The 56,321-nt window shown below is 70.1% G+C and carries 53 protein-coding genes and 1 pseudogene (1 of these 54 only partly in view); 33 read left to right on the forward strand and 21 right to left on the reverse strand.

Features of this window, described 5'->3' with window-relative positions; translation table 11 throughout:
• Nucleotides 1-152: 152 nt before the first annotated feature.
• The 5 genes from OG254_RS31740 to OG254_RS31760 all read left to right on the forward strand — a co-directional run bounded on the left by OG254_RS31740 (nucleotide 153) and on the right by OG254_RS31760 (nucleotide 6,431).
• A complete protein-coding gene (locus tag OG254_RS31740) occupies nucleotides 153-1,187 on the forward strand; it encodes an ABC transporter permease (protein WP_147993520.1) in 1,035 nt (344 codons plus the stop codon).
• Nucleotides 1,188-1,250: 63 nt separating this feature from the next.
• On the forward strand, nucleotides 1,251-3,059 hold the full coding sequence (locus OG254_RS31745; RefSeq protein ID WP_405588505.1) for an ABC transporter substrate-binding protein: 1,809 nt from the start codon (nucleotides 1,251-1,253) through the stop codon (nucleotides 3,057-3,059).
• Between the two features lie 107 nt (nucleotides 3,060-3,166).
• Nucleotides 3,167-4,147, forward strand: a complete 981-nt coding sequence (locus OG254_RS31750) for an ABC transporter permease (RefSeq protein ID WP_405588508.1) — start codon at nucleotides 3,167-3,169, stop codon at nucleotides 4,145-4,147.
• Between the two features lie 31 nt (nucleotides 4,148-4,178).
• Nucleotides 4,179-5,240, forward strand: a complete 1,062-nt coding sequence (locus OG254_RS31755; RefSeq protein WP_405588511.1) for an ABC transporter ATP-binding protein — start codon at nucleotides 4,179-4,181, stop codon at nucleotides 5,238-5,240.
• Between the two features lie 66 nt (nucleotides 5,241-5,306).
• Nucleotides 5,307-6,431 carry an ABC transporter ATP-binding protein gene (locus tag OG254_RS31760; protein ID WP_405588514.1) on the forward strand — a complete coding sequence of 375 codons (1,125 nt, stop codon included), beginning with the start codon at nucleotides 5,307-5,309 and terminating at the stop codon, nucleotides 6,429-6,431.
• Here the strand turns inward: OG254_RS31760 and OG254_RS31765 are convergent.
• Nucleotides 6,428-7,168, reverse strand: a complete 741-nt coding sequence (locus OG254_RS31765) for a class I SAM-dependent methyltransferase (RefSeq protein WP_405588517.1) — start codon at nucleotides 7,166-7,168, stop codon at nucleotides 6,428-6,430. The genes OG254_RS31760 and OG254_RS31765 overlap by 4 nt on opposite strands.
• 50 nt (nucleotides 7,169-7,218) lie before the next feature.
• Here OG254_RS31765 and OG254_RS31770 point away from each other — a divergent pair, with 50 nt between their 5' ends.
• Nucleotides 7,219-7,608 (forward strand): VOC family protein, encoded by a 390-nt coding sequence (locus tag OG254_RS31770; RefSeq protein ID WP_405588520.1) that lies wholly within the window; start codon nucleotides 7,219-7,221, stop codon nucleotides 7,606-7,608.
• Between the two features lie 24 nt (nucleotides 7,609-7,632).
• On the forward strand, nucleotides 7,633-8,199 hold the full coding sequence (locus tag OG254_RS31775) for a GNAT family N-acetyltransferase (protein WP_405588523.1): 567 nt from the start codon (nucleotides 7,633-7,635) through the stop codon (nucleotides 8,197-8,199).
• A gap of 18 nt (nucleotides 8,200-8,217) precedes the next feature.
• Here the strand turns inward: OG254_RS31775 and OG254_RS31780 are convergent, their stop codons facing one another.
• The 6 genes from OG254_RS31780 to OG254_RS31805 all read right to left on the reverse strand — a co-directional run bounded on the left by OG254_RS31780 (nucleotide 8,218) and on the right by OG254_RS31805 (nucleotide 15,535).
• Nucleotides 8,218-9,258: an amidohydrolase family protein gene (locus tag OG254_RS31780; RefSeq protein ID WP_405588526.1), complete on the reverse strand. Its 1,041-nt coding sequence runs from the start codon at nucleotides 9,256-9,258 to the stop codon at nucleotides 8,218-8,220.
• Between the two features lie 166 nt (nucleotides 9,259-9,424).
• Nucleotides 9,425-10,468, reverse strand: coding sequence for an ABC transporter ATP-binding protein (locus OG254_RS31785; RefSeq protein WP_405588529.1), 1,044 nt, complete (start codon nucleotides 10,466-10,468; stop codon nucleotides 9,425-9,427).
• Between the two features lie 30 nt (nucleotides 10,469-10,498).
• The gene (locus tag OG254_RS31790) at nucleotides 10,499-11,533 is read right to left on the reverse strand and encodes an ABC transporter ATP-binding protein (RefSeq protein ID WP_405588532.1); all 1,035 of its coding nucleotides are present in this window, start codon (nucleotides 11,531-11,533) and stop codon (nucleotides 10,499-10,501) included.
• 52 nt (nucleotides 11,534-11,585) lie between these two features.
• Nucleotides 11,586-12,566 carry an ABC transporter permease gene (locus OG254_RS31795; protein WP_405588535.1) on the reverse strand — a complete coding sequence of 327 codons (981 nt, stop codon included), beginning with the start codon at nucleotides 12,564-12,566 and terminating at the stop codon, nucleotides 11,586-11,588.
• Nucleotides 12,567-12,671: 105 nt separating this feature from the next.
• A complete protein-coding gene (locus tag OG254_RS31800) occupies nucleotides 12,672-14,429 on the reverse strand; it encodes an ABC transporter substrate-binding protein (RefSeq protein ID WP_405588538.1) in 1,758 nt (585 codons plus the stop codon).
• Between the two features lie 77 nt (nucleotides 14,430-14,506).
• Nucleotides 14,507-15,535 carry an ABC transporter permease gene (locus OG254_RS31805; protein ID WP_405588541.1) on the reverse strand — a complete coding sequence of 343 codons (1,029 nt, stop codon included), beginning with the start codon at nucleotides 15,533-15,535 and terminating at the stop codon, nucleotides 14,507-14,509.
• Between the two features lie 496 nt (nucleotides 15,536-16,031).
• Between OG254_RS31805 and OG254_RS31810 the strand changes: the two genes are divergently transcribed.
• The 5 genes from OG254_RS31810 to OG254_RS31830 are packed head-to-tail and all read left to right on the forward strand — an operon-like array spanning nucleotide 16,032 to nucleotide 21,559.
• The gene (locus tag OG254_RS31810) at nucleotides 16,032-17,654 is read left to right on the forward strand and encodes an ABC transporter substrate-binding protein (RefSeq protein ID WP_405588544.1); all 1,623 of its coding nucleotides are present in this window, start codon (nucleotides 16,032-16,034) and stop codon (nucleotides 17,652-17,654) included.
• 7 nt (nucleotides 17,655-17,661) lie between these two features.
• On the forward strand, nucleotides 17,662-18,585 hold the full coding sequence (locus OG254_RS31815) for an ABC transporter permease (protein ID WP_351189374.1): 924 nt from the start codon (nucleotides 17,662-17,664) through the stop codon (nucleotides 18,583-18,585).
• Nucleotides 18,578-19,543, forward strand: coding sequence for an ABC transporter permease (locus tag OG254_RS31820; protein ID WP_405588548.1), 966 nt, complete (start codon nucleotides 18,578-18,580; stop codon nucleotides 19,541-19,543). The genes OG254_RS31815 and OG254_RS31820 overlap by 8 nt, the downstream gene beginning before the upstream one ends.
• Nucleotides 19,544-19,551: 8 nt before the next feature.
• On the forward strand, nucleotides 19,552-20,526 hold the full coding sequence (locus tag OG254_RS31825; protein WP_405588551.1) for an ABC transporter ATP-binding protein: 975 nt from the start codon (nucleotides 19,552-19,554) through the stop codon (nucleotides 20,524-20,526).
• Nucleotides 20,519-21,559 carry an ABC transporter ATP-binding protein gene (locus OG254_RS31830; RefSeq protein WP_405588554.1) on the forward strand — a complete coding sequence of 347 codons (1,041 nt, stop codon included), beginning with the start codon at nucleotides 20,519-20,521 and terminating at the stop codon, nucleotides 21,557-21,559. Before OG254_RS31825 ends, OG254_RS31830 begins: the two co-directional genes overlap by 8 nt.
• Before the next feature lie 192 nt (nucleotides 21,560-21,751).
• On the opposite strand, the gene OG254_RS31835 is transcribed toward OG254_RS31830, so the two are convergent.
• A complete protein-coding gene (locus tag OG254_RS31835) occupies nucleotides 21,752-23,905 on the reverse strand; it encodes a prolyl oligopeptidase family serine peptidase (protein ID WP_405588557.1) in 2,154 nt (717 codons plus the stop codon).
• Between the two features lie 185 nt (nucleotides 23,906-24,090).
• On the opposite strand from OG254_RS31835, the gene OG254_RS31840 reads away from it, so the two are divergent.
• The 6 genes and pseudogenes from OG254_RS31840 (at nucleotide 24,091) to OG254_RS31865 (ending at nucleotide 29,955) form a co-directional block, all read left to right on the forward strand.
• A complete protein-coding gene (locus OG254_RS31840; RefSeq protein ID WP_019755516.1) occupies nucleotides 24,091-24,285 on the forward strand; it encodes a hypothetical protein in 195 nt (64 codons plus the stop codon).
• A gap of 46 nt (nucleotides 24,286-24,331) precedes the next feature.
• Nucleotides 24,332-25,237 (forward strand): N-acetyl-1-D-myo-inositol-2-amino-2-deoxy-alpha-D-glucopyranoside deacetylase, encoded by a 906-nt coding sequence (mshB, locus tag OG254_RS31845; RefSeq protein ID WP_405588561.1) that lies wholly within the window; start codon nucleotides 24,332-24,334, stop codon nucleotides 25,235-25,237.
• Entirely contained in the window at nucleotides 25,234-25,641 is a 408-nt protein-coding gene (locus tag OG254_RS31850) for a DUF6113 family protein (protein ID WP_147993538.1), read from the forward strand. Before mshB ends, OG254_RS31850 begins: the two co-directional genes overlap by 4 nt.
• Nucleotides 25,642-25,801: 160 nt before the next feature.
• Nucleotides 25,802-28,141: a hypothetical protein gene (locus OG254_RS31855; protein WP_405588564.1), complete on the forward strand. Its 2,340-nt coding sequence runs from the start codon at nucleotides 25,802-25,804 to the stop codon at nucleotides 28,139-28,141.
• Nucleotides 28,142-28,409: 268 nt separating this feature from the next.
• Nucleotides 28,410-29,395 (forward strand): annotated as a pseudogene (locus OG254_RS31860) (ABC transporter ATP-binding protein).
• On the forward strand, nucleotides 29,392-29,955 hold the full coding sequence (locus OG254_RS31865; RefSeq protein ID WP_405588567.1) for a DNA-binding response regulator: 564 nt from the start codon (nucleotides 29,392-29,394) through the stop codon (nucleotides 29,953-29,955). Before OG254_RS31860 ends, OG254_RS31865 begins: the two are co-directional and overlap by 4 nt.
• Nucleotides 29,956-30,085: 130 nt before the next feature.
• Here OG254_RS31865 and OG254_RS31870 read toward each other — a convergent pair whose 3' ends face one another.
• The gene (locus OG254_RS31870) at nucleotides 30,086-30,937 is read right to left on the reverse strand and encodes a tetratricopeptide repeat protein (protein ID WP_405588570.1); all 852 of its coding nucleotides are present in this window, start codon (nucleotides 30,935-30,937) and stop codon (nucleotides 30,086-30,088) included.
• Between the two features lie 39 nt (nucleotides 30,938-30,976).
• Nucleotides 30,977-32,017 carry a GNAT family N-acetyltransferase gene (locus tag OG254_RS31875; RefSeq protein ID WP_405588573.1) on the reverse strand — a complete coding sequence of 347 codons (1,041 nt, stop codon included), beginning with the start codon at nucleotides 32,015-32,017 and terminating at the stop codon, nucleotides 30,977-30,979.
• 140 nt (nucleotides 32,018-32,157) lie between these two features.
• Here OG254_RS31875 and fdxA point away from each other — a divergent pair, with 140 nt between their 5' ends.
• A complete protein-coding gene (fdxA, locus tag OG254_RS31880; RefSeq protein WP_030961637.1) occupies nucleotides 32,158-32,478 on the forward strand; it encodes a ferredoxin in 321 nt (106 codons plus the stop codon).
• 110 nt (nucleotides 32,479-32,588) lie between these two features.
• On the forward strand, nucleotides 32,589-33,683 hold the full coding sequence (locus OG254_RS31885; RefSeq protein ID WP_405588576.1) for a bifunctional succinyldiaminopimelate transaminase/glutamate-prephenate aminotransferase: 1,095 nt from the start codon (nucleotides 32,589-32,591) through the stop codon (nucleotides 33,681-33,683).
• Between the two features lie 114 nt (nucleotides 33,684-33,797).
• On the opposite strand, the gene OG254_RS31890 is transcribed toward OG254_RS31885, so the two are convergent.
• Nucleotides 33,798-34,295: an ATP-binding protein gene (locus OG254_RS31890; protein ID WP_405588579.1), complete on the reverse strand. Its 498-nt coding sequence runs from the start codon at nucleotides 34,293-34,295 to the stop codon at nucleotides 33,798-33,800.
• 374 nt (nucleotides 34,296-34,669) lie between these two features.
• The gene (locus tag OG254_RS31895) at nucleotides 34,670-35,647 is read right to left on the reverse strand and encodes a heavy metal transporter (protein WP_405588581.1); all 978 of its coding nucleotides are present in this window, start codon (nucleotides 35,645-35,647) and stop codon (nucleotides 34,670-34,672) included.
• A 95-nt stretch (nucleotides 35,648-35,742) separates the two neighbouring features.
• On the opposite strand from OG254_RS31895, the gene dapE reads away from it, so the two are divergent.
• Both dapE and OG254_RS31905 read left to right on the forward strand, forming a co-directional pair.
• The gene (gene dapE, locus OG254_RS31900; RefSeq protein ID WP_405588584.1) at nucleotides 35,743-36,822 is read left to right on the forward strand and encodes a succinyl-diaminopimelate desuccinylase; all 1,080 of its coding nucleotides are present in this window, start codon (nucleotides 35,743-35,745) and stop codon (nucleotides 36,820-36,822) included.
• Between the two features lie 187 nt (nucleotides 36,823-37,009).
• Nucleotides 37,010-37,768, forward strand: a complete 759-nt coding sequence (locus OG254_RS31905) for a TIGR00730 family Rossman fold protein (protein WP_351189424.1) — start codon at nucleotides 37,010-37,012, stop codon at nucleotides 37,766-37,768.
• Between the two features lie 220 nt (nucleotides 37,769-37,988).
• Here the strand turns inward: OG254_RS31905 and folP are convergent, their stop codons facing one another.
• A complete protein-coding gene (gene folP, locus OG254_RS31910) occupies nucleotides 37,989-38,849 on the reverse strand; it encodes a dihydropteroate synthase (protein WP_405588587.1) in 861 nt (286 codons plus the stop codon).
• Nucleotides 38,850-38,994: 145 nt separating this feature from the next.
• Here folP and OG254_RS31915 point away from each other — a divergent pair, with 145 nt between their 5' ends.
• Nucleotides 38,995-39,345, forward strand: a complete 351-nt coding sequence (locus OG254_RS31915) for a DivIVA domain-containing protein (RefSeq protein WP_351189595.1) — start codon at nucleotides 38,995-38,997, stop codon at nucleotides 39,343-39,345.
• Nucleotides 39,342-39,929, forward strand: coding sequence for a DNA-3-methyladenine glycosylase I (locus tag OG254_RS31920; RefSeq protein ID WP_405588590.1), 588 nt, complete (start codon nucleotides 39,342-39,344; stop codon nucleotides 39,927-39,929). The genes OG254_RS31915 and OG254_RS31920 overlap by 4 nt, the downstream gene beginning before the upstream one ends.
• 130 nt (nucleotides 39,930-40,059) lie before the next feature.
• Here the strand turns inward: OG254_RS31920 and OG254_RS31925 are convergent, their stop codons facing one another.
• Complete coding sequence (locus OG254_RS31925) at nucleotides 40,060-40,863, reverse strand: enoyl-CoA hydratase/isomerase family protein (RefSeq protein ID WP_405588592.1); 804 nt, start codon at nucleotides 40,861-40,863, stop codon at nucleotides 40,060-40,062.
• 63 nt (nucleotides 40,864-40,926) lie between these two features.
• Here OG254_RS31925 and OG254_RS31930 point away from each other — a divergent pair, with 63 nt between their 5' ends.
• Nucleotides 40,927-41,091, forward strand: coding sequence for a hypothetical protein (locus OG254_RS31930; protein WP_187284293.1), 165 nt, complete (start codon nucleotides 40,927-40,929; stop codon nucleotides 41,089-41,091).
• Between the two features lie 147 nt (nucleotides 41,092-41,238).
• Entirely contained in the window at nucleotides 41,239-41,406 is a 168-nt protein-coding gene (locus OG254_RS31935; protein WP_003966491.1) for a DUF3117 domain-containing protein, read from the forward strand.
• Nucleotides 41,407-41,515: 109 nt separating this feature from the next.
• Here OG254_RS31935 and OG254_RS31940 read toward each other — a convergent pair whose 3' ends face one another.
• On the reverse strand, nucleotides 41,516-42,214 hold the full coding sequence (locus tag OG254_RS31940) for an O-methyltransferase (RefSeq protein ID WP_315986991.1): 699 nt from the start codon (nucleotides 42,212-42,214) through the stop codon (nucleotides 41,516-41,518).
• A 163-nt stretch (nucleotides 42,215-42,377) separates the two neighbouring features.
• Here OG254_RS31940 and sigE point away from each other — a divergent pair, with 163 nt between their 5' ends.
• The 5 genes from sigE (at nucleotide 42,378) to OG254_RS31965 (ending at nucleotide 48,116) form a co-directional block, all read left to right on the forward strand.
• Nucleotides 42,378-43,148 carry an RNA polymerase sigma factor SigE gene (gene sigE, locus OG254_RS31945; protein ID WP_351189437.1) on the forward strand — a complete coding sequence of 257 codons (771 nt, stop codon included), beginning with the start codon at nucleotides 42,378-42,380 and terminating at the stop codon, nucleotides 43,146-43,148.
• A complete protein-coding gene (locus tag OG254_RS31950; RefSeq protein WP_405588596.1) occupies nucleotides 43,145-44,116 on the forward strand; it encodes an anti-sigma factor family protein in 972 nt (323 codons plus the stop codon). Before sigE ends, OG254_RS31950 begins: the two co-directional genes overlap by 4 nt.
• 427 nt (nucleotides 44,117-44,543) lie before the next feature.
• Nucleotides 44,544-46,565 carry a trypsin-like peptidase domain-containing protein gene (locus OG254_RS31955; RefSeq protein ID WP_405588598.1) on the forward strand — a complete coding sequence of 674 codons (2,022 nt, stop codon included), beginning with the start codon at nucleotides 44,544-44,546 and terminating at the stop codon, nucleotides 46,563-46,565.
• 217 nt (nucleotides 46,566-46,782) lie between these two features.
• Complete coding sequence (locus tag OG254_RS31960; RefSeq protein WP_405588600.1) at nucleotides 46,783-47,220, forward strand: sec-independent translocase; 438 nt, start codon at nucleotides 46,783-46,785, stop codon at nucleotides 47,218-47,220.
• A gap of 152 nt (nucleotides 47,221-47,372) precedes the next feature.
• Nucleotides 47,373-48,116: a hypothetical protein gene (locus OG254_RS31965; protein WP_351189447.1), complete on the forward strand. Its 744-nt coding sequence runs from the start codon at nucleotides 47,373-47,375 to the stop codon at nucleotides 48,114-48,116.
• 172 nt (nucleotides 48,117-48,288) lie between these two features.
• On the opposite strand, the gene OG254_RS31970 is transcribed toward OG254_RS31965, so the two are convergent.
• The 3 genes from OG254_RS31970 to OG254_RS31980 are packed head-to-tail and all read right to left on the reverse strand — an operon-like array spanning nucleotide 48,289 to nucleotide 51,373.
• The gene (locus OG254_RS31970) at nucleotides 48,289-49,422 is read right to left on the reverse strand and encodes an Mrp/NBP35 family ATP-binding protein (protein ID WP_405588603.1); all 1,134 of its coding nucleotides are present in this window, start codon (nucleotides 49,420-49,422) and stop codon (nucleotides 48,289-48,291) included.
• Nucleotides 49,423-49,464: 42 nt separating this feature from the next.
• Complete coding sequence (locus tag OG254_RS31975) at nucleotides 49,465-50,076, reverse strand: DUF1003 domain-containing protein (protein WP_405588606.1); 612 nt, start codon at nucleotides 50,074-50,076, stop codon at nucleotides 49,465-49,467.
• On the reverse strand, nucleotides 50,066-51,373 hold the full coding sequence (locus OG254_RS31980; protein ID WP_405588609.1) for a magnesium transporter MgtE N-terminal domain-containing protein: 1,308 nt from the start codon (nucleotides 51,371-51,373) through the stop codon (nucleotides 50,066-50,068). The genes OG254_RS31975 and OG254_RS31980 overlap by 11 nt, the downstream gene beginning before the upstream one ends.
• 222 nt (nucleotides 51,374-51,595) lie before the next feature.
• Here OG254_RS31980 and OG254_RS31985 point away from each other — a divergent pair, with 222 nt between their 5' ends.
• Nucleotides 51,596-52,342, forward strand: a complete 747-nt coding sequence (locus OG254_RS31985; protein WP_405588612.1) for a hypothetical protein — start codon at nucleotides 51,596-51,598, stop codon at nucleotides 52,340-52,342.
• Between the two features lie 4 nt (nucleotides 52,343-52,346).
• On the opposite strand, the gene OG254_RS31990 is transcribed toward OG254_RS31985, so the two are convergent.
• Both OG254_RS31990 and OG254_RS31995 read right to left on the reverse strand, forming a co-directional pair.
• Nucleotides 52,347-52,859: a hypothetical protein gene (locus OG254_RS31990; RefSeq protein WP_405588615.1), complete on the reverse strand. Its 513-nt coding sequence runs from the start codon at nucleotides 52,857-52,859 to the stop codon at nucleotides 52,347-52,349.
• A 33-nt stretch (nucleotides 52,860-52,892) separates the two neighbouring features.
• A complete protein-coding gene (locus OG254_RS31995) occupies nucleotides 52,893-54,008 on the reverse strand; it encodes a magnesium and cobalt transport protein CorA (protein ID WP_351189461.1) in 1,116 nt (371 codons plus the stop codon).
• A gap of 509 nt (nucleotides 54,009-54,517) precedes the next feature.
• Between OG254_RS31995 and OG254_RS32000 the strand changes: the two genes are divergently transcribed.
• Nucleotides 54,518-55,102 carry a suppressor of fused domain protein gene (locus tag OG254_RS32000; protein ID WP_405588618.1) on the forward strand — a complete coding sequence of 195 codons (585 nt, stop codon included), beginning with the start codon at nucleotides 54,518-54,520 and terminating at the stop codon, nucleotides 55,100-55,102.
• A 41-nt stretch (nucleotides 55,103-55,143) separates the two neighbouring features.
• Here the strand turns inward: OG254_RS32000 and OG254_RS32005 are convergent, their stop codons facing one another.
• Nucleotides 55,144-56,321: the 3' portion of an MFS transporter gene (locus OG254_RS32005; RefSeq protein ID WP_405588621.1), read on the reverse strand. Its footprint extends 31 nt past the window's final position; 1,178 of the gene's 1,209 nt are visible here — the last part of the coding sequence; the start codon falls outside the window, past its right edge; it ends in the stop codon at nucleotides 55,144-55,146.

The raw sequence follows: 56,321 nt of genomic DNA on the forward strand, positions 1-56,321 counted from the left end.
TGTGGGGACAGTGCCGACTCACGAGCACAGGCGGTTGCCTGATCCTTCGTCAGGGGTGTCGGAGGGTGGGGCGAACACCACCTACGCGCGTCCGGCTGCGGACTTCCGTACGCCTCGCTTTGGCATACTCATACCAGCGAAACGGGCGAAACGTGACAAGTCGTATCGGTATTGAGGGTGGCGGGACCTCGGTCATCGCGGACGGTGAACCACCGCCGGCGGTGAAGGCCGAGGACGCGGAGCTCGTCGGCCGGTCTCCCGGCCAGCTGATGTGGATCCGTTTCAAGCGCGACCGCACCGGCGTGATCTCCGCCTATGTCGTCCTCTTCTTCTTCCTGATCGGCCTGCTCGCCCCGGTCATCGCCTGGCTGTACGGCAAGAACCCGTACACGGTGTACGCCGACGAACGCCCCGAGCTGTTCGACAGCGCGGGCGTGCCGGTGCAGCCCAACGGCGGCATCAGCGGCGAGTTCTGGTTCGGCCTCGAACCGGGCAACGGATACGACGTCTTCACCAAGTTGCTCTACGGCATCCGGACTTCGCTCGGAATCTCGGTCGCGGTGACGCTCGCGACCGTCCTGACCGGAATCGTCCTCGGCGTCACGGCCGGCTACCTCGGCGGGCGGACGGACTACTGGCTCAGCCGGATCATCGACTTCCTGCTCGCCTTCCCGGCCCAGCTGTTCTTCATCGCGAGCATGCCGGTCGTGGTCTCCCTGTTCGTCAGCCCGCGCGACGAGACCCCCGTCTACGTCCGGGTGGTCGCCCTCATCCTCGTGCAGTGGTTCCTGGGCTGGATGAGCCTCGGACGGATCCTCAGAGGCACCACACTCGCCCTGCGAGAACGGGAGTTCATCGAAGCGGCCAAGGTCAGCGGGGCCCCGCCGTGGCGGATCATCCGCAAGGAGATCCTGCCGAACGTGGTCACGCCGATCCTCGTGCAGGGCACCTACATGCTCCCCAACTTCGTGACCGCCGAGGCCGGTCTGTCCTTCCTCGGCGTGGGCATCGTCGAACCGACGCCGGACTGGGGGCAGATGTTCTCCAAGGCGTCCACCGAACTCGTGATGCAGAACGACATCACGTACATGTTCTTCCCCGGCATCTCGATGATCATCTTCATCGTCGCGTTCAACCTGCTCGGGGATTCCGTCAGAGACGCCTTCGACCCCAAGACGGCGCGCTGACGGCCTGGTTGGCACTTGGCACTTCTTAGCACTGGTGACACACAGATGGGTGGAAACTGAGTGATGAGTAGGGGCGGACGCCACACATACGCGGCAATCTCGGTGCTCGCGGCCGGCGCACTGGTGCTGACCGGGTGCAGCGAGGGCGGCAGCAAGAGCGGCGGCAACGACAAGGAACAGCAGGAGAACGCCGAACGGCAGCAGGCGGCGATCAAGTTCGGGGACGAGGCGGCCTCCAAGGGACCCGCCGCAGAGGTCCCAGGAGCCAAGTCCGGCGGCACCATCTCGGTGCTGGCCCGCGACAGTTACGCCCACCTCGACCCCGGACAGATCTACGTCCAGGACGAGATGGCCGTGTCCCAGCTGTTGCACAGAGGACTCACCGGCTACAAGGCCACCAGCAACGACGGCAGCAAGCACGAGGTCGTCGGCGACCTCGCCACCGACTCCGGTACCACCACGGACGGCGGCAAGACCTGGAAGTACACGCTCAAGGACGGCATCAAGTTCGAGGACGGCGCCGCCATCACCTCGGCCGACGTCCGCCACACCTTCGAGCGGCAGTTCGCGGCCTTCGTCAACCAGGGCCCGCCGTACATCCAGCAGTGGCTCGCCGACACCCCGGGCGCCGACTACCGCAAGCTGCTGCCGGACGGCCCGTTCAAGGGCAAGCACCTGCCGGACAGCATCATCGAGACCCCGGACGACAAGACGGTCGTCTTCAAGTTCAAGCAGCCGCACGCCGACCTGCCGTACGCCCTCGCCATGACGGGCTACGCCGTCGTCTCCGAGAAGGGCGACACCAAGGAGAAGTACGACAAGGCCCCGGTGGTGACCGGGCCGTACAAGATCCAGGAGTTCAAGTCCGGCAAGTCGATGGTGCTCGTGAAGAACGAGAACTGGGACCCGAACACCGACCCGCTGCGGCACCAGTACGTCGACAAGTTCACCATCACCTTCAACCAGCAGTACGAGGACTCCACCAAGGCCCTCCTCGCCGACAGCGGCACCGACCAGAGCGGCGTCAGCTTCAGCAACCAGGTCGACGCGGGCAACCTGTCCAAGGTCCTGAACGACCCGAAGATGAAGTCCCGCACGGTCTCCGGCTTCCAGCCCTACGTGGGCCAGATGAACATCAACCTGGCCCACCCGGAGATGAAGGACATCAAGGTCCGCCAGGCCATCGCCTACGCCCTCCCGGTCACGCCGTTCGTGCGTGCCTACGGCGGCACCGACGCGATGGAGGTCGCGGGCGGCATCATCAGCCCGACCGTCACCGGCTACGACCCCGCCTTCGACCCGTGGGGCAAGAAGAAGAAGCCCGCCGGTGACCCGGCCAAGGCCAAGGCGCTGCTCGACGAGGCCGGCAAGACCGGTCTGAAGCTGACCTTCGGCTACATCAACACCCCCGAGGGCCAGCAGTACTCCACCGCCATGGCGGCGGGCCTGGAGAAGGCCGGCTTCGACGTCCAGCGCCAGGAGATCCCGGCCGAGACCTACTACGACCAGGTCAGCAAGCTGGACAACAACTACGACATCTTCCACACCGCCTGGGGCGCCGACTGGCCGTCCGCCTCGACCGTGATCCCGCCGCTGTACGACGGCCGCGCGATCGCCGAGGGCGCGCAGAACTACTCGCAGGTCAACGACTCCAAGGCCAACAGCGAGATCGACCGGATCAACAAGATCACCGACCCGGCCAAGGCCTCGTCGGAGTGGGGCAAGCTCAACGAGTACCTGGTGAAGGACGTCGTCAACGTCGTCCCGACCGCGTACTACAAGCAGACCCAGATCGCCGGGACCAAGGTCGGCGGACTCGTCTACGACGACATCATCGCCGGCGTCGACCCGCGCCGCCTGTACGTCAAGTAACCCCGCCCGCCCGGCATCCGGTGCGTCCGCCCTCGCTCTCGGGGACGGCGCGCCGGGTGCCGCCGGACAGGCCCCCAGAGCCCGCCGACGTCTGAGAGCTGCCTGCCATGCTGCGCTTCCTGGTCCGCCGGTCCCTCGGCGCCGTGATCATCCTCTTCCTGCTGAGCATCGTCGCGTTCCTGCTGTTCTTCGGGATGCCGCGCGACCCGGCGCTGCTGATGTGCGGCAAGACGTGCACCCCGGCCAACCTGGAGAACCTGCACCGGGTGCTCGGCCTCGACAAGCCGATCCCCGAGCAGTACTGGATCTTCCTGACCAACCTGGTCTCGGGCAGCGACGACTTCGCCCAGGGTCCGTGCCCGGCACCCTGCTTCGGCTACTCGTACCACTCCAACGAGCAGGTCTGGGGCACCCTGATGGACCGGCTGCCCACCACCATCTCGCTCACCCTCGGCGGGGCCGTCTGCTTCCTGATCGTCGGCCTCGGCACCGGCCTGATCGCCGCCTGGAAGCGCGGCACGCTCGTCGACAAGTCCTTCACGGCCGGCGCGATGGTGATCAGCTCGATGCAGATCTACTTCCTCGGCCCGCTCGCGCTGGCGATCCTCGTCTACCAGACCCAGCTCTTCGACAAACCGGCCTACAACCCGCTCACCGAGAACCCGGCGGCCTGGTTCACGGGCCTGATCATCCCCTGGGTCGTCCTGTCCACGATCTTCGCCTCGCAGTACACCCGTATGTCCCGCTCGTCGATGATCGAACAGCTCCAGGAGGAACACGTGCGCACCGCCCGCGCCAAGGGCATGTCGCGGCGGTACGTCTTCTTCCGCTACGCCTGGCGCGGCTCGCTGATCCCCATCGTCACCATCTTCGGCATCGACCTCGGCTCGCTGCTCGGCGGCGCCATCATCACGGAGTACACCTTCGGCCTTCCGGGGCTCGGCCGGCTGGCGGTGGAGTCGGTCTTCTTCAGCGATCTGCCGCTCCTCTTGGGCGTGATGCTGTTCTCCGCCACCATGATTCTGCTCTGCAACATCGTCGTCGACGCCGCGTACGCCTTCATCGACCCGCGTGTGCGGCTGGCCTAGGCCGCTGAGGAACTGTCTGAGGAGCACTGACGTGACCACTCTGACCAAGGAGGCCGGCGCCCCGGTCCCGGCCGGCGAGGGCGCGTTCCTCTCGGTGCGGGACCTGCACGTCAGCTTCCGGACCGAGGACGGCGTCGTACGGGCCGTCGACGGGCTGTCCTTCGACCTGGAGCGCGGCAGCACGCTGGGCATCGTGGGCGAGTCTGGCTCGGGGAAGTCGGTGACGAACCTGACGATCCTCGGCCTGCACAACCCGATGTTCACCACCGTCGAGGGCGAGATCCTGCTGGACGGCAAGGAGTTGACGACCGCCCGGGAGTCCGAGCTGGAGAAGCTGCGCGGCAACAAGGTCGCCATGATCTTCCAGGACCCGCTCACCGCGCTGTCGCCGTACTACACGGTGGGCCGGCAGATCGCCGAGCCGTACATGAAGCACATGCGCACCTCGAAGAAGGCCGCCTGGGAGCGGGCGGTGGACATGCTGGGGAAGGTCGGCATCCCCAACCCGCGACAGCGGGCGAAGGACTATCCGCACCAGTTCTCCGGCGGAATGCGCCAGCGCGCGATGATCGCGATGGCGCTGATCTGCGACCCCGACCTGCTGATCGCCGACGAGCCGACCACCGCGCTGGACGTCACGGTCCAGGCCCAGATCCTGGACCTGCTGAAGAACCTCCAGCAGGAGTTCGGCTCGGCGATCGTCTTCATCACCCATGACCTCGGGGTCATCGCGGACATGGCCGACGACATCATGGTGATGTACGCGGGCCGTGCGGTGGAGCGCGGCACGGTCGACGAGGTGCTGCGGGCGCCGCTGCACCCGTACACCTGGGGTCTGCTGAACTCCATGCCCCGGCTGGACTCCGACCCGCACACCCCGCTCGCGCCCATCCCCGGCACCCCGCCGTCGCTGCTGCGGCCGCCCTCCGGCTGCCGTTTCCACCCCCGCTGCACCTTCCAGGACCGTGTCGGCGGCACCCGCTGTGTCACCGAGGTCCCGGTGCTCGGCCCGGACCGCTCCTCGGCCTGCCATCTCACGGCGGAACAGAAGCGGACCATCTTCGTCGAAGAGATCAAGCCCAGACTGGGCTAGCGCGACCGCGCTGAGCCCGACCGGGCAGCAGCCCCCTGATCAGCCTGTCTGAGGAGGACCACGGCTATGACAGAGGACCTCGTCCTCCCCGCTCCCCGCGAGGCCGCCACCGACGCGCCCGGCGAACCGCTGCTGGTGGTGGACAAGCTCGTCAAGCACTTCCCGGTCAAAGGCGGCTTCCCGATCCGCCGCACGGTCGGCCAGGTGCAGGCGGTGGACGGCATCGACCTGACCGTGCACGTCGGCGAGAGCTTCGGGCTGGTGGGGGAGTCGGGCTGCGGAAAGTCGACCACGGGCCGGCTGATCACCAAGCTGGTGGATCCGACGAGCGGCCGGATCTCCTACCGCGGCAAGGACATCACCCGCGCCACGCGCCGACAGCTGGCGCCGATCAGGTCCGAGATCCAGATGATCTTCCAGGACCCGTACTCCTCGCTGAACCCGCGCCAGACGGTCGGCAAGATCATCTCGGGCCCCATGGAGATCAACGGGGTCGAGCCGACGGGCGGCCGGGAGAAACGGGTCAGGGAACTGCTGGAGATCGTCGGCCTGAACCCCGAGCACTTCAACCGCTTCCCGCACGAGTTCTCGGGGGGACAGCGCCAGCGCATCGGCGTGGCGAGGGCGCTCGCCCTGGAGCCGAAGCTGATCGTGGCGGACGAGCCGGTGTCCGCGCTGGACGTCTCGATCCAGGCGCAGGTGGTGAACCTGCTCCAGAAGGTCCAGCAGGAACTCGGCATCGCGTTCCTGTTCATCGCCCACGACCTGGCCGTCGTACGGCACTTCTCGCAGCGCGTCGCGGTCATGTACCTCGGCAAGGTGATCGAGGTCGGCGACCGCGACTCCATCTACACCCGCCCCCGGCACCCCTATACCCACGCCCTGCTGTCGGCGGTGCCCGAGGTGAACGTGACCGGCGAGGAGGGGGCCCAGCGGGAGCGGATCCGGCTGGCCGGTGACGTGCCGTCGCCGATCTCACCGCCGTCGGGCTGCCGCTTCCGCACCCGGTGCTGGAAGGCACAGGACAAGTGCGCGACGCAGGAACCGCCGCTGATCCAGATCTCCGGCAACCACGCGGGCCACTTGACGGCCTGCCACTTCCCGGAGGAGCCGACGATCGCGGCCCGGGACGAGGACATCGTCCTGGATCCGGCGCTGGCGGCGCTGGAGGAGGGGACGGACGACGATTAGGGCTTGGCCTCGGCCACGGTGATGATCTCGGAGGCGGCTGGGGTGAGTGCGCCTCGCTCCCAGTCGCCGTACTGCTCGACGACGGTGAACCCGGCCGTGTGCAGGAAGCGGTTCAGGGTGTCGGGGCCGAGGAAGCGCAGGGTGGTGCGGCTGACGCGGGGCCGCGGCCAGGTGTCGCTGTCGAACGTCTCCGTGAACGTCACGCGGTCCCCGAGGACGGGCCGCTCCACCTCGTGCCACACCCGTACGGCGGACCCCGCCGGGTCCGTCACCTCCCGCACGTGTTCGGGCGTCCAGCCCTCCCAGGCCCGCGCCTTGGGGTTCCGGGTCTCGAACACGAACCGGCCACCGGGACGCAGGGCGCCGCGCACCGCCTCCAGGGCCGCACGCAGCTCCTCGTCGCAGAGCAGCACCTGAAAGGCGTGCCCGGTCATCACGACGAGATCGAACTCGTCCGCCCAGTCCCGCGTCCGCAGATCCCCGAGGACCCACTCGACGTCGTCGGCGCACTGCCGGGCCTGTACGAGCATGGCGGCGGCGGGATCAAGCCCCACGAGCCGCCCGCGATGCCCGTCGTCACGGGCCCGCCGCAGCAACTGCCCCGTCCCGCACCCGACATCGAGCACGGCGCCGGCACCCCTCACGAACCCGAGGTAGAAGTCGTCACCCGGCCCCCACGGGTTGAGGATGTCGTACAACGCGGCAAGCGAGAGATCCGCGAACGAACGATCGACCACGCGCGGCAGTCTGCCACACCGAGGTCCAACACGAGGGAGAGGCAGGGGAGTTGCTGCATCACGTGGAGCTGTGGGTGCCGGACCTGGGGCGGGCGGTGGAGTCGTGGGGGTGGCTGCTGGAGCGGCTGGGCCATGAACTCCACCAGGACTGGCCGACGGGCCGCAGCTGGCGCGCGGGGAAGACGTACATCGTCGTCGAGCAGTCCCCGGCGCTGACGGGCGCCCACCACGACCGCCTGCGGCCCGGGCTCAACCACCTCGCCTTCCATGTGCCCGGCGGCCGCGCCGACCTCGACGCGCTGGTCGACGCGGCAGCCGAACACGGCTGGCGGCTCCTGTTCCCGGACCGGCACCCCTATGCGGGCGGACCGGAGCACTGCGCCGCGTACCTGGAGAACGCGGACGGGTTCGAGGTGGAGCTGGTGGGGGGTGCCGGCTGACGGGGTGTTCCTTATGATCGCGTGATGATTGAGGGCAAGCTTGTTCGGCTTCGGGCGCTGCGCGCAGAGGATCTCGACCATCATGTGCGGTGGCGGAACGATCCGGAGGTGGTGCACTGGGCCACCGGAGGGGATCCGCTGTTCGGGCCGGTGACGCGGGAGGCCTTGGCGGGGTCTCATGAGGCGCGGCTGCGGGACAACCCGCGCAGCGAGACCACGTTCACCGTGGAGGAGCTCACCGACGGGCGGGCGATCGGTATGGCCGACTACCGCGACCTCGATCCGTTCACCGGACAGGCGACGGTCGGAATCACCATCGGCGAGCGCGACCGCTGGGGCGGCGGCTACGGCTCCGAGGCGCTGGAGCTGCTGGTGGGCCACCTGTTCGGCGCGTGCCGGCTCCGCCGGGTCGAGCTGGAAACCTGGAGCGGCAACGAACGCGCCATGCGGGCCTTCCGCCGGATCGGGTTCGTCGAGGAAGGACGGCGACGGGCCGCCGTCCGGGTGGGCGAAGCGTGGTACGACAGCGTGCTGTTTGGGATCCTCCACGAGGAGTGGACGGCGCGGCGGGAGCAGGAGGGCGGGCGTTAGGCCCGGAGACTCCGGCGCTCAGCGCACGACCCGCCCCCGCAGCACTATCCGCCTAGGATGCCGCAGCACCCCCGGCTCCCGCCGCGGATCCGCGTCATACACCGTGACGTCGGCCAGGCCGCCCTCGACCAGCCCCGGCAGGCCCAGGAAGTCCCGGGCCGTCCAACTGGCCGCGCCGACCGCCACGTCGGCGGGCAGTCCGGCGGCGATGAGGTGCTCGACCTCGGTGGCGACGTTGCCGAAGGGGGCGGAGTCGGTGCCGGCGAGGACGGTGACGCCGGCGTCGTGGGCCTCGCGCACCCGGCGGATCATGATGCGGTGGCCCTCGTGCCAGAGCCGGCCGCGCGGGTTGTCGATGATCCGGGGTGCGCGGCGGGCGAAGGGGGTGAGGGTGGGGACGTACGTCGTCCCGTGCGCGGCCATCAGCTCCACGCACTCCTGCGGCATCCCCATCCCGTGCTCGATCGAATCGACGCCCGCACGGGCGGCGTTGAGCACCCCCTGCGCCGACTGGCAGTGCGCGGCCACCCGTCCCCCCGCCGCGTGCACCGCGTCCGCGACCGCGCGCAGGATGTCGTACGGCACCGGGTCCGCCTCGAAGTCCCAGTCGCCCATGAGCTTGCACCAGCCGTCGTGCGCCTTGGCCTCCGCGACGGCCGCGGCGACGAGGTCGTCGGTGACGGTGTGGAAGTCGGCGTTCTTCGACAGCCCGGCCCAGGCCAGCCACCGCCCGGCGGTGATCATGCGCGGTGCGTCGGGAGCCTCCCGCACCTCGTCCGGGATCTCCCCGAGCAGCCCCGGAAACCGCAACGCCGTCGTCCCGGCGTCCCGGTGCGCGGCGATCTGCTCGCCGAACGCGTCGGGGTCCCAGCGTGCTTCGTCCTCGGACGGGGATCCGGGGTGGGTGTGCACGTCGACCAGTCCCGGCAGCAGGAAGCCTCCGTCGGCCACCGTCTCCGCCTCGGCGGAAGGCCGGTCGAAGGTGATGCGGTCGCCGAGGATCCACAGGTCGCGGACGGTGCCGTCGGGGAGGAGGGTGCCGCGCAGGTGAAGGGCCATGGCCGCAACCTAGCCCACCGGTGGGGGAGCCAGGAGGGAAAAGGGAGAGGGCCCGCGCCGGGGAGGCGCGGGCCCTCTCATCCCCTGGAACCGGACGTTCATGGGCTCGGGTCAATGGGCCGGTGAAAGTCCGTTCCGTGCTCGGCGACCGACGAAAAGGGGTGTGTCAGACCGCCGGCTGGGGGTCCTTGGCGAGACGGGGCGCGGGGGCCGCGTCGTCCGTCTCAGGGTAGTGGCAGGCGGTCAGGTGGCCCGGCTTGTTGCCCTCGACCTGGACCAGCGGCGGCGCCTCGGTCGCGCACTTCTCCGTCGCCTTCCAGCAGCGGGTGCGGAAGCGGCAGCCGGAGGGCGGGTTGATGGGGGAGGGGACGTCGCCCTGGAGGCGGATGCGCTCCCGGGGGGTCTCGTCCACGGTCGCCTCGGGTACGGCGGACAGCAGCGCCCGGGTGTACGGGTGGCGCGGGTTCTCGTACAGGTCGTCGCGGTCGGCGATCTCCACGATCTTGCCGAGGTACATCACTGCGACGCGCTGCGAGAAGTGGCGGACCACCGCCAGGTCGTGCGCGATGAAGACGAAGGCGATGCCCAGCTCCTGCTGGACCTTCTGGAGCAGGTTCACCACCTGCGCCTGGATCGAGACGTCGAGGGCCGAGACCGGCTCGTCCGCCACGATCAGCTTCGGCTCCAGGGCGAGCGCCCGGGCGACGCCGATGCGCTGGCGCTGACCGCCCGAGAACTCGTGCGGGAAGCGGTTGTAGTGCTCGGGGTTCAGGCCGACGATCTCCAGCAGCTCACGGACGCGCTTCTCGCGGCCGCCGGCCGGGTTGACGTCGTTGATCTCCATCGGCCCGGAGATGATCTTGCCGACCGTCTGGCGCGGGTTCAGCGACGCGTACGGGTCCTGGAAGATCATCTGGATCTCGGAGCGGATCGGCGCCAGCTGCCTGCGGCCTGCGTGCGTGATGTCCTGGCCGCGGTAGGAGACCTTGCCGCCCGTCGGCTCCAGCAGCCGGGTGATCAGCCGGCCCGTCGTCGACTTGCCGCAGCCCGACTCGCCCACCAGACCGAGGGCCTCGCCCTCGGCCACCGTGAAGTCGAGGCCGTCCACGGCCTTGACGGCGCCGACCGTGCGTTTGATCGGGAAGCCGCCCTTGATCGGGAAGTGCTTGGTCAGACCGCTGACGTCCAGGAGCGGTTGCGCGTTGCTCATGATGGTGAAGTCCCGTCTCGTGTACGTCAGTCAGTGCCGGGATCCGGCGAAGTCGGCGAAGAGGTCCGTGCGCTGCTCCATCGGGAGGTGGCAGGCGGAACCCCTGCCGTCCACGACGTCCAGCGCGGGCCGCTCGGTGGAGCACAGCCCGCCCGCGACCTTCTCGGCGAAGGTGCACCGCGGGTGGAAGCGGCAGCCCGAGGGCGGGTTCAGCAGCGACGGCGGGGAACCCGGGATCGGCTGCAGCGGCACGTCGACCGGCCCGTCCAGGCTCGGCATGGAGCTCAGCAGGCCCAGGGTGTAGGGGTGCTGCGGCGTCTGCAGCACCTCCTTCTTGGTGCCCCGCTCCACACAGCGGCCGCCGTACATCACCAGCACGTCGTCCGCGATGTCGGCGATGACTCCGAGGTCGTGCGTGATGAAGACGATCGCCGTGCCGAACTCCTGCTGGAGGTCCTTGAGCAGGTCCATGATCTGCGCCTGGACCGTCACGTCGAGAGCCGTCGTCGGCTCGTCGGCGATCAGCAGCTCGGGGTCGCAGACCAGCGCCATCGCGATCATCGCGCGCTGGCGCATACCGCCGGAGAACTGGTGCGGGTAGTCGTCCACCCGCATGTCCGGCTGGGGGATCCCGACCCGGCGCAGCATCTCGATCGACCGCGCCCGGGCCTCCTTGCGGGAGGCACCGGTGTGCTTGCGGTACGTCTCGCCGATCTGCGTGCCGATGGTGTGGTACGGCGACAGCGAGGCGAGCGCGTCCTGGAAGATCATGGACATCTTGTTGCCGCGCAGCCGCTCCATCTCCCGCTCGGAGGCGGTGAGCAGCTCCTTGCCGTCCAGCAGGATCTCGCCGTCGATCTTGGTGCGGAACGGGTCGTGCAGGCCCAGGATCGTCAGGTTGGTGACGGACTTGCCGGATCCCGACTCACCCACGATGCCGAGCGTCTGGCCCTTGGCGAGGTCGAAGGAGAGCCCGTCGACGGCCTTGACGATGCCGTCCTCGGTGGAGAAGTGGACCTGAAGGTCCCTGACGGAGAGGAAGGGCTGCTGATCGGTGCTCGTCACGGGGACGCTCCTGAGGGGGGTGATGCGAGGGGTCGGGAGTGGGGGGCGGAGGTCAGGCGAGCCGGATCCGCGGGTCGATGAGGGCGTAGACGGCGTCCACGATGATGTTGGCGAAGACGATCGCGCCGGCCGCCAGCAGGGTCACACCGAGCAGCATGGGCAGGTCGCTCTGGTCCACGGACTTCACCGCGAGCCGGCCGATGCCCGGGAGGCTGAAGGTCTGCTCGGTGATGATGGCACCGCCGATCAGCGTGCCCAGGTCGATGCCGAACACCGTGACGATGGGGCCCATCGCGCCGCGCCAGGCGAACCGGAAGAAGACGTTGGACCGGGACAGACCCTTGGCCCGCGCCGTGCGGACGTAGTCCTCGCTGAGCTGCTCCACGAGCTGGGAGCGCGTCATACGGGTGTAGTTGGCCGTGAAGATGATCGCGAGGACCAGCCAGGGCAACAACAGCCCGGAGAACCAGGCGGCCGGATTGTCGGTGAGCGGGGTCCACTGCGGCTGGGAGAGCCACCCCAGCTGCGCGACGAAGAAGAACATCGCGATGTAGCCGACGAAGTAGATCTGGAGCGAGGAGCCGAGCAGCGAGGCCGAGCTGGCGAACTTGTCCAGGAACTTGCCCTGCTTGAGGGCCGCGATCATGCCTGCGCCGACGCCGAGGATCAGGAAGACGATGGCCGCGCCGAAGGCGAGCGACAGGGTCGTCGGCAGACGGTCCATGATCGTGCCGAAGACGGGCTCGTTGTTCGAGAAGGAGTACCCGAGGCACGGCGCTTCGCAGTGGCCCCAGGTCGCGTAGTCGCGTCCGGCGAAGACGCCGACGAGCCACAGCCAGTACTGCACCGGGATCGGCTTGTCGATGCCCAGGTTCTGCCGGATCTGCGCCAGGGCGTCCGGCGTGCAGTTCTTGCCGCAGGACATCATCGCGGGGTCACGCGGCACGGCGTAGAAGAGCCAGAAGGTGATGGCGCTGATGATCAACAAAATGACCAGCGCGCCGGTGACTCGGCGGACAAGGAAGCGGAACATGAGGCGTGACTTTCCGGACGGGGCGCCGTCGCCGGGAGGAAGTAGAGGGGGGTGGGCCGCAGGGGCGGCCATGTGGGATGGCCGCCCCCAAGGTGTCGTGCGCGCTTACTTCTTGGCGTAGAGCTTGGTGAGCGCGACGCAGGTGTTGCCGGCGTCCCAGATCACGTTGCCGACCTTGGAGCCGTACATGTAGTTCCGGATCTTGTGGTAGTCCGGAACGACCGCGGCCAGCTCCATGATCATCTTGTCGACGTTGCCCCAGGCCTTGTTGGCCTCTTCCACGTCCGCGATCTGGCCCGCGGCGTCGATGGCCTTGTTGACGCCCGGGTCGTTCAGCTGGGCGTAGTTGCTGCGGCCGTCGCCGATGTTCTTGCCGCTCCAGCAGGGGTAGAACTGCGAGTAACCGCCCGGCCAGTCCGGGCTCCAGCCGGCGGCGAACAGGTCGAAGTCGTTGTCGATCTTGCCGATCTGGGTGTAGAACGTCGACTTGTCGACCTGCTTGTTGACGACCGTGAAGCCGGCCTCTTCCAGCGCGTTCTTGATCGCGACGGCGGTCTTCACCGCGGTGTCCGACTGCTGGTAGGCGATGACCAGCTTCTGGCCGACCTTGCCGGCCTCCTTCAGCAGGGCCTTGGCCTTCTCGGGGTTGCCGCCCGGCTTCTTGTCGACGCCGTACAGGTCGAACTTGGTGTAGCCGGGGGTCACCGGGGCGAAGATCGTGGTGGCGACCTCCTGGCTGGCCGCGCCGCCGCCGATGGTCTGGAGCTGCTGGTGCGGCCAGGCGTAGTTGATGGCCTGGCGGACCTTGACGTCCTTGATGCGGGTCGTGTTGATCGGCCAGTAGTAGGTGACCGTGTCGACCGCGGTGAGCACGCGCTTCTTGTACTCGGCGTTGGTGAGGACCTGGGCGAGGCGCTCGGGAGCGACCTCGTTGAAGATCGGCACCGCGTACTGGTCGTTGCCCTGGTCCGCGATCCAGCGGTCGGTCGACGCGACCAGCTCGTAGCCGAACTGGAAGAGGTACTTGTCCGGGTAGGCGTTGCGGATCGGGTCCGTCTTCGCGTCCCAGTGCTCGTTGCGCACGAAGGTCATCGACTTGCCGATGCTACGGCTGTCGATCTTGTACGGGCCGCAGGAGACCGGCTTCTTGTCGTACTTCTCCTTGGTGTCGGCCTTCTTCGGCACGAAGGCGTAACCGCGCATCGCCAGCGTGTAGTTGAAGTCGACGCGGGCTTCCTTGAGGCGGAAGGTGACGGTCTTGCCGTCGATCTCGATGGAGTCGAGGCTCTTGCCCTCGTAGGGGCCCGTGTACTTGTCGCCGCCCTCCAGGAAGTCCTGGACGTAACGCGGACCCTCGGTGACGAAGGACGCGAAGAGGCGCTCGAAGGTGTGGCGGACGTCGTCCATGGAGAGGTCGGTGCCGTCCTCCCACTTGATGCCGTCCTTGATGGTGTACGTCCAGGTCTTGCCGCCGTCCTTCATGGTGCCGGCGTCGGTCGCGGCGTCGCCGACCAGGATGGCGTTGCCCTTTTCGTCCAGCTTGTAGCCGGTCAGACCGCGCATGATCGGGACGGTGATGGCGGCCTCGGTCGAGACGTAGATCTGCGCCGGGTCCATGTGGTCCATGTCGAACTGCTGGAGCGAGTAGATCGTCCCGCCCTTGACCGCGCCCTTGACCTCGGGGGCGGGGCCGGTGGAGTCGGCCTTCGTGCCCACCGGGATCTCGGTGGTCTTGGAGCCCGTGACCTTCGGGGCCTTGTCCTGCGAGCCGCCCTCGCTGCCGCTGCTGCACGCGCTCAGTACCGAGGTGGACGCCGCGGCCACGCCGGTGGCGATCAGGAAGTTTCTACGCGAGAAGGACATCGCATCCTGCCTTGAAGTGGGTTGATGAGAGAGATCCGGCACCCCGGCTGTTGCCGTGGTCCTGAAAAGAGCCGGAGTCAGCGCTTGGACTTCGGGTCGAGTGCGTCACGCACCGAGTCACCGAGGAGGTTGAACGCGAGCACGAAGATCACCATGGACAGGCCCGGGAAGAGCATGAAGGTGAGGTCCTCGGTGTAGAACTGTGCGCCGCGCTGGATCATGACGCCCCAGTCCGGGGTCGGGTCGATCATGCCGACGCCGAGGAAGGCGAGACCCGCCTCCGCGGTCACGAATGCCGGGAGCATCAGCGTGGACTGGATGATGATCGGCGTCCACAGGTTGGGCAGCAGCTCCTTGAAGACGATACGCCTCGGTGATGCGCCCGTGACCTTGGCAGCCTCGACGAACTCCCGCTCGCGCAGGCCGAGTACCTGGCCGCGCAGCAGACGGGCGATGGACGCCCAGCCGAAGGCGGACAGGACGATGATCAGGCCCGCGGCACGCAGCGAGGTCGGGATGTTCTCGTCCGGGGCGACGAAGAGCCCGTACACGACAGGCATGAAGGCGATGAAGAAGAGGGTGGACGGGAACGACAGGAGGATGTCGATGACCCGGCCCACGAAGTAGTCCGTCCTGCCGCCGAGATAGCCCGCGGTGACACCGATGACCACGCCGACGACGACGGTGAGCACGGTGGCGGCGAGGGCGATGCCCAGCGAGGTGCGGATCGCGTAGAGGAGGAAGGTGAAGACGTCGCGGCCGAGCTGCGGCTCGACGCCGAACCAGAAGTCGGAGCTGATGCCGCCGTTCGGACCCGCCGGGTACGCGAAGGCGTTCAGCAGCTCGGGCTGCTTGCTCGCATAGGTGGTGTACGGATCCTTCCCGTACAGCTTGGCTATGAGCGGAGCACCGAGCGCGATGGCGAAGAAGAAGATCACGACGTACGCCGATATGACGCCCGTGCGGTCGCGCTTGAAGCGCTTCCACGCCAGCCGTCCCGGCGAGCGGCTCTCGCTGCCCTTAGGGGTGGAGGGCGAAGGCGACTTGTCGATGCTCTCGTCAGTCGCCTCAAGCGGGGCAGCCGCGGATGGAGTTGGGGGGGTCATGGTGCTCCTGGCCCAAGGGAGGGTCTGATGACTCCGCAGGGCAACCTCCCCTACGGGCTACGCCGGACTTTTTCAACGCAATTCATTCAAGGTCAATAAATTCTCGCCCGAGTTGGTTGTCTCTTTACGTTCTTTACCCTGCCTTGACCGTTCCGTAGCTACGCGGGTAGCGCAACGTGATGGAGTCGTGCCTTGACTCGGACCAATTGGACTATTCGGGCAACGAGTTCGATATACGGACGCTCCTGTATCGAAATGTGTACATCCCGAGGTCGGAATCCAACGGTTCGGCATCGGATGGCGAAGATCCATTGCGGGACTTCTCGAAGAGCGACGGGTCGTGTGGAGGGCGCGGTCGGGACAAGTCCGATACGTCGCTCACGCGGATGCGTGGCATCCGGATGGTGTGTCGCCCCATTGGCCGGAGTCCGTGTGCGTTATGCGGCTTTTGACTCGATATTGGCCCGTAACGGATCAGCACCGGAGGAGGCAGTCCATGCGTGGAGCGACGCCCGCCCGATGGGCCGCGTGTGCGATGGCGGTTGCGCTCGCCACGACGGCCTGCGGAGGAGGGGGTGACAGCGGCGACGGCGGCACGGGCCTGAGTTCCTCGTGGACCGATCCGCAGAACCCGCTGGAGCCGGCCAACACGAACGAGGTGCAGGGCGGCAAGGTGCTGTACATGATCTTCCGGGGGCTGAAGCAGTACGACCCGAAGACCGGCGAGGCCGAGGACATGCTCGCCGAGCGGATCGAGACCCCCGACTCGAAGAACTACACCGTCACCGTCAAGGACGGCTGGACGTTCAGCAACGGCGAGAAGGTCACCGCCCAGTCCTTCGTGGACGCCTGGAACTACGGGGCGAGCCTGAAGAACAACCAGAAGAACGCCTACTTCTTCAGCTACATCGACGGCTACGACCAGGTCCACCCCGCCCAGGGCGAGCAGAGCGCCGACACCATGTCAGGGCTGAAGGTCGTGGACGAGCGGACCTTCACCGTCAGGCTCAGCCAGAAGTTCTCCAGCTTCCCCGAGACCCTCGGCTACAACGCCTTCGTCCCGCTGCCCCGGGTGTTCTTCGACGACCACGCCGCCTGGCTGTCCAAGCCCGTCGGCAACGGCCCCTACGCCGTTCAGTCGTACACCAAGGGCTCCGAGATGCGGCTGGCGAAGTGGGACGCCTACCCGGGCGAGGACGCGGCGCGCAACAGCGGCGTCACCCTCAAGGTCTACACGGACAACAACACGGCCTACACCGACCTGATGGCCGGCAACCTCGACCTCGTCGACGACGTACCGGCCCAGCAGCTGAAGAACGTCCGCAGCGACCTCGGCGACCGCTACCTCAACACCCCGGCCGGCATCATCCAGACCCTGTCCTTCCCCCACTACGACAAGGACTGGAGCAAGCCCGGCTCGGTCAAGGTCCGCCAGGGGCTGTCCCGGGCGATCGACCGCGAGCAGATCACCCGGACCATCTTCCAGGGGACCCGCACCCCGGCCACCGACTGGACCTCACCCGTCCTCGGCGCGGAGGGCGGCTACAAGGCCGGGCTGTGCGGTCAGTGGTGCCGGTACGACGCCGCCGCGGCCCGCAAGCTGATCGAGGAGGGCGGCGGGCTGCCCGGCGGCCAGGTGAAGATCACGTACAACGCGGACACCGGCTCCCACAAGCTGTGGGTGGACGCCGTCTGCAACTCCATCAACAACGCCCTGGACAACGACCGGGCCTGCGTCGGCAACCCGATCGGCACCTTCGCCGACTTCCGCAGCAAGTCCACGACCCAGAAGCTGTCCGGTCCCTTCCGGGCGGGCTGGCAGATGGACTACCCGCTGACCCAGAACTTCCTCCAGCCCCTCTACTACACGGACGCCTCCTCCAACGACGGCAAGTGGTCGAGCGAGGAGTTCGACAAGCTGGTCGACCGGGCGAACGCCGAGACCGACCCCGCGAAGGCCGTCGAGACCTTCCAGCAGGCCGAGGAGGTCGTCCGGGACAACATGGCGTCGATCCCGCTCTGGTACCAGAACGGCAGCGCCGGCTGGTCGCAGCGGCTGTCGAACGTGGCCCTCAACCCCTTCAGCGTCCCCGTCTACAACGAGATCAAGGTCGGCTGAGTCCGGCATGGGGAGCTACGTCGTCCGGCGCCTGCTGCAGATGATCCCGGTGTTCATCGGGGCCACCCTGCTGATCTTCCTCATGGTGAACGTGATGGGCGACCCCATCGCGGGCCTGTGCGGCGACCGGCAGTGCGACCCGGCGACGGCGACCCAGCTGCGCAAGGAGTTCGGCCTCGACAAGCCCGTGTGGCAGCAGTACCTGACCTATATGGGGAACGTCTTCACCGGGGACTTCGGTACGGCGTTCAACGGCCAGGAAGTCACCGAGCTGATGTCCACGGCCTTCCCCGTCACCATCCGCCTGACGATCGTGGCGATCTTCTTCCAGGTCCTCATCGGGATCACGCTGGGCGTCGTCACCGGCCTGCGCCGCGGCCGCCCCGTCGACACCGGCGTCCTCCTGATCACCCTCGTCGTCATCTCCGTCCCCACCTTCGTCACCGGTCTGCTGCTCCAGCTGCTGCTGGGTGTGGAGTGGGGCTGGATCCGGCCGTCGGTCTCCCCGGCCGCCCCCTTCGGCGAGCTGATCGTCCCGGGCCTCGTCCTCGCCTCGGTCTCCCTGGCGTACGTCACCCGTCTGACCCGCACCTCCATCGCGGAGAACCGGAGCTCCGACTACGTCCGCACGGCCGTCGCCAAGGGATTGCCGAGGCGCCGAGTCGTCACCCGCCACCTCCTGCGCAACTCCCTCATCCCCGTCGTCACCTTCATCGGCGCCGACGTCGGCTTCCTGATGGGCGGGGCGATCGTCACCGAGCGGATCTTCAACATCCACGGCGTCGGCTACCAGCTCTACCAGGGCATCCTGCGCCAGAACACCCAGACCGTCGTCGGCTTCGTGACGGTCCTCGTCCTCGTGTTCCTCCTCTGCAACCTGGTCGTCGACCTCCTGTACGCCGTACTCGACCCGAGGATCCGCTATGCCTGAGCCGCCGCTGGAGACGGGCGGGGTGATGGGCTTCGCCGCCACCGAGGTGGAGTCCCTGGAGCAGCGGCCGCCCGTCGCCGAGCCGGGTCCTGCCGGTACGGAACCGGCGGGCCGGCCCCGCTCCCTGTGGTCCGACGCCTGGCGCGACCTGCGCCGCAACCCGGTCTTCATCGTCTCGGCCCTGATCATCGTCTTCCTGGTGGTCATCTCCCTGTGGCCGTCGGTGATCGCCTCCGGCAACCCCCTCAAGTGCGACCTCGCCAAGGCCCAGCAGGGCGCCGGGCCGGGCCATCCCTTCGGCTACGACGGCCAGGGCTGCGACGTCTACACACGCACCGTCTACGGCGCCCGTACGTCCGTCACGGTCGGCTTCTGCGCCACGCTCGGGGTCGCGCTCCTCGGCTCGGTGCTGGGCGCGCTCGCCGGCTTCTTCGGCGGCCTGTGGGACTCGTTCCTCTCCCGGATCGCGGACGTCTTCTTCGCCATCCCGGTCGTCCTCGGCGGTCTGGTCCTGCTGTCGGTCGTCACCAGCAACAGCGTCTGGCCCGTCATCGGCTTCATCGTGCTGCTCGGCTGGCCGCAGATCTCCCGCATCGCCCGCGGCGCCGTCCTCACCGCCAAACAGAACGACTACGTCCAGGCCGCCCGCGCCCTGGGCGCCTCCAACACCCGCATCCTGCTGCGCCACATCGCCCCGAACGCGGTGGCCCCGGTGATCGTGGTCGCGACCATCGCGCTGGGCACGTACATCGCCCTGGAGGCGACCCTGTCCTATCTGGGCGTGGGCCTGAAGCCCCCGAGCGTCTCCTGGGGCATCGACATCTCGGCGGCCTCCCCCTACATCCGCAACGCCCCCCACGCCCTGCTGTGGCCGTCCGGAGCGCTCGCGGTCACCGTCCTCGCGTTCATCATGCTCGGCGACGCCGTGCGCGACGCCCTCGACCCGAAGCTGAGGTGAGCCGCCGCATGCTGCTCGAAGTGCGGGACCTGCACGTGGAGTTCCGGACCCGGGACGGGGTCGCCCGGGCCGTCAACGGGGTCAGCTACGGCGTGGACGCGGGGGAGACGCTCGCCGTCCTCGGGGAGTCCGGGTCCGGCAAGTCGGTGACCGCGCAGGCCGTGATGGGGATTCTCGACATGCCGCCCGGCAGGATCACCGGGGGCGAGATCCTCTTCCAGGGCCGGGACCTGCTCCAGCTGAAGGAGGAGGAGCGCCGCAAGGTCCGCGGCGCCGAGATGGCGATGATCTTCCAGGACGCGCTGTCGTCCCTCAACCCCGTGCTCTGCGTGGGGGAGCAGCTCGGCGAGATGTTCGTCGTGCACCGGGGCATGTCCCGCAAGGACGCGCGGGCGAAGGCCGTCGAGCTGATGGACCGCGTCCGCATCCCCGCCGCCAAGGAGCGCGTCAGGCAGTACCCCCACCAGTTCTCCGGCGGCATGCGCCAGCGCATCATGATCGCGATGGCCCTCGCGCTGGAGCCGGCCCTCATCATCGCCGACGAGCCGACGACCGCCCTCGACGTCACGGTCCAGGCCCAGGTCATGGATCTGCTGGCGGAGCTGCGGCGCGAGTACGACATGGGCCTGATCCTCATCACCCACGACCTCGGCGTCGTCGCGGACGTGGCGGACCGGATCGCGGTGATGTACGCGGGCCGGATCGTGGAGTCGGCGCCGGTCCACGACCTCTACAAGGCGCCCGCCCACCCCTACACCCGCGGCCTGCTGGACTCCATCCCGCGCCTGGACCTCAAGGGCCGGGAGCTCTACGCCATCAAGGGCCTGCCGCCCAACCTCATGGACATCCCGCAGGGCTGCGCCTTCCATCCCCGCTGCCCGATGGCCCAGGACGTGTGCCGCACCGACGTGCCTCCCTCCTACGAGGTCTCCGAAGTCCGGCGCAGCGCCTGCCACTTCTGGAGGGAGTGCCTCAATGGCTGAGGCCATCGTGGAGGTCGGCGGGCTCGTCAAGCACTACCCGCTGACCCAGGGCGTCCTCTTCCGGAAGCAGGTCGGCTCGGTCAAGGCGGTCGACGGTGTCGACCTCACGCTCCACCGTGGCGAAACCCTGGGCATCGTGGGCGAGTCCGGCTGCGGCAAGTCGACGCTCGCCAGGATGCTGGTCAACCTGGAACGCCCGACGGCCGGTTCGATCAAGTACAAGGGCGAGGACATCACCCGGCTGTCCGGCCGCGCCCTGAAGGCCGTACGCCGCAACATCCAGATGGTCTTCCAGGACCCGTACACCTCCCTCAACCCCCGTATGACGGTGGGCGACATCATCGGCGAGCCGTACGAGATCCACCCCGAGGCGGCACCCAAGTCAGAGCGGCGCAGGAAGGTCCAGGAGCTGCTGGACGTGGTCGGCCTCAACCCCGAGTACATCAACCGCTATCCGCACCAGTTCTCCGGCGGACAGCGCCAGCGCATCGGCATCGCACGGGGCCTGGCCCTGCGCCCGGAGGTCATCGTCGCCGACGAGCCGGTCTCCGCGCTGGACGTCTCGGTTCAGGCCCAGGTCATCAACCTGATGGCCGGCCTCCAGCGGGAGTTCGACCTCTCCTACGTCTTCATCGCCCACGACCTCTCGATCGTCCGGCACATCTCGGACCGGGTCGGGGTGATGTACCTCGGCCGGATCGTGGAGAGCGGCAGGGACACCGAGATCTACGACCACCCCACGCACCCCTACACCCAGGCCCTGCTCTCCGCGGTCCCCGTCCCCGACCCGCAGGCCCGTGAACGCCGCGAGCGCATCATCCTCTCGGGCGACGTGCCCTCCCCGACGAACGTCCCCTCCGGCTGCCGCTTCCGCACCCGCTGCTGGAAGGCGCGGGAACGCTGCGCCGAGGAGGTGCCGGTGCTCGCGGTGCCGTCGCGGCTGCGGGAGCTGGGCGGGCCGGCGCTGCACGAGTCGGCGTGCCACTTCGCGGAGCCCGCGCCGGTCGGTCATAGCTACACAAACGCACCCTAACTGCGTTAACACACAGGCAACTTGAGCGACCCGATACCGATATACGGACGCGTCAGGCTCTACAACGTACGGCCGTGCGGGTGCCGTAAACGGACCGGGGTGCGCCATGTCACCCCGGTCCGTTGCTGTTCTTTGCGCCTAAACCGGCGCCGCTCTCGCGGACCTGGCTGGTGCTTCGTCGTGGTTGCTCAATTAATGGTCGCGGTGCTCTGTGGAGGGTTTCCCCTCAGGCCGGCCGAGAGCGCGCCGGATGAAGTCGAGCTGGAGCAGCAGCAGGTTCTCCGCGACCTCCTCCTGCGGGGTCATGTGGGTCACCCCGGACAGGGGCAGCACCTCGTGCGGGCGGCCGGCGGCCAGCAGTGCCGAGGACAGGCGCAGGGAGTGGGCGACGACCACGTTGTCGTCCGCCAGCCCGTGCACGATCATCATCGGGCGGTGCGGCTCGGCCGCCTCCACCAGGCCCGCGTCGTCGATGAGCGAGTTGCGCCGGTAGACCTCCGGCTGCTTGTCGGGGTGCCCGACGTAACGCTCCTGGTAGTGGGTGTCGTACAGGCGCAGGTCGGTGACCGGGGCGCCGACCACGGCGGCGTGGAAGACGTCCGGGCGGCGCAGCACCGCGAGCCCCGCCAGGTAGCCGCCGAAGGACCAGCCGCGGATGGCCACGCGGGTCAGATCGAGCGGGAACCGCTCGGCGAGCGCCTGCAACGCGTCGATCTGGTCCTGCACCACGACCGCCGCGATGTCGTCCTTGACCGCCTTCTCCCAGGCCGGCGAGCGGCCCGGCGTACCGCGGCCGTCCGCGACGATCACCGCGAAACCCTGGTCGGCGAACCACTGCGAGGTGAGATGCGCGTTGTGGGCGGCCACCACCCGCTGGCCGTGCGGTCCCCCGTAGGGATCCAGCAAAACCGGCAGCGGAGTGTCACCGGCGTAGTCCCGAGGCATAAGCACGGCGCACGGGATGCGACGTGCGCCCCCTTCGGTGAGGGTCATGCGCGGGGTCAAACCGGGATCTTCGGCATACGACCGGACGGTCGCGGTCCGCTTCCCCTCACGAAGAACCTGGACCTGAGCCCCGGGCCGGTCGGCGGCGTGGGACACCAGTACCGTCACGCCCCCGGCGCGCACCGCCGCGTGCACGCCGGGTTCCTGTGACACGCGCTCCACGCCGAGCTCGTTCACCCGATACACATGCACTTCGCCGATCTCGGATTCGGCCGCGGCCTCGCCCGCCGACGCCGAGATCAGTACGTCGTCGGCGGTGACGTCCAGCACCGCACGGACGTGCAACTGCGGTCCCGTCAGCGGGCGTTCGCCCACCGTGAGGACCCGCGCGCCGCCCTCGTCGGCGATGCGCACCAGGTGCCCGGAAGGGCTCCAGCAGGGCACGCCAGGGAAAAGATCCAGCCATTGTGGATCTTCGTCGGCGTGCACCATCCGGGTCGCCCCCGTCGCCGGGTCCACGGCCAGGAACAGCTGGCTGAGCTGGTCGCGCGCCTGTACGAGCAGCAGCGGCGCACCCGCCGCTGACCAGTGCACTCGCGCCAGATACGGGTACCGCGCCCGGTCCCAGGAGACCTCCGTGCGCACCCCGTCAAGGCCGATCACGAACAGCCGCACGTCCGCGTTCGGTGTCCCCGCCGCCGGGTACGCCACCCGCTGCGGCTCCCGCTCCGGACGCGCCGGATCGGAGATCCACCACCGGCGCACCGGCGTGTCGTCCGCGCGCGCCACAAGGAGCCGGTCCGACTCCGGGCTCCACCAAAAGCCCCGATAGCGCGCCATCTCCTCGGCCGCGACGAACTCGGCCAACCCGTAGGTGACGCCGTCCGACTCCGGCTCGGCGAGCGCACGGTCGCCCTCGCCCTCGGCGCCCACCACGCGCAGGGCGCCCTGCGCGACGTAGGCGATGTGCCGGCCGTCGGGGGAGGGGCGCGGGTCGATCACCGGCCCGGGGACGGGGAGTTCACGGGCCGTCCCGGCTTGCAGCTCGGCCGTGAAAAGCCGCCCTGACAAGGCAAAAGACGCCAACTCGACGGCGCTGTCGGTCGCGTGGGCGACGATGCCGGCGCCCCCCTCACGGCTGCGCTCGCGCCGCGCCCGCTCCGCGGCCGAGAGGTCCTCCGAGGCGCCGCCCAGCAGGGCGCGCGGGTCGGCGGCCACGCGCTCCTCGCCGCTCTGTGTATCGAGCACCCACAGCGAACTCGCCGGGTCCGTACCAGAGGTGGAGCGCAGGAACACGGCACGGGAACCGTCGGGCGCCACCGCGAACGCGCGCGGCGCGCCGAGCGTGAACCTCTGGGTGCGGGCGTGCCGTCGGGGGAAGGACACAGGGTCGGTCGTCATGCCCCGACCATATTGGCCAGTGCGCCCCCTTGTGCGGCTGTGCGCCGATCGATGCGCACGTACGGATAGTTATGATCACAACCGCATAGTGGGTATGAACCTGCTGGCTGCTGCATGGATTTATCTGCCCCCACAGTTCGCGAAGTCCCGACCCCCGCGCCTGGGATTCTTGGAGGTGAGCCGCCGTGGCACTCTCGATTTCGGCGGTGGTGCTGCTGGCGATCATCGTCTTCCTTCTGATCAAGAAATCAGGGTTGAAGGCCGGACATGCGGTGGTCTGCATGCTGCTGGGCTTCTACCTGGCGTCCTCGACCGTCGCTCCCACCATCAGCGAGCTGACGACGAACATCGCGGGCATGATCGGAAGCATCAAGTTCTGAGCGACGCCGCGCGGCGTTGTCGGCGGCGCCTCGTAGGGTGGGGTCCATGACGGATCAGCCCGACCGGCGTCTCCTCCTGGTGCACGCGCACCCGGACGACGAGTCGATCAACAACGGCGCGACCATGGCCAGGTACGCGGCCGAGGGTGCCCGGGTCACCCTGGTGACCTGCACCCTCGGCGAGCACGGCGAGGTCATCCCCGCGGAGCTTCGGCACCTGACCGGCGCCGAGCTGGGCGAACACCGCCTGGCCGAGCTCACCGCCGCGATGCGCGAGCTCGGCGTCGAGGACTTCCGTCTCCTCGGCGGAAAGGGCCGCTACGAGGACTCGGGAATGATGGGCCTCGCCGACAACGACGACCCCGCGAGCCTGTGGCAGGCGGACGTCGACGAGGCGGCCCGCGAGCTCGTCGAGGTGATCCTGGAGGTCCGCCCCCAGGTCCTGGTCACCTACGACCCCGACGGTGGGTACGGCCACCCGGACCACATCCAGGCCCACCGCGTCGCCACCCGCGCGGCCGAGCTGGCCGTGGACGCCGGGTGGGAGATCCCCAGGATCTACTGGAACCGCGTCCCGCGCACCGTCGCCGACGAGGCCTTCGCCCGACTTCAGGCGGATCTGCCCGCATTGCCCTTCAGTAAGGCCGCCACCGTCGACGACGTACCGGGCGTCGTCGACGACGAGCACATCACCACCGTGATCGACGGCACCGCGCACGCCGCCGCCAAAGCCGCCGCGATGCGGGCGCACGCCACCCAGATCGACGTGGCCGAGCCGTACTTCGCGCTGTCCAACGAGCTGGCGCAACCCCTCTTCACCACCGAGTACTACGAGTTGGTGCGCGGTGAGCCGGGGGCGGGGACGGAGTCCGACCTGTTCGCCGGTCTCACGCCCGGGGAAGCGTCTCTCACGCCCGGGGAGGCGTCTCTCACGCCCGGGGAGGCGTCATGAGCTCGATGCTCGCCCAGCCGCTGAAGCTGAAGCGGCCCTCCGCCCTGCGGGCCCTCGCCTACCTCGGGCTCTTCGTGCTCGGCGCGGTGGTCGGCGTGGCCGGCGCGCTCGTACAGCCCGCGTGGTTCCCGGGCGGGCTGCTGCTCGCGCTCGCCGGTGAGGCCGGGCTCCTGCTGGGCGCCGGCCGGGCGACGGGAAGCCGCGCCGGGGCCGTCGCGCCCGCAGGCGGCTGGATGATCACCGTCATCCTGCTCACCGCCAGCCGTCCGGAGGGCGACTTCGTCTTCGGCACGGGAGCCGCCTCCTACCTCTTCCTGCTCGGCGGCATGGCTGTGGCTGTGATCTGCGCCACCCTCGCGCCGTTGCGGCAACCGGGTGGCGACGGCGTCCGACTTGCCAAGTGACGTACCACTTCTCCACGAAGTACTCGTGCGAGTCCCGTGTGGGTTTCCCAGGCGGTCGTGGGATGCGGGCCAGACGTGGCCAGTATGGTGGTGCGCGCCGCCGAGCCGTCCGCAGCAATGAGGTCGAAACGGGCGGTGGAGCCAACCGGGAGAACCTGCCTTGAGTCGTGAAACTGACACTCCGTCCTCCGGGCCCAACGGGCGCGGCGGAGCCGCATACCCCTCGGGCACGCCGCCGTACGGGACCCCCATGGCTTCCGACAGCGCTGCGAACGAGGGCCGTTCGGCCTCGCAGCCGGAGGAACGCAAGACCGAGACCACGCTGACGACCCGGATCCGGATCAACATCCCCGGCTCGCGGCCCATTCCGCCGGTCGTCGTCCGCAAGCCCGTCTCCGAAGCCGACCACCCCGGCGACATCGCCGACACGGAGGCACCGGCGCCCCCCGGCGCCACGCCCCCGACCGCGGGCCCTGTCGAGCCCCCGGCCGAACCCGCCGCGCAGGCGGGGGAGAAGACGAGCGACTGGTTCGCACCGCGCAAGTCCTCGGGAGGCAAGGGTGGTCAGGGCGGCCCGGCCACCAACGGTGCCGGTCTGCCCGGCGGTTCGGTGCCCGGTGGAGTCGTCGGCTCGATGAGCGCGCCCGGCGGCCCCCGTCCCGGTGGTCCGAACGGCGCACGGCCCGACGGCGGCTCCCGTCCGGGCGGCGCGAACGGCGCGGGGCTCTCCGGGGCGACCGGCGGACCGGTGGCTCCCGGGCACGGCGGCGGCACCGGCTCCTTCGACGTGACCGAGGCACTGGCGGCGGGCCCGCTGGGCAACGGCAACGGCAGTGGCGCCCGCCCTGGCGGCGAGGCGCGCCGCGACGACCTGCCGTACTTCGCGGAGAACGGCACGGGCGGCCCGAACGGGCAGAACGGCTTCGGCGGCCAGGGCGCGCAGGCCGGCCCGAACGGTCCCGGCGGCTACGGCGCCCAGGGCGGCCCGGGCGGCTTCGACCCCGCCGCCGACTTCAACGCCCCGAGCGACTTCGGTGGCTCCAGCGACTTCAACGGCCCGAACGGCCGTGGCGGCCGAGGCGGCCCGCAGGGCCCCGCCGGCCCGACGACCGGTCCGGTAACCGGCGACGGCCCGGCGGTGCCGCCGGCCCTCGGCGCGGGGCCCGGCGGCCCCGGCATTCCCGGCATCAACGTCGGCCCGACCCGGCCCGGCGGCGGCCCGAACGGCCCGGGTCAGAACGGCCCCGGCCCTGGCGGCCCCGGCCCCGGTACCCCGTTCCCGACCCCGGGCCCCGGCGGCCCCGGCGGCGGGCTGAGCGACGACACCGCGATCCTCACCCCGCAGAAGCCGGCCCCCGAGCCCGGCAACACGAACTACGGCGGCGTCGCCGACAACGTCTCCGGCCACACCGTCACCAGCGGCATCCCGGTCGTGCCCGCAGGCGCCCAGAGCGGCCCCTTCGGGCCGGGCGGTACCGAGCCGTCGGGGCCGCACACGCCCCCGAAGCTCCCCGAGCCGTCCTCGTCGAGCTCCTCGTCCTCCCGCGCGCCCAAGAAGAAGGGCCGCAACAAGCTGGCGCTGGTCGGCGGCGGCGTGTTCGTCCTCGCGGGCGGCCTCTACGGCGCGGGCCTGCTGATGAACCACACGGATGTGCCCAAGGGCACCACCGTGCTCGGCGTCGACATCGGCGGCGGCACCCGTGACGACGCGGTCAAGAAGCTCAACGACGCCTTCGACGAGCGGGTCAACAAGCCGCTGAAGCTGTCGGTGGGCGGCAAGACCGTGTCGCTGGAGCCGGACAAGGCCGGGCTCCAGTTCGACATGCAGTCGACGGTCAGCACGGCCGCGAGCAGCGACTACAACCCGATCTCCGTCATCGGCTCCCTCTTCGGCAGCCAGCGGGTCGTCGACCCGGCCATGCCCACCGACGAGGAGAAGCTGCACGCGGCACTGCAGGACGCCTCCGGCGGTTCCGGCTCGGTGACCGAGGGCACGGTCACGTTCAAGTCCGGCAAGGCGGTCGCCGTGTACGGCAAGGGCGGCCAGGGCATCGACGTCGCCAAGTCGACCACGGCGGTGGAGGAGGCGTACCGCACCCAGGTGGAGACGGGCGAGTCCGCCGCGGTGCAGGTCGCCACGACCGGCCAGCAGCCGAAGATCACGAACGCCGAGGTCGACCGGTTCATGAAGGAGTTCGCCGAACCGGCGATGGCCAACAAGGTCACGATCCAGACGGATGCCGCGCACAGCATCCCGTTCGGCTCCCTGTCGCTGCCGAAGATCCTCGGAGTCAAGGCCGTCGACGGCAAGCTCGTGGACACCTACGATCTCGACGCCCTCAAGGCGGCCTACGGCGCCACCTTCAACGGCGTGCAGATCAACGGCGCGAGCGGCAAGCGCGATGTCCTTCCGCAGGATGTCGCCTCCGCCCTGCGCAAGGCGCTGCGCGCCAAGACGGCGGCGGAGCGCACCGTCACCATCGACACCAACCCGAGCTAGACGCTCCGCTGGTAGGGGCGCGTCATGTCGTCGCTCGGCCGCGCCGCCGTCGTGGCTGGTCGCGCCCACGCGGCGGAGCCGTAAATCGATACAGCCCCGCGCCCCTTCAGGGCGTTGCCGAACCGCCTGACCCGCTTGGGTAGCCGCTCGGACCAGGGGGCACCCGGCACTCGCCGGGTGCCCCCTGTCGTCGTATGACATCTGTCATCCGGCAGTCAGGACCGCCGACACTGCCGGGCCCCGGGCCCGCGCGGCCACCCTGGAACGCATGACAACGACAGGGCTGAAAGCGGCGGCGCCGGACACGGCGACTCCGGTGGTCGGATTCGACCGGGTGAGCAAGAGCTACGGGAGCGTGCGGGCGGTCGACGGGCTGACGCTGGCGCTGCATCCGGGGGAGACCGTGGCCCTGCTGGGCCCGAACGGGGCCGGCAAGTCGACCACCCTCGACCTGCTGCTCGGCCTCAAGCAGCCCGACAGCGGCACGGTCGGCATCTTCGGCGCGGGCCCGCGCGAGGCGATCGTCGCTGGACGCGTGGGCACCATGCTGCAGAGCGGCGGGTTGATGGACGAGGTCACCGTCGCCGAACTGGTGCGGCTGGCCTGCGATCTGCATCCGCGGCCGTACCCCGTCTCCGAGGTCCTCGCCCGCGCGGGCGTCACCCAGATCGCCGACCGCAAGGTCGACAAGCTCTCCGGCGGCCAGGCCCTGGGGGTGCCCCCAGGCCCTTAAGGCACTGGGGGAGGGTCCGCTTCGCCCTCGCGACGGCCGGCGACAGCGACCTGATCGTCCTCGACGAGCCGACCACCGGCATGGACGTCACCACCCGCCAGGCCTTCTGGGCCACCATGCGCGAGCAGGCCGACCAGGGGCGGACCGTCCTGTTCGCCACGCACTACCTGGAGGAGGCCGACGCCGTCGCCGACCGCGTGCTCGTCCTGCACCGGGGCCGGCTGCCGGCCGACTGCACCGCGGCCGAGCTCAATGCGAAGGCCGGCGCCCGCAGGATCTCCTTCGACCTGGCCGACGACCCGACCGACCCGGTCGACGAGGCGGCGCTGCGGGAGCTGCCCTTCCTGACGTATCTGGACGTGTCCGGCCACACCGTGCGCATCCAGTCCGCCGACGCCGACGCCACCGTCCACGCCCTCTACGGCCTCGGCCTGTACCCCCGCAATCTCGAAGTCGCCGGGCTCGCTCTGGAGCAGGCGTTCGTCGCCATCACCGCCGCCGAGGAGGCACGCCGGTCATGAACGGTCTCATCAGGCTCGAACTCGCCCGCGACATCGAGGTCGTCGCCCAGGTGGCCCGCGGCGACGAGGTCCTGGCGGCGGCCCGCGAGCACGACGTGGACGTGGCGCTCCTGGACATCGAGATGCCGGGCGCGACCGGCATCGAGGCGGCGGCGCTGGTGCACGCGGAGCTGCCGGCCGTGAAGCTCGTCGTCCTCACGACCTTCGGCCGCCCCGGCTACCTCCGCAGCGCGATGGAGTCCGGCGCCGACGCCTTCCTGGTCAAGGACGCCCCCGCGGCCCAACTGGCCGAGGCGGTACGCAAAGTACTCGCGGGGGAGCGCGTCATCGACCCCACCCTGGCGGCAGCGGCCCTGGCAGAGGGCGCCAACCCGCTGACGGACCGCGAACGCGAGGTCCTGCGAGCGGCGGAGGACGGCTCCACGAACGCCGAGCTCGCGACAACCCTGCACCTGTCCCAGGGCACGGTCCGCAACTACCTCTCGACGGCGATCCAGAAGCTGACGGCACGGAACAGGGCGGAGGCGGTACGGATAGCGAGGGAGAAGGGCTGGCTGTAGATCGCCGGTCCGGCAAGCGCCCTGAAGGGGCGCGGGGCTGTATCGATATGCGGCTCCGCCGCGTGGGCGCAACCAGCCACAACGAACCCGCAGTCGCACGACAGCAGAACCCCTACGGCGAGAAGGCGAACTAATTCAACATCGCCCGAGCCGCCCGGGCCTGCCCCCGCACCTGTTCCGCCGCCCCCTCATCCACCGCACAGATCAACTCCGCGTACTCCTCCAACTCCACGGCCCCCTCGACGAAGTCACCCCGCTGCACCAGCAACTGCGCCCGCTCGAACCGCAACCGAGCCGGATGAGACGGCAGCAACAGCGACAACTCCACCGCCCACAACCCCACATCCGTCCGCTCGGGCCGAGTCGCCGCCCAGGCCCGAACGTTGTTCAGGATCCGCAGCACCACATCCAGGGGATCGGCCGGCGTCAGCATCGAAGGATCGAGCGGCGCCCCCGTGGCCCCCGCCACCAGCAACTCCGCATCGCTCCCCGTCAGCACCCGCCCCCCGTCGAACGGATCGGCGAGCACCTGCTCATCGGCAGCCCCGAACCCCACCACGAAGTGCCCGGGCAGAGCGACCCCGTACACGGGAGCCCCCGCCCGCCGAGCCACCTCCAGCCACACCACCGACAGCAGAATCGGCAGCCCCCTGCGCCGCGCCAGCACCTGGTGCAGCAACGACGACTCAAGCCGCTGATAGTCCGCGGCGCAGCCGCGAAACCCGTACCGCTCCCCGAGCAGCTCCCGCAGCGCGATCGCCCACGCCCGCGGCCCTCCGGGCCGGAACGGCAGCTGCCCCGCCAGTTCGTCCAGCCGGACCTGCGCGCAGTCCATCCCCGCCTCGTCCAGCGTCCCGTCGGCCTCGGCTCCCACCAGCAGGCACAGCATGGACAAGTCAGGCCGCTCGGACCGCGCCTCTTCGGCGAACCGCCGACGGAGTTCGGCGGAACGCTCGGGCGGTGGGGGGTACAGGGGACGCATAGCTGGCTCGTGCCCTTTCACGGCGATCGGTACCGCCGCTCACAGTGATCGACAGTGGTGGCGATAGTGGTGATACGCGTGATGCGCGGCGAACCCCATCCCGGCGTACAGGCCCCGCGCGCCCACGTTGTCCGTCTCGACCTGGAGCCACGCCGCGGACGCCCCCTCGTCGAGGGCGCGCCGGGCCAGCGCGGCCATGACCCGGGTGGCCAGCCCCCGCCGCCTCAGCGCCGGATCCACCTCCACGGCGGCGAAACCGGCCCACCGCCCGTCCACGACACACCGCCCGATGGCGGCGGGCGCGCCGCCGGTCTCGCTCGGAACCGTCGCGAACCACACCGACGGCCCTCCCCCACTCTCGGCTTCGCTCGAGCGGGGGGACCCCCCTCCCAGCACCTTCAGGGCCACTTCGCTCACCCCCTTGCGCTGATACCGCGTAAGCCAAGCGTCGTCCGCCTGCCGGGACAGCACCACTCCGGCGCCCTCGTCCCGGTCGGCGACCGGCGCCAGCGCCCCGATCCACAGCTCGGCGGAGACCTCCCGCACCCACCCCAGCCGCTCCAGCTCCGCGCACAGCAGCTCCTGCGTGCCCTCGGCCCCGGTGGCGGTCTGGACGTACGCGGGGAGCCCGCGGGCGTCGTACCAGCGCCGTACGGCATCGAGGGCGGCAGGCAGCGGCAGGCCGGGGTCGCCGAGCGGCAGCGCCGAGTTGGCCCGGCGGGTGAAGCCGGAGGCGGCCCGCAGCTCCCACTCGCCGAGCCGCTCGCTCTCCACCGGCCGCCACGCGCGCGCGGAGACGTGCGCGAGCTCCTCGTAGGAGGCGGCGGGCCCGCGACGTCGCGCCGGAGCGGGCGGCACCACCTTGCCCGCGACCAGTGACGCTTCCGGAATACGGACCGTCTCACCACTCTTCCGTGTGATCACCAGCACACGGTCGTCCCATGATGCGAGAACACCCACCGTGTCGGTGAACTTCTCACCCTTGGTCGCAGGATCGTTCAGGCAGCGTACGGATACCCGTTTACCCACGTCAGCAGCGGTGATACGGACCTCAAGGCGCCCCGTCGCAGATATTTCCACAGGTCAGTTCACCCCTCCTGTTCGGATCATGCCCAAGAACGGAGATACTAGAGGCGGGCATCGACGACGCCGCGCTCCCGCGCGCCAGGCGGCGGAGCCTGAGGAGGCCCGCCGGCGCCCTATCGAGGAGGAACGACAGCGTGACCTACGTCATCGCGCAGCCTTGTGTCGACGTCAAGGACAAGGCGTGCATCGAGGAGTGCCCGGTCGACTGCATCTACGAGGGCTCCCGGTCCTTGTACATCCACCCGGACGAATGCGTCGACTGCGGAGCCTGTGAGCCGGTGTGCCCGGTCGAGGCGATCTTCTACGAGGACGACACTCCGGAGGAGTGGAAGGACTACTACAAGGCGAACGTCGAGTTCTTCGACGAGCTCGGCTCCCCGGGCGGCGCCAGCAAGCTGGGCCTGATCGAGCGGGACCACCCCTTCATCGCCGCGCTGCCGCCGCAGGCCGAGTAGTCACCATCGGCGACCCGCACAGCGTGCCGCCTCGGTCCCGTACGGCCTGATCGTCGTGCGGGACCGAGGCGTTGCCGTATCCGGCAGTACCAGAAAGTGAGCCAGATCCCGTGTCCGCAGTCTCCGAGCGTCTTCCGACCTTCCCCTGGGACAAGCTGGAGCCGTACAAGAAGACGGCCACCGCGCACCCGGACGGCATCGTCGACCTCTCCGTCGGCACGCCGGTCGACCCGGTTCCCGAGCTGATCCAGAAGGCCCTGATCGACGCGGCGGACTCCCCGGGCTATCCGACGGTCTGGGGCACCCCGGCGCTGCGCGACGCGATCACCGGCTGGGTGGAGCGCCGCCTGGGCGCCCGCGAGGTCACCCACCGGCACGTCCTGCCGATCGTCGGCTCCAAGGAACTCGTCGCCTGGCTCCCCACCCAGCTGGGCCTCGGTCCCGGCGACAGGGTGGCCTACCCGCGCCTGGCGTACCCGACGTACGAGGTGGGCGCCCGCCTCGCCCGCGCGGAGTACGAGGTGTACGACGACCCGACCGAGCTGGACCCGCGCGGCCTGAAGCTGCTCTGGCTGAACTCGCCGTCCAACCCCACCGGCAAGGTCCTGTCGCAGCAGGAACTGACCCGGATCGTGGCGTGGGCCCGCGAACACGGCATCCTGCTGTTCTCCGACGAGTGCTACCTGGAGCTGGGCTGGGAGGCCGACCCGGTCTCGGTCCTGCACCCGGAGGTGAACGGCGGCTCGTACGAGGGCATCGTCGCCGTGCACTCGTTGTCGAAGCGCTCGAACCTGGCGGGGTACAGGGCGGCCTTCCTGGCCGGTGACCCCGCCGTCCTGGCTCTCCTCCTGGAGATCCGCAAGCACGGCGGCATGATGACGTCGGCCCCGACTCAGGCGGCGGTGGTCGCGGCCCTGGGCGACGACGAGCACGTCCGCGTCCAGCGCGACCGCTACGCCGCCCGCCGCACGGCCCTGCGCGAGGCCCTTCAGGCCCACGGCTTCCGGATCGAGCACAGCGAGGCCAGCCTCTACCTCTGGGCCACCCGCGACGAGTCCTGCTGGACCACGGTCGCCCACCTGGCCGACCGCGGCATCCTGGTGGCTCCCGGCGACTTCTACGGCGAGGCGGGCGCCCGGCACGTACGGGTCGCGCTCACGGCGACGGACGAGCGGGTGGCGGCGGCGGTACGACGTCTGGCGTGACCGTGTACGGCTGCCGGTGCCGGTGCCACCGCCGCTGTGTAGGCACGCAAAAGCCGACGGGGCCCAGGAAGCTTCCTGAACCCCGTCGGCGGTGAAGCCGGACGCAGCCGACCGTCAGCCGACCGGCAGGCCCTGCACCGGCAGCGAACCGGTCGCCGGCAGGCCACCCTGCGTGGCCGACCCGGCCGTGTCACCGAGGATTCCCCCGACCTGCCCGGCCACGCCACCCGCGGTCTCCTGCGCGGCAGCGGCCCGCTCCTTCGCGACCTTGCCGCCGGTCTTCGTCACCTTGCCGCCGGCCTTGGCCGCGGTCGGCACCGCCTTCTTCGCGGCCTTGCCGCCGCTCTTGGTCACCTTGTCGCCGGTCTTGGCCGCGGTCGGCAGCGCCTTGTCGACCGCCGTGTCGACGGCGCCGCCCGCGAGCCCGGCGGCGTTCTGGGTCGCGCCGTCGACGACAGTCGTGCCGTCCAGGGCGGTCAGCCCGCCGACCTTGGAGGCGTCGGGCAGTGCGGGGGCCGCGCTGGCGGAGCCGGCCGCACCGACCCCGGCAGCCGCTCCCGCAGCGACGAGCAGCGCGGCACGAGCGATCCGGCGGGTCAGGGGGAGGGACATGATGCTCCTTCGACGGGTCTGTCGGATGAGAACGATGAAGTGTCCGACCACGTCCGGCAGTTGACCGACTCACTTCGGCGACTGACGGGGGACCGACTGGCTGTTGATCTCCGGGCTCGGACGCAGTGACTACCGCTCGAAGCCCGCGAAGGTTGCGGCGCGCCAATGTAAAGAGTTGGCAATGCGTCGCATTATCGCCTGCGGATAAAAACGGGCAAAGCGCGTCCCGTCCGAAAGCCCGCCGAATCCTTACAGCCCTTTGCTCTCAAGGCTTTTCACGGATTCGGGGATGGTCGCGCGAAAACCTGCCCATACCGTCGCCGCCCGACACTTCGACCAACCCGTGGGGGTGATCCGTCGAACTGCCGCGCGTACTACCGGGACGTGACGATCCGCACCGGACTCACGCCGCTCCCGGCCCCCGACGCACCCGCCCCGCCGCTCGGGCGCCACTGGCTGTCGGTGTTCCCGGCGATCCACTCCCGCCCGGCGTACGACACCCGCTTGATGTGCAGATCGGAGGCGTTGGCCACGGCCCAGTGGGCCAGCTGCCAGCCGCGCTCGCGCGCACCGCGCCCGGCGCCGGAATCCCCGTCGGCCCGCACCGGCAACTCGACGGTCCGCTCGTCCTTCTTGATCACGGACGGCGTGGGCGAGGGCGTGGCCTTCTCGCCGCTCACCTCCGCGGCGGCCGGCTGGAGCGCGTCCCGCCCGAAGTCCCGCAGCAGCGCGTCCCGCACGGCGTCCGCACCCGCGGCCCGCGTGGCCCCCGGACGCCCCTCGCAGGTCAGCGTGGCCGCCGAACGTCCCGTGAGCGCGGCGGCGAGCAGCGTCGCGTCCGGCTCGTGCTTGGCGTACGCCTCCGGAAAGCCGCTGCGCTGGACGCGCTGGGCGGCGACAGTGAGCGGCAGCCGCGTGTAGTCGCGGACCTTGACCAGGTGCTCGTAGAAGGCGCCCGCCGCGTAGATCGGGTCGCGGATCTCCTCCGCGGTGCCCCAGCCCATCGAGGGCCGCTGCTGGAACAGGCCCAGCGAGTCCCGGTCGCCATGGTCGATGTTGCGCAGCCCCGACTCCTGGAGAGCGGTGGCGAGCGCGATCGTCACGGCCTGCTCGGGCAGTCCGCGGCCGGTGCCGACGGCGGCGATCGTCGCCGCGTTCACCGCCTGCTCCGGCGTGAACTCGTATCTGGCCCCGTCGCTCTTGCCCGACACCACGTCGCAGCCCGGCGTCCCGGTGCCTCCGGTGACGTATTGCACCGCGAGGTAGCCCGCGACCGCGAGCAGGACCATGAAGGCCGCTCCGCGACGCAGGAGACGGCCATGACGTTTGCGGGAGGGCGACGGCTCTGGCACGCCTACAAGGTAGCTGAGGTTACTGAGGGGTATGGGCGGGGTTGAAAATCAGTGGGGAAAGTGGGGTGACTGCGCGGCGGGTTAGGGTCGGCACCATGGCCGACACCTCCCTTGACCTCACGCTGGACGCCGCGAAGCTCACCGCGCAGCTCGTCGACTTCCCCTCCGTCAGCGGCACGGAAAAGCCCCTGGCGGACGCCATCGAGACCGCCCTGCTGGCCCTGCCGCACCTGACGGTCGAGCGGTACGGCAACAACGTGTTGGCGCGGACGCACCTGGGCCGGCCGGAGCGCGTGATCCTCGCCGGTCATATCGACACGGTGCCGATCGCGGACAACGTCCCCTCACGCCTGGACGAGGACGGCGTCCTGTGGGGCTGCGGCACCTGCGACATGAAGTCCGGCGTCGCGGTCCAGCTCCGCATCGCCGCGACGGTCGTCGCCCCGAACCGCGACCTGACCTTCGTCTTCTACGACAACGAAGAGGTCACCGCCGACCTCAACGGCCTCAAGCACGTCGCCGAGAACCGCCCGGAGTGGCTGGAGGGCGACTTCGCGGTCCTGCTGGAGCCGTCGGACGGCGAGGTCGAGGGCGGCTGCCAGGGCACGCTCAGGGTCCTGCTCAAGACCAAGGGCGAGCGGGCCCACTCCGCGCGCTCCTGGCTGGGCTCGAACGCGATCCACGCGGCCTCGCCGATCCTGGCCCGCCTCGCCTCGTACGAACCGCGTTACCCGGTGATCGACGGCCTGGAGTACCGGGAAGGCCTGAACGCGGTGGGCATCTCGGGCGGAGTGGCGGGCAACGTCATCCCCGACGAGTGCGTCGTGACGGTCAACTTCCGCTACGCCCCGGACCGCACCGAGGAGGAGGCCGTCGCGCATGTCCGCGAGGTCTTCGCCGACTGCGGTGTCGAGGAGTTCGTGGTCGACGACCACAGCGGCGGCGCGCTCCCCGGCCTCTCCCACCCGGCGGCCGCGGCGTTCATGGAGGCCGTCGGGGGCATCCCGCGCCCCAAGTACGGCTGGACCGACGTCTCCCGCTTCTCGTCCCTAGGCATCCCGGCGGTCAACTACGGCCCCGGCAACCCGCACTTGGCGCACAAGCGGGACGAACGGGTCGAAACGGCGAAGGTCCTGGCGGGCGAGGAGCGGCTGAGGGCGTGGCTCACGGCCTAGCGCTCACAGACGGTGGGCATGAGCATGAGCGCAGGTGAAGCCCGGTGGACAGGGGGTCACCCTCGGGATCGCCGGGACGGCGCTTCACGGCGGACATGCTCACGTCCCCCGTCCGTAACCCACGTGGATCTACGCTGAGGTGGATAGACCTGCAAGACCCGCAGGCCCCGCAGCGGAGGGAGCGCACATGGCTACCGGCAACCCCGAGGGGAAGAAGCAGCCACCGTCGGAGCAGCGTCTGGGACCGGTTCTCCGGAGGCGTGGGCAGGTGACGGCGAGTACGACCGACCAGCGACTGCTGGACGCGGGCGGCCCGTCCGACTGGGTCCACACCGACCCCTGGCGCGTCCTGCGCATCCAGTCGGAGTTCATCGAGGGCTTCGGCACGCTCGCCGAACTCCCGGCGGCGATCAGCGTGTTCGGCTCGGCACGCACACCGGTCGACTCTCCCGAGTACGACGCCGGAGTGCGCCTGGGCCGAGGGCTGGTCGAGGCGGGCTTCGCGGTGATCACCGGCGGTGGCCCCGGCGCCATGGAGGCGGCGAACAAGGGCGCGCTGGAGGCGAAGGGCATCTCGGTCGGCCTCGGCATCGAGTTGCCCTTCGAGCAGGGGCTCAACCCCTACGTCGACATCGGCCTCAACTTCCGGTACTTCTTCGTCCGCAAGATGATGTTCGTCAAGTACGCCCAGGGCTTCGTGGTCCTCCCCGGCGGCCTCGGCACCCTCGACGAACTCTTCGAGGCCCTCACCCTCGTCCAGACCCAGAAGGTCACCCGCTTCCCGATCGTCCTGTTCGGCAGCGAGTACTGGGGCGGCCTGGTCGACTGGCTGAAGAACACGCTGATCGCCCAGGGCAAGGCGTCGGAGAAGGACCTGATGCTGTTCCACGTCACGGACGACGTGGACGAGGCGGTGGCACTGGTGTCGAAGGAGGCGGGGCGCTAGCCCTGGTCGCGTCCTTCAGCTTGTCCGGCGTTCGAGGACGGGGTCTTGCCGTCCCGAGCCCCCACCCACCCGCGGGGGCTTCACCTCTCGGCGCCGGCCCGCATTGTTTTCAGCCCGTCCGGCGTTTGAGGACGAGGCCCGTTCAGGGCCGAGGCGGGGGTCCGGGGGCGGCAGCCCCCGGGGAAGGGACGGGTAGGGGCGGCGGGGGCGAGGAAGGCGGTTACGCCAACCCCCGCCGCGCCACAGCCGGCGGCCGATGGCCCGCGATCGTCGCCACCATGTCCACGACCTGCCGCGTCTCCGCCACCTCATGCACCCGATACACCTGAGCCCCCAACCACGCCGAAACGGCAGTCGTCGCGAGCGTCCCCACCACCCGCTCCTTCAGCGGCTTGTCCAGCGTCTCCCCGACGAAGTCCTTGTTGGACAGGGAGACCAGCACCGGCCATCCCGTCCCCACCATCTCCCCGAGCCGCCGGGTCGCCTCCAGACTGTGCCGGGTGCTCTTCCCGAAGTCGTGCCCGGGATCGATCAGGATCGACTCCCGCGGCACCCCCAGCTCCAGCGCCCGCTCGGCCAGCCCCACGGTCACCCGCAGAATGTCCGCCATGACGTCGTCGTACGTCACCCGATGCGGCCGGGTCCGAGGCTCCGCGCCCCCGGCGTGCGTGCACACCAGCCCCACCCGATACCGCGCGGCGACCTCCGCCAGCCCGGGATCGACACCGCCCCACGCGTCGTTCAGCAGATCCGCGCCGGCCTCGCACACCGCGGCGCCCACCTCGGCCCGCCAGGTGTCCACGCTGATCACGACATCCGGGAAACGCCGCCGCACCTCGGCCACGAACCCGACCGTGCGCCGCGCCTCCTCCTCGGCGGTCACCTCTTCCCCCGGCCCGGCCTTGACCCCGCCGATGTCGATGATGGCGGCGCCCTCCGCGACCGCCTGCTCCACGCGCGCGAGGGCGGGCTCGTCGCGGAACGTCGCCCCTTGGTCGTAGAAGGAGTCCGGGGTCCGGTTCACGATCGCCATGATCACCGGCTCATGCGTGTCGAACTCACGCCTGCCCAGCCTGAGCATCCCCTGTGACCTCTCCTTGAGCTTCCTGGTACGTCCTGGCCTTACGGCCGCCTGCGACCTTAACTGTCAGAGTCGCATGGCACGATCGGACACTGACACACTCGACCGCACGCATTCATCGACCGTGGGGGCCACAGCGATGGTTATGTTCCTGTTCCTGGTCGTCGCGCTGGCCGTCGTGGTCGCCGCGGTGACACTCGCCGTGGTGGGCGGCGGAGAGGGCGAGGGCCCGCTGCCGGAGGCAGCGCCCGAGCGCCTCCGGGACCCGCTGCCCCCGGACCGCCCGGTCAACCGTGCCGACATCGAGAGCCTCCGCTTCCCGCTCACCGCCCGCGGCTACCGCATGGCCGACGTCGACGACGCCCTCAGCCGCCTCGGCGCCGAGCTCGCCGAGCGCGACGCCCGCATCGCCGACCTGGAGTCGGCCCTGGCCGGCGCCCAGACGTCGGCCGGCCATGTCTCCATGGACAAGCCCGCCCCGGAGGACCAGCAATGAGCGACGGTACGGCGGTGGCGGGCGCCGACGGCGCCCTGCGCTGCCCCTGGGCCCTGTCCACCCCGGACTACGTGACGTACCACGACGAGGAGTGGGGCCGCCCGGTCCACGGCGACGACGCGCTCTTCGAACGCCTCAGCCTGGAGGCCTTCCAGTCGGGCCTGTCCTGGATCACGATCCTGCGTCGCCGCGAGGGTTTCCGCGCCGCCTTCGCCGGCTTCGAGATCGCCAAGGTCGCGACCTTCACGGACGCCGACAAGGACCGCCTCCTCGCGGACGAGGGCATCATCCGCAACCGAGCCAAGATCGACGCGACCGTCGCCAACGCACGCGTGCTGGCCGAGTGGCCCGCCGGCGACCTGGACGCCCTGATCTGGTCCCACGCCCCCGACCCGACCACCCGCCCCGCCCCGAAGACCTTGGCGGACGTCCCGGCGGTCACCCCGGAGTCCACGGCCCTGTCCAAGGCCCTGAAGAAGCAGGGGCTGCGCTTCGTGGGCCCGACCACGGCCTACGCTCTGATGCAGGCGTGCGGCCTGGTCGACGACCACTTGGAGGCATGCGTCGCGAGGAGCGCCCCCTGAGGGGCGCGGGGCTGTGACATCTGCGGCTCCGCCGCGATGGGGGTCCCCCCTGCTCGAGCGAAGCCGAGAGCTTGGGGGAGCGACCAGCCCCCACAAACCCGCGCCCCCCGACGGTGCTACCGCCCCGAGCTCATCGGCCCAAATACTTGGGCTTCTCCTTGTTCACGAACGCCTGCACCGCAATCGCATGGTCTTCAGAAGACCCCGCCCGCGTCTGCAGCTCGTCCTCCTTCTCCAACGTCTCCTCAAGCGAGTGCGACAGCCCGAACGCCATCGCCTCCTTGATCGCCCCATACGCCACGGTCGGCCCGTCGGCGAGCGCCCGCGCGACCTTCTCCGCCTCGACCCGCAGCTCGCCGGTCGGCACCAGCCGGTTCGCGATCCCCAGCTCGTACGCCTCCTGCGCCTTGATGTTCCGAGGGAAGAGCAGCAGATCCGAGGCCCGGCCCGGCCCGACAACCCGCGGCAGCGTCCACGAGATCCCGGAGTCGGCGGTCAGCGCGACCCCCGCGAAGGACGTGTTGAAGGCAGCCGTGTCGGCCACGACCCGGTAGTCCGCGGCCAGCGCGAACCCGAAGCCCGCCCCGGCCGCGACCCCGTTCACCCCGGCCACCACAGGCTTCGCCATCCCTGCCAGCGCCCGCGCGATCGGGTTGTAGTGCTCCCGGACGGTGCTCATGGTCTGCCCCGACCCGGTCTCCCGGTCGGCGGCCAGCAGCCCGATGTGCTCCTTCAGGTCCTGCCCCACGCAGAACGCCCGCTCCCCGGCCGCGGTCAGCAGCACGGCCCGTACGGCGTCGTCACCCGCCGCGGCCTCGACCGCGTCCCGCAGGGCGACCTTCGTCGCGATGTTCAGCGCGTTCATCGCCTCGGGGCGGTTCAGCGTGATCGTCGCGAGTCCGTCGCTCACCTCGTAGAGCACGGTGTCGGCCATGGCTATCCCCTCCGCTGTCGCGGCTCGGCGTACCGGTCGGTACGCGCCTGTCTGAAGGACAGCATGGCGGAGATCAACGACAACGGCCCTGACCGGACGTGTGACCTGCGTCAAAGAATTCGTGTCCGATTCCGTTCGGCCGAAGTGCGTGCGGTGGCGCAGTATCGCAGTCGCTTCGCCGAATTGAGTGGTTTTGCTCGCGTGCGTTGCCCAAGCGATGCCGACTGATGTTGGTCATCGGGTCCTGAGATGCGGGATAATGGCTGGGAAGCAATGTGTTCGATGCCGGTGTCGCGTGTCTCAATGCCAGATGCGCGTGCCCTCCATGGGGCCGTCGGCTTTGACGATGAGCTGGTTTCAGGAAGGGGAACGAGCATGGCGGCCATGAAGCCGCGGACGGGCGATGGCCCGCTCGAGGTGACCAAGGAGGGGCGGGGCATCGTCATGCGGGTTCCGCTCGAAGGCGGCGGTCGGCTCGTCGTCGAGCTGACCCCTGACGAGGCAGACGCGCTGGGCGACGCCCTCAAGAAGGTCGTCGGCTGACGCGGCAGCGACCCTATCCTTTCGGCGGCCCCGGCATCGCTCATGGTGCCGGGGTTGCTGTGTCTCCGGTACCTGTGCGGCGGGTCGGGGCGTACGGCCGGTCAGGTGGTCAGCGCTTGACCGCGCACAGCAGACCGTCGCCCACCGGCAGCAGCGACGGCACCAGGTCCTGGCTCTCCCGCACCGCGCGCAGCAGCTCCCGGATGCGTATGACCTCGGTGGGCTGGGGGCCCGAGTCGACCGTCCGGCCGTTGGTGAAGACGCCTTCGAAAACGACCAGGCCACCCGGACGCAGCAGGCGCAACGATTCAGCGAGATAGTCGAGAAACTCCAGCCGGTCGCCGTCGCAGAAGACGAGGTCGTATCCGGCGTCCGCGAGACGGGGCAGGACGTCCAGGGCGCGGCCCGGGATGAAGCGGGCGCGGTTGCTGGCGAAGCCGGAGGCGCGGAAGGCCTGGCGGGCGAACTGCTGGTGCTCCGGCTCGGGGTCGACGGTGGTCAGGACGCCGTCCGGGCGCATGCCGTGCAGAAGGTGGATGCCGGAGACGCCGGTGCCGGTGCCGATCTCCGCGACCGCCTTGGCGTCCACGGTGGCGGCGAGCATCCGCAGCGCGGCGCCCGTGCCGGGCGACACCGAGCGCAGCCCCGCCTCACGGGCCCGGTCCCTGGCCCAGCGCAGGACTTCGTCCTCGGCGACGTAGGCGTCGGCGAACGCCCAGCTCGTCTGCCGGTTGCCGGTAATGGCCCTCTCCTGTCCCCGTGGTTGCCTGGGCGTGACTGTATCCGTTGCGGCCGGGAACCCGCAGATGGGACCAGGCGTTTAGAGGGGTGGGAAGACGAGCGGGGGGACACAGTTGGATCACGACGACGAGCGAGGCCGCGAGCAAGTGCTGACGCAGGCGCACCAGCCGTGCCGGCCCAGATCACATTCTCGTAAAACCGCTTATCCGGAGCTAACGGGCGAGGTGGCTATGGTAGGGGCTCCACTGGACACCACCAGAGCCGACAGGGGAGGTGCGGCTGCGCCTGTGGATCGGGGAGGAGCGCTTCGGCGCTTTCTCGGATCGGCGGGCAGGCCGAAATCCGTGAACGACACCGCTGACCACAGCCACGCCGGCGACTACGCCCAGACCGCGACCTTCTCCACCGACGCGGACGGGCAGGCGTGGACTCCGCCCACCTGGGAGGAGATCGTCAGCACGCACAGCGGCCGCGTCTACCGCCTTGCGTACCGCCTCACCGGCAACCAGCACGACGCCGAGGACCTCACCCAGGAGGTCTTCGTCCGCGTCTTCCGCTCCCTGTCGACGTACACGCCGGGAACCTTCGAGGGCTGGCTGCACCGCATCACCACCAACCTCTTCCTGGACATGGTCCGCCGCAAGCAGCGCATCCGCTTCGACGCGCTGGGCGAGGACGCCGCCGAGCGGCTGCCCAGCAAGGAGCCCACGCCCCAGCAGGTCTTCAACGACGCCCACTTCGACGCGGACGTCCAGCAGGCCCTCGACACCCTCGCCCCCGAGTTCCGCGCCGCGGTCGTCCTGTGCGACATCGAAGGACTGTCGTACGAGGAGATCGCCGCGACCCTCGGCGTCAAGCTCGGCACTGTCCGGTCCCGGATCCACCGGGGCCGCTCGCAGCTGCGCAAGGCCCTTGCCCACCGCTCGCCGGAGGCGCGTGCCGAGCGCCGCTCCTTCGTGCCGCGTGTGGCCGCACTGGGGGGAGGGGGCGCGACCGCGTGAACGGCTCCCGACCCAATCCGGCCGAACGACTCCTGGCCGAGCAGCACCTTGGCGACCGACTCTCCGCCCTCGTCGACGGAGAGCTCGGTCATGAGACGCGCGAGCGTGTCCTCGCCCACCTGGCGACCTGCGCCAGGTGCAAGTCCGAGGCCGACGCCCAGCGCCGGCTGAAGAACGTCTTCGCGGAGGCGGCCCCGCCGCCTCCCTCCGAGAGTTTCCTGGCCCGCCTTCAGGGCCTCCCCGGGGGAGGTGACCTGGACGGCGGCGGCTCGCCGCTGAGCGGGGGAGGTTTCGGTGGACTGCAGGGACGGCCCGGCGCCCCCGGCGTCTTCGGCGTGAAGCGCGGCGAGCGCTTCGAATTCGGATACGTCCCCTCGGGCTCCCACGCCCCGGCGCTCCACGACTCGGACCGCGGCTTCCGCACCCACCCCGTGGGCCGTCATGACACCGACCGCTCGGCCTCCTCGCGGATGCGGTTCGCGTTGGTCGCGGCGGGCGCGGTGTCGCTGGCGGCCATCTCGCTGGGCGGCGTCACGTCCAGCGCACCGACCGACGCGGAGGCACGCGGCGGCTCGGGGGCCGGCAGCAATGTGACCCCCACGCGGACCCAGGGCGGCGGTGCGTCGACGGCACCGGAGAACCAGCGCCGCCGTGCACTGGGCCCGCTGCTGGCTCAAGGACAGGGCGAGCGCACGCTCGGCACCCCGGCGGCCCCGACCCAGGTGTCGGCCCCGCTGCTGCCCGGGATGCCGAACCGGCCGGCCGACCAGGACATGCACTCCCTGACGGCACCCGTGATGGCCGGCGCGGCCGCCATGTCCCCGCTGATACGCCCGCTCAGCGCCACCCCGCCCCTCACCCTGACCGCCTGGTCCCCGGACGCCGGGATCACCGCGCCCCCGGGTCCGCTCGCCGCACCCGTCCCCGACGCCACGTCCTCCTCCGCCTCCTCGGCCACCGACCGCTGACCGGCCTCTGCGCATCGGCCCACGAACCTGATTGAATCCAGCGTGGGCCGCGCGCCGTGTCCGTCGGGCCGGGCGCGCAATCGCGCACGCGGGCGTCGTTGTCGCCGCGTGCCGGATGGGGGAGGTAGCACGAAGTCGCCGGTTTCCCGGGGGAAGCCGAGCGCGACAGCGCAGAGTTGAGTAGGCATTCGGGCGCCGGGGGTTCCCGGTGGCGGTCTGCGGAGGAACCGGAGATCGCGTTCGGGCGGGGTTCTTCGGACGGCAGCGGGTTTCTCGCACGGCATGCGAACCGGAGCCGTCACCGCCGAGCCGCGGAACGACGGCCCACGAAGGCTGCCCCGCCGCACTCCAGCCGTGTCCGCCCGGACATGGCACAGAGCGAAGCGTCCTACTCGAGCAACGGTCGGCAGCGAGCAGGAAGCAGAACATGAACGAGGGGAAGCCCGCGAAGGCGAAGTGGTGGAACCGACCTCGACCGCAGGGGGCCTCGGGCCACGCGGAGGGGGCGACACCGACGCCGGGCGAGACGATGCCGGTCACGCCGGACGCGGGGCCATCAGGCTCGGCCGGTGATGTGGTCTCCGCCGACGGCGATTTCGAGCTGGCCCGGCCGGCGGCGGGTGCCTCCGGTGACGCGGCTTCCGCCGAGGGGGACTTCGAGCTTCGGCCCGCCGCGAGCGGCGTTGCAGACATGGCCTCCGACGAGGGTGACTTCGAGCTGGCCCGGCCGGCCGGGGCGCCCGCGCCCCTCCCGTCGGCGGATGCGGTCATCGCGCCGTCGGCGGACGCACTGATGGCGGACTCCGCCGACCAGGCCGCCGCTCCCGCAGCCCCGGTCGCCGAACACCCCAAGCCCCTCCACGACCCCGACCCCTACAGCACCCCGCCCTACGGCGAGCCCGGCCCCTGGGCGCCCGCGCCGCCGGTCCAGCACCCGGCGACGACACCGGCGCACGGAACGGCCGTACCGATGCCGCCCGCGCCCCGCCCGGCTGCCCCCGCGCAGGGCGCGCAAGCCGGTCCGGTGACGTCCGTGGCGGCTCCGGCCCCGACGGCCGGCGTATCCGCGCCCGTCCCGGCGCCGACCCCCGGCATGCCCACCCAGGAGACGCGCCCGGCCGCCCCCGCCGCAGCCATCCCGGCTCCCTCTGCCACCATCCCCACCCAGCCGTCCCCCGCACTCGCACCCCCACCCCCGGCCACCCTCGACCAGCCGGCCCCCGCAGACACCCCACCCCCCACCGACCCCTGGCAGAACTACGACCCCTGGGCCCGCGCAGCGCTCCCCGTCTCGCCCCTCCAGCAGAACGGGGCCGGTGTCGCCAGTAAGCAGCAGCGGCGCAAGCGGGCCAAGAGGGTGCTCTTCGTCGGGGCGCTGGTGCTGGCGCTGGTGTCCGGCGGCGTCGGAGGTGTCGTGGGGGCGTATCTGGAGCGCAACGGTGGCATGGGGGACGTCGAGCTGCCGCAGGCAGGGGCCGAGTCCGTCGGGCGGGCGCCGGACAGCGTCGCCGGGATCGCGGAGCGCGCACTGCCCAGCGTCGTGACCCTGCATGTGAGCGGCAGCGAGGAGCAGGGCACCGGCACCGGCTTCGTGCTCGACGACCGAGGGCACATCCTCACCAACAACCACGTCGTCGAACCCGCGGGCGACGACGGCCGGATATCCGTGACCTTCCACAGCGGCGACACGGCCAAGGCCACCGTCGTCGGACGCGACAGCGGCTACGACCTCGCCGTCGTCAAGGTCACCGACGTCAGCGGCCTCAAGCCCCTGCCGCTGGGCAACTCCGACAACGTCCAGGTCGGCGACCCGGTCGTCGCCATCGGCGCCCCGTTCGACCTGGAGGGCACCGTCACCTCGGGCATCATCAGCGCCAAGGAGCGGCCCATCACGGCCGGCGGCGAGAGCGACGCGAGCGACGTGTCGTACGTGGACGCGTTGCAGACCGACGCGCCCATCAACCCCGGCAACTCCGGCGGTCCCCTCCTCGACGCCCAGGCCCGTGTCGTCGGCATCAACTCCGCGATCCGTTCCGCCGACACCGGCTCCGACCTCGACGCCGGTCAGGCCGGCTCCATCGGCCTCGGCTTCGCCATCCCGGTCAACCAGGCCAAGCGCGTCGCCGAGGAGCTGATCAACACCGGTCACGCGACCCACCCGGTCATCGGCGTCACCCTCGACATGGACTACGCCGGCGACGGCGCCCGCGTGGGCACCAAGGGCAGCGACGGCGGCGCCGCGGTCACCGACGGCGGCCCCGGCGACAAGGCCGGCATCAAGCCGGGCGACGTCATCACCGAGGTCGACGGCCAGCGCGTCCACTCCGGTGAGGAACTCATCGTCAAGACCCGCGCCCATCGCCCCGGCGACCGGCTCGAACTGACCCTGGAGCGCGGCGGCAAGGAGATCACGATCTCGCTGACGCTGGGCTCGTCGGGCGGGGGCTGATCGGGGCCGAGACTCACAGAAACGTCACAGTGCACCTCTCCTCAGGCCCCCGTATGGGCTCTGACAAGGCAAACAACCCGGAAAACCGCACGCCCACACGCATTCGGAGGCCTCGGGACAGTACCGGTCGTAGCGGATCGCCGGGTACCGTGGAGGCGGCCCGGACCACGGAAGACCGCCGAGGGCCGAGGACCGAGGACATCGCAAGGAGCTTCAGGTGTTCAATGACATAGGACCGCTCGAGGTGGTGACGCTCATCGTCCTCGCCGTGCTCGTCTTCGGTCCGGACAAGCTCCCGAAGCTGATCCAGGACGTCACGCGGACGATCCGCAAGATCCGCGAGTTCTCGGACAGCGCCAAGCAGGACATCCGGCAGGAACTCGGCCCGGAGTTCAAGGACTTCGAGTTCGATGACCTCAACCCCAAGACGTTCATCCGCAAGCAGCTGGACAATGACGAACTGGGGCTCAAGGAGATCCGCAACGGCTTCGACCTGAAGAAGGAGATGGCCGAGGTCACCGACGCCGTCCACAGCCGTGAGTCGGAGTCGTCGTCCTCGTCCTCGTCCGGCTCCTCGGGCGTCAGCATCGACATGACGAAGAAGCCCGAGATCGCCCGTGAGGAGCGCCCGCCCTACGACGCGGACGCCACCTGAGCCGTACGAACACGGGAGCGGACACCGCTCGTACGTGACGCTTCTCATACTCCGCCCGGGTCGCACACGGCCAGAACCCGCCCTCCGCGCGCCCCACGCGCCGGGCGGTTTCCCTGCTGCTCGGAGTGGTGTGGCTATGCTGCCGAGTTGTTGTGCGGACCGGACGAGTACGCCCGAAGGGGGGCGGGCCGGACTGGTCCGGCGAGAGCGAGGAGGCGTCCGGGCACATGGAGACGACGAGTCAGACGACGAGTCGCGCAGTCGCGCAGGACACGGCCGCGGAGAGCGGACAGCAGTTCCCCTCTGCCCGGCGCACGGTCGACGGCTACCTGCTGGCGCCCTTCCCGTGGTACGGCCTCGATGAGGCCTTCACGGGGCCGCGCTGGCTGATGCAGGTCGGGACGGCGGCCGACGGAGCCGTGGAACACGGATCGATCGGACACGGGGACGAGCCCTCCGTGCGGAGCGAGGCGACGGAGGACCGGGAGAAGTTCGCGGTCGTGGTGACCGTCGCCGCGAATCCGTCCCGGCGCAGCGCGGACGGCACGGGGCTGCTGGAGGCCACGTCGGTGTCCTCGGCGGCGTGGCTCGCGGGGGTGGGGCTGCTGACCTTCACCTGGCCGGGGCAGATGGATCACTCGCTGCGGGACGACTGGCTGGAGCAGCAGACGGAGACGGCGTGGGCCTTGGCCGATGATCTCGCCGGGTCGGCGTGGTCGACGCTGTCCCTGCCGGTGGACGGGGTGCCGACGCCCTTCCATTACCGGGAGTCCGAGTTCGGGTGGGTGCTTGCCGGGTCCACTCAGGCCGGGGTGCATGTGGGGGCGTACGGGCGGGGGATGAGCGCGTATGGTCTTGGCTTCGCCGTGATCAAGGACGTCGCCGCGTACGCCTAGCCGGCGGGGCTGAGCCGAAGTGATGAGGGGCGCCGTTGGGATTCGGCGCCCCTTCGCCGTAGGGCTTCCGCGCATGCGGCGGCTGCGGCGCGTGGGTGGTTGTTCGCCCACGCGGCGGAGCCGCAAATCGATACAGCCCCGCGCCCCTGAAGGGGCGCCCCCCTGCGAGGCTCTAGAACTTGTTCTTCGGCGTGATCCCCAAAGACAGTCCCGAAAGGCCCCTCTGTCGTCCCCCCAGCTTCCCCGCGATCGCCCGCAGTGCGGAGCCGGCCGGGGAGTCGGGGTCCGTCAGGACCACCGGCTTGCCTTCGTCGCCGCCCTCGCGGAGGCGGACGTCGATGGGGATGCTGCCGAGGACCGGGACGTTCGCGCCGGTCGTGCGGGTGAGACCGTCGGCCACGGACTGGCCGCCGCCCGTGCCGAAGACGTCGACCATCTCGCCGCAGTGCGGGCAGGGCAGGCCGGACATGTTCTCGACCACGCCGACGATCTTCTGGTGGGTCTGGACGGCGATGGAGCCGGCCCGCTCGGCGACCTCGGCGGCCGCCTGCTGAGGCGTGGTGACGACGAGGATCTCCGCGTTCGGGACCAGCTGGGCCACCGAGATCGCGATGTCGCCCGTGCCCGGGGGCAGGTCGAGCAGCAGGACGTCCAGATCGCCCCAGTACACGTCCGCCAGGAACTGCTGCAGCGCGCGGTGGAGCATCGGACCGCGCCAGACCACCGGGGCGTTGCCCGGAGTGAACATGCCGATGGAGATGACCTTCACGCCGTTCGCGGACGGCGGCATGATCATGTTCTCGACCTGGGTCGGACGCCCGTCCGCGCCCAGCATGCGCGGCACGCTGTGGCCGTAGATGTCGGCGTCGACGACGCCCACCTTGAGACCGTCGGCCGCCATCGCCGCCGCCAGGTTCACCGTCACCGAGGACTTGCCGACGCCGCCCTTGCCGGAGGCGACCGCGTACACGCGGGTGAGCGAGCCCGGCTTGGCGAAGGGGACCTCGCGCTCGGCGGTGCCGCCGCGCAGGGCGTTCGCCAGCTCCTTGCGCTGCTCGTCGCTCATCACGTCGAGCGTGACGTCGACGCGGGTGACGCCCTCGACCCCGGAGACGGCGTCCGTCACGCGCTGGGTGATCGTCTCGCGCATCGGGCAGCCGGAGACCGTCAGGTACACGGTGACCGCGACCGCACCGTCCGCACCGATCTCCACCGACTTGACCATCCCGAGTTCCGTGATGGGGCGGTTGATCTCCGGGTCGTTCACCGTCGCCAGTGCTTCACGCACCGCGTCTTCCGTAGCCATAGGACGATGGTACGGCGCGGTAGCCATGCCCCGGTAAGCCCGTCAGCGGTCGTCTACGTCACGTCCGCGCGACCGATCTGCCGGGAATACCCCGTGCTCGCGGTGACCGTTGCGCCGGTGACCGTTGCTCCGCTCCTCCAGCTCCTTCATCAGGTCCTGGAGCTCCGAGCGCATCCAGTCCCGGGTGGCCACCTCGCCCAGGCCGATGCGAAGGGAGGCGATCTCGCGGGTCAGGTACTCGGTGTCGGCGATGGACCGCTCGTTCTGCTTGCGGTCCTGTTCGAGGTTGACCCGGTCGCGGTCGTCCTGCCGGTTCTGCGCGAGCAGGATCAGCGGGGCCGCGTAGGAGGCCTGCAGGGACAGGACCAGGGTCAGGAAGATGAACGGATACTCGTCCCAGCGCAGGTCGCTCGGTGCGGCGATGTTCCACAGCACCCACACGATGATGACGACCGTCATCCAGACGAGAAACCGTCCGGTGCCGATGAAGCGGGCGATCCGCTCCGAGAACCGTCCGAAGGCCTCCGGGTCCCACTCGGGCAGGATGCGGCGGCGCGGCGGCCGGGGTTGGTCGAGGCGCGCGCGGGGCGCCCGGGAGGCCGCGGTGGCGCCCGTCGCTGTGCGCTCGCGCGTGCTCTCACGCTCATGCGCCATGCGCCGACACCCCCTCGCCCGCGCCCCCGCCAGCCTCCTCGTCCAGGTGGAACTCCGTCTCCCGCCAGTCCTCGGGCAGCATGTGGTCCAGTACGTCGTCCACGGTCACCACGCCGAGCAGCGACCCGGAGTCGTCCACGACGGGCGCCGCGACCATGTCGTACGTCGCGAAGAACCCGGCGACGACCGGCAGCGCGGCCTCCGGCTCCAGGGCTTCGAGCGCCCCGTCGACCATCGAGCTGACCAGGGTGTACGGCGGGTCGCGCAGCAGGCGCTGGAAGTGGACCGTGCCGAGGTACTTGCCGGTGGGCGTCTCGTCGGGCGGACGGCAGACGTAGACCTGGGCGGCGAGGGCCGGGGACAGATCGGCGTTGCGCACGCGGGCGAGGGCCTCGGCGACGGTGGCGTCGGGGCGCAGGATGATCGGCTCGGTCGTCATCAGACCACCGGCCGTGTGCTCCTCGTACGCCAGCAGACGGCGCATGTCGGCCGCGTCGGCGGGCTCCATCAGGCTCAGCAGCCGCTCCTGCTCGTCCGTCGGGAGCTCGGCGAGCAGGTCGGCCGCGTCGTCCGGGTCCATGGCCTCCAGGACGTCGGCGGCACGCTCCTCCTTCAGCTTGCCGAGGATCTCGATCTGGTCGTCCTCGGGGAGCTCTTCGAGTACGTCGGCGAGGCGGTCGTCGTCGAGGGCGGCGGCGACCTCGGCGCGGCGCTTGGGGGAGAGGTGGTGCAGGACGTTGGCGAGGTCGGCGGGGCGCAGCTGCTCGAAGGTGGCGAGGAGGCTCTCCGCGCCCTGTCCCTGCTCCTCCAGGGAGAAGCCGGTGACGGCGGACCACTCGACGGTCAGCGACTCGCCCTTGGCCCGTCGCAGCGGGCCGCTCCTGCCGCCCTTGCGGACGAAGACCTTGTCGATCTCCCAGTCCCGGCGGGCCGGCAGCTGCCTGACCGACAGATCGAGGACGGTGACGTCCTCGCCGGTCTCGACGAGGGTGACGCGCCGGTCCAGGAGCTCGCCGAAGACCAGGCGCTCGGTGGGGCGCTGCTCGAAGCGGCGGACGTTGAGCACGCCGGTGGTGATGACCTGGCCGGACTCGATACCGGTCACGCGGGTCATGGGCAGGAAGATGCGGCGCCGGGTGGAGAGTTCGACGACGAGGCCGAGCAGCCGCGGGGGGCGGCGGCCGACGCGGAGCATGACGACCAGATCGCGCACGCGGCCCACCTGGTCGCCGTTCGGGTCGAAGACGGCGATGCCGGCGAGATGCGAGACGAAGATCCGGGGAGCGCCGGCTGCCATGGCTTCAGGCTCCTTTGCGTGCGGGGTGTGCACTGGTGCTGTCGCGGCCGCGCTGACCGTGCCGCATATCCGAATTGCCCGCTCGGTTGGGCTTCAGGCTAGCCCGTCCGGATCCGATACGCCCTGGTGAGAGGTGCGGACGGACTGGCTCCGCGGGGGTGGTGACGTGCCGGTACGCTGCGTACGCCGCTCAGGTCCCACGACAGAAAGGCAGCCCCACCTGTGACTGCGATTCCCCAGGGTCGTATGCGCCGGGCCGCGCTGGTGACCGCCATGTGCGCCCTGGTCGTGTCGGGAATGGGACTGACGGGATGCAGTGAGGACCCGGACGAGGGCACCAACGGCGTCGGCAAGCTGCCGGCCGCCGAGATCCAGCGCAAGTCCCGTACGGCCGCGGTCTCCGCCGAAGCGGTGCACATCGCCGGGAACGTCGTCACCAGTGGGCGCACCTACAAACTCGACATGCAGCTGAAGGCCGACGGCGCGACCGGGTCGGTCACCGCACAGGGCTCCACGTTCCAGCTGCTGCGGATCGGCGAGCAGCTGTTTCTGAAGGCCGACGCCGGCTTCTGGAGCGACGCGGGCAACGACGGCAAGGCGGACGCCGCCGCCGTGGACAAGCTGAACGGCAAGTTCGTGAAGGTGCCGCAGGGCGACCCGGCGTACAAGAAGTTCAGCGGTTTCACCGACAAGGGCGTGCTCATCGACGGCCTGCTGACGCTGCATGGCAAGCTGGCGACCGACGGCCGCCACGAGCAGGCGGGCGTCCGCACGATCCGCATCACCGGCGACAAGGGCTCCGGCGGCACCCTCGACGTCTCCCTGGAGGGCACTCCGTACCCGCTCCTGCTGACCCGGGCGGGCGGCGCGGGCACCCTGACCTTCTCCGCCTGGGGTGAGGACTTCGCCCTGGAGAAGCCGAGCAAGGGCGAGACGGTCGACTACGGCAAGCAGCTGCCGACGTCGTGAGCGTCTAACCGCGCCGCTTCCTCTTCAGCAGCAGTCGCGGAAGCCCCGCGGGGATCGGCTGACGTGTGGTCGCCGGGGACGGCAGCGGCGCCTCGGCCAGGGAGCCGTCCGGCAGCGGTGCGGTGGCGCCCGTCGGCTCCAGCCGCAGCACCCGGCACTCACGCGCCCAGCGGGCCGGCATTGCCTCGCCGTCGGGGGCGTTCAGGCGCTTGCCCTTCAGCTCGGCGACCGTCGCCTCCCACTCCTCGGAGTCCGGCCCGAGCTCGACGACCTTCGCCGCCCAGGAGACCAGCCGGCCGCCCTTGTCCTTGCTGCGGACCGTCACCTCGGCCTCGCCGCCGTCGGCCAGCCCCGGCAGCGGCTGCTCACCGGGGCCGTCGCCGACGACACATGCCGCACCTTCGTGCCACACGTGCCACAGCGCCCGGGCCGGGACGCCGGGTCCGCCGACCCAGATGAGGCCGGACTTCTTCGTGGCCTCCTCGACGAGGGCCTGGTCGAGCAGCTCGCTTGTCATGGCCCCAAGACTATCCAGCGGTGACCGGACCGCTCAGAGCCAGCCGTTGCGCTTCAGCGTGCGGTGGATGCCGATACAGATCACCGCGGTGATCCCGAGCACCATCGGATACCCGAACTTCCAGCGCAGCTCCGGCATGTAGTCGAAGTTCATCCCGTACACACCGCACACCATCGTCGGTACGGCGATGATCGCGGCCCACGAGGTGATCTTCCGCATGTCCTCGTTCTGCGCGACGGACGCCTGCGCCAGGTTGGCCTGGAGGATGGAGTTCAGTAGTTCGTCGAAGCCCATGACCTGCTCCTGCACCCGGGCCAGGTGGTCGGCGACATCCCGGAAGTACTTCTGGATGTCCGGGTCGATCAGCCGCATCGGCCGCTCGCTCAGCAGCTGCATGGGCCGCAGCAGGGGCGAGACCGCGCGCTTGAACTCCAGCACCTCGCGCTTGAGTTGGTAGATCCGCCCCGCGTCCGTACCGCGCGGCGAGCCCTTGCGCCCCGGCGAGAAGACCTCGGTCTCCACCTCGTCGATGTCGTCCTGCACCGCGTCGGCGACGGCGACATACCCGTCGACGACATGGTCGGCGATGGCGTGCAGCACGGCCGACGGGCCCTTGGCGAGCAGCTCGGGGTCGTCCTGGAGGCGGTGCCGCAGCGCGCGCAGCGAGCCCTGCCCGCCGTGCCGGACGGTGATGAAGAAGTCCCGTCCGGTGAAGCACATGACCTCGCCGGTCTCGACGATCTCGCTGTTGGCGGTGAGTTCGTCGTGCTCGACGTAGTGGATGGTCTTGAAGACGGTGAACAGCGAGTCGTCGTAGCGCTCCAGCTTCGGGCGCTGATGCGCCTGCACCGCGTCCTCGACGGCCAGCGGGTGCAGCCCGAACTCGCTTGCGATACCGGCGAACTCGGCCTCGGTCGGCTCGTGCAGACCGATCCAGACGAAGCCGCCGTCCCGGCGCACCTGGCGCATCGCCTCGTGCGGGGTCAGGGGCTTCGGGCTCTGGACCCGGGCACCGTGCCGGTAGACGGCGCAGTCGACGACGGCCGAGGGCGTCGCCGGGTCGCGGGTGGTGTCGTAGGCGCCGTTGTCCTTGCGCAGCGAGACGCGGGACGGGCGGACCACGGCACGCAGATCGCGGATCATCGACATGAGCAGGCTCCTTCGCAACGGGCAACGAAGCTCGGAGGGCCGCAGCACGGCTGGAACTACCCGGAATGGGGACGTCCTGACCTCAGGATGTTTGGCACGTCCACAAAGCGGGGAGCACCGCACCGTCGCGGTGATATGGGCTTCGTTGCTGATTCAGATCAGACCGATCAGGCAAAGCGAAACGAAGTGCTCTTCCGCGTGAGGACGCGAGCGTGAAAGGCGGCGGTCAGCCGGAGCCGGAACAGCCGAATCAGCTACATCAGCGGCGGGAAGAGCGTGTGGTACTGCACGGTCGACTTCGATCCATAGCAGCCCCACCTCCTCCGGCCGGTCCCTCGTGAGGGACGTTCCATACCCCTTTCGGGGTTCCCCGTAGGGGAGTCAATCTCGGTGTCGGGATTCGATCGCGACGCTTATGCATGCTGTCCCGAACACCGGGCAAGAGTATCAGCCGACAGAAGTGTCAAGGCGCTGCTTTGCCGGGTACTGACGAGTTCTATGCTCGCCGCATGGCTGATGTTCTTCCTCTGGTCGAGGCCCGGTTGCGCTCCGCGCTGGGCGAACCGGGCGCCCGCGCGGCGGTCACCTTCCTCGGTACGGACCGCATCGAGGTGCTCCGTTTCCAGGACGGCGACATCGTCCGCTACGCCACGCTCGGCATGTCCGCGCAACCCATGAACGACCCCACCGCGGTGGTCGCCGACCCGGTCAAGGGCGCCCGCGCGGAGCTGGTCCTCTCGGTCCGCGCCGGGCTCGCCGAAACCGACAAGGTGCTCCGCCCGCTCGCCGTGCTCGCCGCTTCCCCGCAGGTGGAGGGGCTGATCGTGGCGCCGGGTGCCTCCCTGGACGTCGGGGAACCGCTCTGGCCCGGCGCCCCCTTCACGTCGGTCCTGGTCGCCGAGCCGGGCGGGTTGGTGGAGGACCTGGAACTCGACGAGCCCCTCGACCCCGTGCGCTTCCTGCCGCTGCTCCCCATGACGCCGAACGAGGCCGCCTGGAAGCGGGTGCACGGCGCCCAGGCCCTCCAGGAGCGCTGGCTGACGAACGGGACGGACCTGCGGGATCCGTCCCGCAGATCCGTCCCGCTCGACTGACCGAGGCGTGAGCAACCTCACCAACCGGTGGCCGAAAAGCGTCAGTTGGCAAATACGGCGACGCTGTCCTCGCTCGCGTGCCTGCTCTGCAGTTCCGCCGCCTCGGTCGTGAGCGACTTGCGCCGTACGACCACCACGAGTGCGCCCGCCACGGCCGTGACCGCCGCCACCACGAACGGGATGCGGAGACTGCCGGTCCACTCCTCGATCCTCGGCGCGAAGTAGGGCGCTGCCGCCGCGGCGAACCAGCGCACGAAGTTGTAGCCCGCGCTGGCCACGGGGCGCGGCGCGTCCGAGACGCCGAGGGCCAGCTCCGTGTAGACGGTGTTGTTCACGCCGATGAACGCGCCGGACAGGATCGTGCAGACGACGGCGGTGGTGTGGTCGCCGTAGCCGAGGACCAGCACGGCCACGGCGAGCAGCACCAGCGAGCCGCCGAGCACCTTCAGCGAACCGAACCGCTGCTGCAGGCGCGGAGCCACGAGCACCGAGAACACCGCCAGCAGCAGGCCCCAGGCGAAGAACACCGCGCCCGACCGGTACGGGCTCATGTTCAGCACGAACGGCGTGAAGGCCAGCACGGTGAAGAACGTGTAGTTGTAGAAGAACGCCGAGACCGCCGCGGACGCCAGGCCGCCGTGGCCGAGGGCCTTGAGCGGATCCAGCAGCGAGGTCTTGCGGGCCGGAGTCGGCTGCTCCTTCAGGAACGCCGCGATGCACAGGAACCCGACGGCCATCAGGAAGGCCGTACCGAAGAACGGGTAGCGCCAGCTGGCGTCGCCGAGCAGCGCGCCCAGCAGCGGCCCGCACGCCATGCCGAGGCCGAGGGCGGATTCGTAGAGCAGGATCGCCGCCGCGCTGCCCCCGGCCGCCGCGCCGACGATGACCGCGAGGGCCGTCGAGACGAAGAGCGCGTTGCCGAGCCCCCAGCCCGCCCGGAACCCGACCAGCTCGCCGACCGATCCGGACGTGCCGGCGAGCCCGGCGAAGACCACCACGAACGCGAGGCCGAGCAGCAGGGTCCTGCGGCCGCCGATCCGGCTGGAGACGAAGCCGGTGACCAGCATCGCGACGGCGGTGATGAGGAAGTACGAGGTGAAGAGCAGGGAGACCTGGCCGGCTGTGGCGTTCAGTCCGCCGGCGATGGACGGCAGGATCGGGTCGACGAGTCCGATGCCCATGAAGGCGACGACGGACGCGCCCGCGGTCGCCCACACGG

Source organism: Streptomyces sp. NBC_01092 (assembly GCF_045039535.1).
Lineage (GTDB): Bacteria > Actinomycetota > Actinomycetes > Streptomycetales > Streptomycetaceae > Streptomyces.

Coding starts and splice junctions, on each gene's coding strand:
- OG254_RS31920 (WP_405588590.1), top strand. CDS start 39,342: ATGAGCGACGGTACGGCGGTGGCGGGCGCCGACGGCGCCCTGCGCTGC.
- OG254_RS31850 (WP_147993538.1), top strand. CDS start 25,234: ATGAGCTCGATGCTCGCCCAGCCGCTGAAGCTGAAGCGGCCCTCCGCC.
- OG254_RS31935 (WP_003966491.1), top strand. CDS start 41,239: ATGGCGGCCATGAAGCCGCGGACGGGCGATGGCCCGCTCGAGGTGACC.
- OG254_RS31800 (WP_405588538.1), bottom strand. CDS start 14,429: ATGTCCTTCTCGCGTAGAAACTTCCTGATCGCCACCGGCGTGGCCGCG.
- OG254_RS31870 (WP_405588570.1), bottom strand. CDS start 30,937: ATGCGTCCCCTGTACCCCCCACCGCCCGAGCGTTCCGCCGAACTCCGT.
- OG254_RS31975 (WP_405588606.1), bottom strand. CDS start 50,076: ATGGCGCATGAGCGTGAGAGCACGCGCGAGCGCACAGCGACGGGCGCC.
- OG254_RS31905 (WP_351189424.1), top strand. CDS start 37,010: ATGGCTACCGGCAACCCCGAGGGGAAGAAGCAGCCACCGTCGGAGCAG.
- OG254_RS31760 (WP_405588514.1), top strand. CDS start 5,307: ATGACAGAGGACCTCGTCCTCCCCGCTCCCCGCGAGGCCGCCACCGAC.
- OG254_RS31955 (WP_405588598.1), top strand. CDS start 44,544: ATGAACGAGGGGAAGCCCGCGAAGGCGAAGTGGTGGAACCGACCTCGA.
- OG254_RS31990 (WP_405588615.1), bottom strand. CDS start 52,859: ATGACAAGCGAGCTGCTCGACCAGGCCCTCGTCGAGGAGGCCACGAAG.
- mshB (WP_405588561.1), top strand. CDS start 24,332: ATGACGGATCAGCCCGACCGGCGTCTCCTCCTGGTGCACGCGCACCCG.
- OG254_RS31745 (WP_405588505.1), top strand. CDS start 1,251: ATGAGTAGGGGCGGACGCCACACATACGCGGCAATCTCGGTGCTCGCG.
- OG254_RS31830 (WP_405588554.1), top strand. CDS start 20,519: ATGGCTGAGGCCATCGTGGAGGTCGGCGGGCTCGTCAAGCACTACCCG.
- OG254_RS31775 (WP_405588523.1), top strand. CDS start 7,633: ATGATTGAGGGCAAGCTTGTTCGGCTTCGGGCGCTGCGCGCAGAGGAT.
- OG254_RS31785 (WP_405588529.1), bottom strand. CDS start 10,468: ATGAGCAACGCGCAACCGCTCCTGGACGTCAGCGGTCTGACCAAGCAC.
- OG254_RS32000 (WP_405588618.1), top strand. CDS start 54,518: ATGGCTGATGTTCTTCCTCTGGTCGAGGCCCGGTTGCGCTCCGCGCTG.
- OG254_RS31890 (WP_405588579.1), bottom strand. CDS start 34,295: ATGTCCCTCCCCCTGACCCGCCGGATCGCTCGTGCCGCGCTGCTCGTC.
- OG254_RS31750 (WP_405588508.1), top strand. CDS start 3,167: ATGCTGCGCTTCCTGGTCCGCCGGTCCCTCGGCGCCGTGATCATCCTC.
- OG254_RS31865 (WP_405588567.1), top strand. CDS start 29,392: ATGAACGGTCTCATCAGGCTCGAACTCGCCCGCGACATCGAGGTCGTC.
- OG254_RS31805 (WP_405588541.1), bottom strand. CDS start 15,535: ATGACCCCCCCAACTCCATCCGCGGCTGCCCCGCTTGAGGCGACTGAC.
- dapE (WP_405588584.1), top strand. CDS start 35,743: ATGGCCGACACCTCCCTTGACCTCACGCTGGACGCCGCGAAGCTCACC.
- OG254_RS31980 (WP_405588609.1), bottom strand. CDS start 51,373: ATGGCAGCCGGCGCTCCCCGGATCTTCGTCTCGCATCTCGCCGGCATC.
- OG254_RS31780 (WP_405588526.1), bottom strand. CDS start 9,258: ATGGCCCTTCACCTGCGCGGCACCCTCCTCCCCGACGGCACCGTCCGC.
- OG254_RS31815 (WP_351189374.1), top strand. CDS start 17,662: ATGGGGAGCTACGTCGTCCGGCGCCTGCTGCAGATGATCCCGGTGTTC.
- folP (WP_405588587.1), bottom strand. CDS start 38,849: ATGCTCAGGCTGGGCAGGCGTGAGTTCGACACGCATGAGCCGGTGATC.
- OG254_RS31930 (WP_187284293.1), top strand. CDS start 40,927: ATGGCGGAGATCAACGACAACGGCCCTGACCGGACGTGTGACCTGCGT.
- OG254_RS31795 (WP_405588535.1), bottom strand. CDS start 12,566: ATGTTCCGCTTCCTTGTCCGCCGAGTCACCGGCGCGCTGGTCATTTTG.
- OG254_RS31995 (WP_351189461.1), bottom strand. CDS start 54,008: ATGTCGATGATCCGCGATCTGCGTGCCGTGGTCCGCCCGTCCCGCGTC.
- OG254_RS31970 (WP_405588603.1), bottom strand. CDS start 49,422: ATGGCTACGGAAGACGCGGTGCGTGAAGCACTGGCGACGGTGAACGAC.
- OG254_RS31925 (WP_405588592.1), bottom strand. CDS start 40,863: ATGGCCGACACCGTGCTCTACGAGGTGAGCGACGGACTCGCGACGATC.
- OG254_RS31835 (WP_405588557.1), bottom strand. CDS start 23,905: ATGACGACCGACCCTGTGTCCTTCCCCCGACGGCACGCCCGCACCCAG.
- OG254_RS31825 (WP_405588551.1), top strand. CDS start 19,552: ATGCTGCTCGAAGTGCGGGACCTGCACGTGGAGTTCCGGACCCGGGAC.
- OG254_RS31820 (WP_405588548.1), top strand. CDS start 18,578: ATGCCTGAGCCGCCGCTGGAGACGGGCGGGGTGATGGGCTTCGCCGCC.
- OG254_RS31810 (WP_405588544.1), top strand. CDS start 16,032: ATGCGTGGAGCGACGCCCGCCCGATGGGCCGCGTGTGCGATGGCGGTT.
- sigE (WP_351189437.1), top strand. CDS start 42,378: ATGGTAGGGGCTCCACTGGACACCACCAGAGCCGACAGGGGAGGTGCG.
- OG254_RS31915 (WP_351189595.1), top strand. CDS start 38,995: ATGTTCCTGTTCCTGGTCGTCGCGCTGGCCGTCGTGGTCGCCGCGGTG.